General features: G+C 66.7%; 24 protein-coding genes (1 of these 24 running past the window's edge). 20 read left to right on the plus strand and 4 right to left on the minus strand.

From position 1 onward, the window contains the following. The first annotated feature begins 14 nt into the window (after positions 1 to 14). From ACFQ4H_RS12750 to ACFQ4H_RS12765, 4 genes are all read left to right on the plus strand, one after another. Positions 15 to 24,089 (plus strand): hypothetical protein, encoded by a 24,075-nt coding sequence (locus ACFQ4H_RS12750; RefSeq protein ID WP_377570395.1) that lies wholly within the window; start codon positions 15 to 17, stop codon positions 24,087 to 24,089. A 204-nt stretch (positions 24,090 to 24,293) separates the two neighbouring features. Further along, on the plus strand, positions 24,294 to 25,304 hold the full coding sequence (locus ACFQ4H_RS12755; RefSeq protein ID WP_377570397.1) for a hypothetical protein: 1,011 nt from the start codon (positions 24,294 to 24,296) through the stop codon (positions 25,302 to 25,304). Between the two features lie 285 nt (positions 25,305 to 25,589). Further along, entirely contained in the window at positions 25,590 to 35,429 is a 9,840-nt protein-coding gene (locus ACFQ4H_RS12760) for a WXG100-like domain-containing protein (RefSeq protein WP_377570399.1), read from the plus strand. Between the two features lie 181 nt (positions 35,430 to 35,610). Further along, complete coding sequence (locus ACFQ4H_RS12765; protein ID WP_377570400.1) at positions 35,611 to 36,207, plus strand: sigma-70 family RNA polymerase sigma factor; 597 nt, start codon at positions 35,611 to 35,613, stop codon at positions 36,205 to 36,207. Here ACFQ4H_RS12765 and ACFQ4H_RS12770 read toward each other — a convergent pair. Further along, on the minus strand, positions 36,117 to 36,881 hold the full coding sequence (locus ACFQ4H_RS12770) for an L-type lectin family protein (RefSeq protein WP_377570402.1): 765 nt from the start codon (positions 36,879 to 36,881) through the stop codon (positions 36,117 to 36,119). The two genes, ACFQ4H_RS12765 and ACFQ4H_RS12770, sit on opposite strands and share 91 nt — an antisense overlap. A 950-nt stretch (positions 36,882 to 37,831) precedes the next feature. Here ACFQ4H_RS12770 and ACFQ4H_RS12775 point away from each other — a divergent pair. The 7 genes from ACFQ4H_RS12775 to ACFQ4H_RS12805 all read left to right on the plus strand — a co-directional run bounded on the left by ACFQ4H_RS12775 (position 37,832) and on the right by ACFQ4H_RS12805 (position 45,174). Further along, entirely contained in the window at positions 37,832 to 38,803 is a 972-nt protein-coding gene (locus ACFQ4H_RS12775; RefSeq protein ID WP_377570404.1) for a hypothetical protein, read from the plus strand. Continuing rightward, positions 38,800 to 39,234, plus strand: a complete 435-nt coding sequence (locus tag ACFQ4H_RS12780; RefSeq protein WP_377570407.1) for a hypothetical protein — start codon at positions 38,800 to 38,802, stop codon at positions 39,232 to 39,234. The genes ACFQ4H_RS12775 and ACFQ4H_RS12780 overlap by 4 nt, the downstream gene beginning before the upstream one ends. A 65-nt stretch (positions 39,235 to 39,299) precedes the next feature. Beyond that, positions 39,300 to 42,047: an ATP-binding protein gene (locus ACFQ4H_RS12785; protein WP_377570409.1), complete on the plus strand. Its 2,748-nt coding sequence runs from the start codon at positions 39,300 to 39,302 to the stop codon at positions 42,045 to 42,047. Between the two features lie 46 nt (positions 42,048 to 42,093). Then, on the plus strand, positions 42,094 to 42,411 hold the full coding sequence (locus ACFQ4H_RS12790) for a hypothetical protein (RefSeq protein WP_377570410.1): 318 nt from the start codon (positions 42,094 to 42,096) through the stop codon (positions 42,409 to 42,411). After that, positions 42,398 to 42,976 carry a DUF3558 family protein gene (locus ACFQ4H_RS12795; protein ID WP_377570411.1) on the plus strand — a complete coding sequence of 193 codons (579 nt, stop codon included), beginning with the start codon at positions 42,398 to 42,400 and terminating at the stop codon, positions 42,974 to 42,976. Before ACFQ4H_RS12790 ends, ACFQ4H_RS12795 begins: the two co-directional genes overlap by 14 nt. 162 nt (positions 42,977 to 43,138) lie before the next feature. Continuing rightward, complete coding sequence (locus tag ACFQ4H_RS12800) at positions 43,139 to 43,687, plus strand: DUF3558 family protein (protein ID WP_377570412.1); 549 nt, start codon at positions 43,139 to 43,141, stop codon at positions 43,685 to 43,687. Between the two features lie 59 nt (positions 43,688 to 43,746). After that, on the plus strand, positions 43,747 to 45,174 hold the full coding sequence (locus tag ACFQ4H_RS12805; RefSeq protein WP_377570413.1) for a hypothetical protein: 1,428 nt from the start codon (positions 43,747 to 43,749) through the stop codon (positions 45,172 to 45,174). Between the two features lie 18 nt (positions 45,175 to 45,192). On the opposite strand, the gene ACFQ4H_RS12810 is transcribed toward ACFQ4H_RS12805, so the two are convergent. Beyond that, positions 45,193 to 45,837, minus strand: a complete 645-nt coding sequence (locus ACFQ4H_RS12810) for a TetR/AcrR family transcriptional regulator C-terminal domain-containing protein (RefSeq protein WP_377570415.1) — start codon at positions 45,835 to 45,837, stop codon at positions 45,193 to 45,195. Positions 45,838 to 45,912: 75 nt separating this feature from the next. On the opposite strand from ACFQ4H_RS12810, the gene ACFQ4H_RS12815 reads away from it, so the two are divergent. The 5 genes from ACFQ4H_RS12815 (at position 45,913) to ACFQ4H_RS12835 (ending at position 50,298) form a co-directional block, all read left to right on the plus strand. Next, on the plus strand, positions 45,913 to 47,040 hold the full coding sequence (locus ACFQ4H_RS12815) for a serine hydrolase domain-containing protein (protein ID WP_377570417.1): 1,128 nt from the start codon (positions 45,913 to 45,915) through the stop codon (positions 47,038 to 47,040). A gap of 155 nt (positions 47,041 to 47,195) precedes the next feature. Further along, positions 47,196 to 47,930 (plus strand): carbon-nitrogen hydrolase family protein, encoded by a 735-nt coding sequence (locus ACFQ4H_RS12820; RefSeq protein WP_377570418.1) that lies wholly within the window; start codon positions 47,196 to 47,198, stop codon positions 47,928 to 47,930. 41 nt (positions 47,931 to 47,971) lie between these two features. Continuing rightward, complete coding sequence (locus ACFQ4H_RS12825) at positions 47,972 to 48,433, plus strand: hypothetical protein (RefSeq protein ID WP_377570420.1); 462 nt, start codon at positions 47,972 to 47,974, stop codon at positions 48,431 to 48,433. Positions 48,434 to 48,509: 76 nt separating this feature from the next. Then, complete coding sequence (locus tag ACFQ4H_RS12830; protein WP_377570421.1) at positions 48,510 to 49,232, plus strand: SanA/YdcF family protein; 723 nt, start codon at positions 48,510 to 48,512, stop codon at positions 49,230 to 49,232. A 79-nt stretch (positions 49,233 to 49,311) separates the two neighbouring features. Further along, the gene (locus ACFQ4H_RS12835; RefSeq protein ID WP_377570423.1) at positions 49,312 to 50,298 is read left to right on the plus strand and encodes a DUF2804 domain-containing protein; all 987 of its coding nucleotides are present in this window, start codon (positions 49,312 to 49,314) and stop codon (positions 50,296 to 50,298) included. 57 nt (positions 50,299 to 50,355) lie between these two features. Here the strand turns inward: ACFQ4H_RS12835 and ACFQ4H_RS12840 are convergent, their stop codons facing one another. Both ACFQ4H_RS12840 and ACFQ4H_RS12845 read right to left on the minus strand, forming a co-directional pair. After that, positions 50,356 to 52,161: a glycoside hydrolase family 2 protein gene (locus ACFQ4H_RS12840; RefSeq protein WP_377570424.1), complete on the minus strand. Its 1,806-nt coding sequence runs from the start codon at positions 52,159 to 52,161 to the stop codon at positions 50,356 to 50,358. Further along, a complete protein-coding gene (locus tag ACFQ4H_RS12845) occupies positions 52,158 to 53,468 on the minus strand; it encodes an MFS transporter (RefSeq protein WP_377570425.1) in 1,311 nt (436 codons plus the stop codon). The genes ACFQ4H_RS12840 and ACFQ4H_RS12845 overlap by 4 nt, the downstream gene beginning before the upstream one ends. A 128-nt stretch (positions 53,469 to 53,596) precedes the next feature. Between ACFQ4H_RS12845 and ACFQ4H_RS12850 the strand changes: the two genes are divergently transcribed. From ACFQ4H_RS12850 to ACFQ4H_RS12865, 4 genes are all read left to right on the plus strand, one after another. Then, entirely contained in the window at positions 53,597 to 54,145 is a 549-nt protein-coding gene (locus ACFQ4H_RS12850; protein WP_377570427.1) for a hypothetical protein, read from the plus strand. 220 nt (positions 54,146 to 54,365) lie between these two features. Continuing rightward, complete coding sequence (locus tag ACFQ4H_RS12855) at positions 54,366 to 55,949, plus strand: ABC transporter substrate-binding protein (RefSeq protein ID WP_377570428.1); 1,584 nt, start codon at positions 54,366 to 54,368, stop codon at positions 55,947 to 55,949. Further along, positions 55,946 to 56,923 (plus strand): ABC transporter permease, encoded by a 978-nt coding sequence (locus ACFQ4H_RS12860; protein WP_377570431.1) that lies wholly within the window; start codon positions 55,946 to 55,948, stop codon positions 56,921 to 56,923. The genes ACFQ4H_RS12855 and ACFQ4H_RS12860 overlap by 4 nt, the downstream gene beginning before the upstream one ends. Continuing rightward, positions 56,920 to 57,671 carry the 5' portion of an ABC transporter permease gene (locus ACFQ4H_RS12865; RefSeq protein ID WP_377570432.1) on the plus strand. 133 nt of this gene lie beyond the right edge of the window, so 752 of the gene's 885 nt are visible here — the first part of the coding sequence; its start codon is at positions 56,920 to 56,922; the stop codon falls past the right edge of the window. The genes ACFQ4H_RS12860 and ACFQ4H_RS12865 overlap by 4 nt, the downstream gene beginning before the upstream one ends.

Genomic DNA, 57,671 nt, shown 5'->3' on the forward strand with positions numbered 1-57,671 from the left:
GTGCGGTTGAGGGGGTGATCGAGCATCCGTCGAAGGTGTTGGGTCGTGGGGTGAAGTTGCCGTTGTTCTTCCGGTTCTTCGATTTCGATTTTGGCGATTTCTTGTGGGATGCGTTCGCGAAGATTCCGGATTTGGTGGCTTCGTTGCGGGGGCAGGACGGGGCGCTGGATGATTCGAAGGATTCGTTGAAGGGCTCTTCGGACGGGTCGTGGGGTTTCGACGATGACGGTGCTGGGGACGGGCTGCCGCAGTACGTGGAGAAGTCCGAGGATGATCCGGCGTCGAACTTGCCGAAGTATTCGTCCACTGATTCTGATTCGAACGGGTCGAACGGTTCGTCTGCTAGTTCAGGCTCGAACGGGTCGGTAAGTTCTTCTTCGAATTCAGACTCGAACAGTTCTTCTTCGAGTTCTTCTTCGTCGGGTCAGAATGGTTCTTCTTCGGGGGCGGCTTTTGGTTCGGGGTCGGGTGAGGCGTGGCAGCAGTTGTCGTCGGGTGATGGGTTGTGGGGGTCGGGGGATGGTGTGCAGGCGCGGCAGGAGTTGTTCGACGAGTTGCGTGTGCAGGAGTTGGGTGGGTTCAAGGAGATTCTGTTGCCTGGGTCGTTGGGCGCGGATGTGGTGGTGCCGGATGGGGTGATTCCGGCGGCGAAGGTGGAGGCGGGGTGGTCGGCTCAGGTGGGGCGGCATTTTGATGAGGTGTTTGGTCCGTTGCGTGATGGTGGTGTGTCGCAGGCGGATGTGGCGGGGATGCAGCAGCGGTGGTCGGAGTTTGTGCGGGATGTGCGGCAGGTTGCGGGGTTGGGTGGGGTGTCGCCGTGGGCGGGGTTGTTGTTCACGCATGTGATGACCGGTCGTGAGGTGGACGAGGCTGTTGATGCGTGGTTGGCGCAGCATCCGAGTGTGGTGGTGTCGAAGACCGATCGGTTGGTGGTGCGGGACACGGTGGTGGCGCAGGTGCGGGCTGACTTGTTGGCCCGTCTGGCGGCGGGGTCGGGGCAGGTGTCGTACGACCAGGTCATCGACGCGATGCAGGCGGCCAGACAGGCGGACGGGATCCGGGAACGGGTCCACGAGAAGCTGGCCAAACTTGCCACCACCAGCACGACCACGGACGAGACCACCACCACGACCACGGACGAGACCATCACGGATACGTCCGCCGTCACCTCGGTGACGGCAAGTGTGAATGTGGTCAGCTCACCGGTCCTGGTGGATGTTTCCGACACGACGACGGTGGATTTGTCGAATCTGGACGCTGCCACATCGTCGAAGCAGGCGGCCACGACCACGGTGACCACGTCTGGTCTGTTCCAGGCCCGGGCGGTCCAGGTGAGCTCACCGTCTACGGTGTCGGCCTCTTCCGCGATGATTCCGCCGGTCTCACCACCGCAGATGTTCTCGTCTGGTGGGTCGTCGCCGGTGGTGGATGTGGTCGGGGTGCCGATTCCGGCGGGTTGGTATCTGCCCGGGCCGGACGACAGTGCACAGATGCTGGCCAACGCTCTGGCGTTGCCGCGCTACCAGTCGAACAGTGATGGCACAGAGTGGTTGACCATCGCCGCCCATGGTGACCCGACCACCGGTGGGATCCGGGTCAACGACCGAGTCCTGGACGCCGACGGGTTCGCTACCTGGATCAAGAGCCAGCCGGGCTGGAACGCCCGACCGCTGGTACTGACCATCTGCGGCGCCGCTGTTCCCGGCCCGAACGGCACGGACTCGTTCGCGGCACAGGTACGCGACGAGTTGGGTGTCGAGGTCATCGCCGCGAACGGGGACGTGTGGACCGCCCCGAACGGGATCGCCTACACCGGCACGATCAGTATCGACGCCAACGGCTACCCGACAATGGACTTCACCGGCACACACGCATGGCAATACTTCCCCGCCACCGCCAAGACGAGCCCGCTACCCAAGCACGCCGACCTCGCTACCGCGATGGCAAGCACCGAGACCACCGGCACCACCACCACCGGACAACCCGCCCCCAGATCCACCAACCCGTTCTACCGACCCAACCCAACCTGGACCCAATGGGCAGGCAGCAGTGGTACGCCCGCCGACCTTTATGCGGTGGATCCTGACGGCCTTTGCATGGTGTATGCCGCGATCATGGCAAGACCGGATTTGGTGGCTGCTGCCCTGCGAGATGCCTACCCGGGTGGCGCGGCGAACCGTCCGGCCACCCTTCAACAGAGTCTGAATCTGCTGGACAGGTGGACGACGCACGGTCCACCGGCGAGATTCTCCACAGCTGACGTGGCCGATGTGGCCCACACCGTGATTGGCCTGGTCGAGCAGCGTCTGGAGAGCAACCAGATCCCGCGAGAGGCCTTGAACCGAGCGGCGTGGCAGATGCGGGCCTTCCGTCCCGAACTGACCCGCGCGTTGGGGTCTCCCGCCCCGGACAGCCTTGAAACTGACATCTCCGATGCTGAATTTGCCCTGCTCCTGGCTGCCGTGCCCAGGTGGCGGACCAACTGGTACGGGGTGGCGGGCGAAGGATTCGGTCATCTGCTGGGTGGTGCACTGGGAGTACGGTTCCAGGCCAGTCCGTGGACTGCCGACGGCTGGGGGACGTCCTACACACGGGACTTCGGAGTCGACACAGATCGCACGATTCAACTCTATTACCGGGCAGATCACTATGATGCGGTCAGATGGCAGCCACCGCAGCTGCCGCCACTTCCGTCGCTGACTGACAGCCAACTGGCCAGTACGTCTGCGAACGATGATGCGCTCAGCTCGGAAGCGCCAGCTGTTCCGAGTCGGCCCAGCACGCCGTCCAACTCGGAAAACACCGATTCCCGGAAACGTGATTTCTTCTTCGCGGTCGAAGGGGAGTGGTTGCTCCAGCAGCGAGTTTCTGACGCGCGGGAGCTGGCACCGAACGACCCGAAGATGCGGCGATTGGCGGAAGTCTTCGCCAAGTACCGGACAGCGGTTGCCAAGGCGAAGGAGGCCCTTCCGCGTCAATCTGTCTCCGCGCGTATCGCGCAGTCTACCCCTGAGCAGCAGAGCGAGTGGCGGAAATGGGCCAACGATCATGCTGACCGGTTGCTGGGAGCTGCCGCACCGAATGATCCTTGGCAACGGTTGAAGGGCGTGCTCTATCGGGGACACCCGATTATTGCAGGTGCCGTAGGGCGCGGACCGGATGAATTGTTGCTGGAGGACTATCTGCCGCTGGTACGGCGGGTTTTTGGCTCGCACATTGCTACCGTTCAGAATCAGCACCTGGTGGACCTGCGTAACTACGTCGAGGCGTTGACTCGCGCGGGAGAACCAGTCGACGTCGCGGGGCTGGTTCGACGCGAGCAATTCCGCGCCCTGGAGACTCTGCTCGAGAACGGGCGGGTGTACCAGGTCGACGAAACTACCGGGGACATTAGCTACGTGCCTTCCGGTATTACCTTCGACCCGTTCGTGGTGACGGTACTGGAGGGGATGCCCGCCGAGCAGAGCCTGCCGGCCGATCGGAAGATCGAGATCCGCGGGCTGGTTCGTGAGTTCGAGATCGGACGGCGACACTTCGTTCCGTCGCAGGACAATTTTGCGAAGCTGGACTCGGTGATCGAATCCGCGTACCAGAGGTTTGCTGAGGATAACGGTGGCAAGAAGCCGGAGGGGCCGCTGCAACTTGGTCACCTGATAGACATGGGCCTGGCGGACGAGATTGCTCCCCCGCTGGTCTCAGCCAATGAGCAGTTGACGAACCCGGTCCCGCCGACGTGGGAGACCGCTAACCCGGGTGCCCGACCTGTTCTGCCGGAGCTGGATGGTGCCGACCATAGTCGCCTGGTAAGTGGGTTCCATGCGATTGAGAAGTTGCCGTTCACGGCGGACCTGGCCAGATGGATCAACCAGGTCATTCCGCAGGGAAGTGGTGAAGTCACCGAGCTGAAGGTGCGGCAGAAGCTGCTCTCCCAGTTTGCGACGAGCTTCGACGACGGTATCGACATTCTGAACTTCACCGACGGCGGGAGGTACGACGTCCGCCTGTGGGCGGTGGCGATGGACAAGCCCAAGGTCGATCCGGGCAGCCTACTGGATGCCAAGACGGCGGGCAGTACCCTGCGGTCCAGCAAGATGGAGAACCGTGTCTACCTGCATCGCGAGCTGGCGCTGGCGCAGACCTCAGGAAAGGGGTGGAGCTGGGACGCGGGGGCTGCCTACCGGGCGGAACTGGGGATCGACGAAACGGTCAGCGACACCCGGGTGGACGCGGCCCTGACCTACGGCCAGGCGACGATGGCGGAACAACGCCAGTTCGTATCGACCGACATCTCCGACTATCAGCAGTTGCGAATCAAGGAGATGGTCGGCGACGTGACCGTGCCGGTCGCCTGGGCGGTCCGGGTGTACGACCGGGCGACCAACAGTTGGCATGAGGTCTTCTTCCGGAAGCCGGATGGCTCGCTGCGGCAGGATTCCGTCTCGTACGCGGTGGCGGAGTTCATGCTGCCGCACGAACTGGAGAGTACCCAGCAGGACATCGCCCTGAATGCGAAGACCGACCCCGACTACCTCGTCGAGAAGAATATCGAGGCGGACTGGCAGTTCCCGGTCTGGGACATGGACTTCGCGACCTCACGGGTGCAACTGGCCGGCGAAGTGATGGCAGCACTCGGCTCCAGACTCTCACCGGAGGAGTACGCGTTCTGGCGGCCGAGGCTAGAGGCCGAGTTGACCAACGACAGGTTCCTGATGAACCTGAGGAACATTCTTCGGCCACCCGGAAAGCGGCACTACCAACAGGTTTTCCGGGTTGAACTGCAGCAGGAGGGCAAGACCCTCAGCTTCAGTTTGACCGCAGGGGACCAACCGGTCACGAAGATCAGGAAGATCAGCCAGGTGAGCCGCAGCAAGGAGACGCGGTTCGACTGGGTACGGGCCTTCCTGCGTAAGGTCAACGGCAGTGTGACCGGTACGGACACGAAGCGAGGAACTTTCTCTGCTGCCGTACGAGTGTTGAAGCAGGTGCTTCGGATCGGCGGCCAGGCACGGTACAGCCGGCGCGACGCGGTTCAGGTGATTCGTCAGCTCACCGCCTGGCTGACCCGTGCGGTGCGGAAGGTCGGCACACTACAGGTCGTCGAAGTGGACTTCACCGTACAGTTGCATGTCGACGGTGATGGTGTGACGTCCTCGCAGCCAGTATCCGTAGACGGGTACGCGCATCTGATGGTTCATTCCGCAGATCTTCGGGGCCTGTCCGGAAAGGAAGCCAGGGACGGAATCGAGCCGGTGGCCTGGTCCGAGAAGGACATCTCGCAGTACCTGTCCGGGGAGAGCGAGACCAAGGCGAAGGAAGACGCCGCGGTCAAGGCGGTAGACGCAGCCGCCGCTGCGGACAAGGCGGAGGACCTCGACCTAGCCGCAAAGGCAAAGCCGGATCCCCAGAAGAAATGGTGGACACCGGGCGCGGGTTACGGGTTGACCATGGACTACGTGGAACGCCTGGGGGGTGTGGCGGACCTCTACAGCCAGATCGCCACGATGATGGTCGCCGAAGGCTATCTGCCACGGGAAGCGGCACCGCGTGGCAAGGACCCCTGGCAGCATCTGCAGACACTGGCCGTGACCGGTGCCGACATCAACAAGCCCGGTCAGGAGTACACGAACTGGCGGATACTGCTGAGCCAGTTGTCCGAGGACGCGTTGCGTACCCGGGCCGATGACGTGCTTGTCGTCGAAAACGTCTCGGAGACGACCGAGAACCCGTCGACTCCCGACGCGGAGGCACCTGGTGCCACCCTGACCTTTGTCGACCCCAAGGCCCCGGAGGATCCGAGCCTTCGACTCGTCGTCGGCCTGACCGGCAAGATCCTTGATCGGGGAAGCCATCAGGGCATCACCCCCTATGAACTGCAGTACGGCCACACCGCCGTGAACGTGGCATCGGAAAAGCTTGGTTCCGGCAGCACAAAGGAGATCTCCGGGTACGCCACGGCCGATCTCCAAAAGGTCGACGTCGGCCTACTCGCACAGTACGGAGGCGACTACAGCAACGCGTCGACCGACAAGATTGGCCGTACCCAGTCGATCGCGATGACGTCGGACACCGACGGGCAGAAGATGCCCAGTTCCCGCTACGAGTTGCAGCTCCAGTGGGAGTGGGTCGCCAAGCGCGGCGGGGACGAGCTGGGGCGTAACAAGGTGGCTGCCTCCGCGACGGTGTTGCAGCCGGACCCGCTGCATGCGAAATCGGACGACGCGTCGCTCTCGCCGCTCACCCCTGACCGTACGGTGCGCTCCGGTCTCAAGGACATGGGCACGGCGATCTTCACGGTGCTGGGCGTCAAGGGGGTGGGTGCCCTCCAACGCAGCCTTGTCGAGAAGATCTCGGGCCTCTCGGCGGCCCAGGTCTGGGAGGGGCTGGCTCCGAGCGTCTACAAGAGCGCACTGCTGGCGGCGCAATCCTCGGCCGAAACGATCCGTATCGGGGGCCAGGACCTCTCACTGACCGTTGAACCCGTCGGCCGACCGCAGATCGTCAAGGTCTGGCTGCCGTACACCCAGCAGGTGTTGGAGAGCCAGGTCGGCAACGAACAGGGCGCTGACAAACTGGTGACGAAGGGCCGGCAGGGGCAGGCCATGGGGCGGTCGGACGAGTTCAGCCTCGGCGGCATCCACTCGTCCAGCAAGGGCACGGGCCAGGGGACCTATTCGGTCGACACCGCAGGCAACTACCGAGCCATCTACCAGGACGCCAAGATGGCCATGGTCCGTACGGCGGTCATGAATCGGGTCCAGACCGTCAACGCGGACGGCACCGTGGTCACGGTTGAGGTCCCCGGCGAAGTACTGCTGAACGTGTTGCTGTCCGACGTGCTGGAGAACCAGAGCAAGTTCGACAACACGGACCTTCTCCAGGGGCATGGCGAACCGCAGACGAGCACGACCGCACCGCTGGTCCGCTCGTTGAAGACCGAACGTAGACCACCGGTCAGCCTCATGGACGGTAACGCATGGGGGGCCGTGTGGCCGACGCTGTACAACGGCGGCCGAATGGACGCCGGTTTTGGCCCGCTGACCAAGCAGCTCAAGCAAGCGGCCCGGAAATTCGGCAGCAGTGACCTGGTCAGCCTGGTCAGCTCGGTGCCGGGTGAGTTGGGTACGCGACTCGGCGAGCTGGCTGACGGTGGCGCGTCGTGGACCTACCAGGTCGGCCAGCGCCAGTTCGAGCTCGTCATGGAGGCCAAGCTGGTCGGACCGGCCCGGGCCAGTCGACCCGGCCCCAGCGGTAGGAAGTCGTACATCCGGCGCAACAGAGCCCAGGGTGCCGTCCGCCGTTTCGTCGAGGCGAGTTCGATGGCCGCGACACTGCTGGGTGTCGGCGGCCCGGTGGCGGTCACCGCGACGATGACGCGCACCGAGCGGCGGGACCAGGCCAAGGTCCAGGGCTCCAACCTGCTCAGGATGGACGGTCTGCGGGCGAACAAGCTCACGGAATTCACCCAGAGTGTTGAGATCACCGGCTTCATTCGCGAAGTCCGAGCGGGTGACACGGGTACGCGGATCAAGCGTGCGTTGACCCATTCGGGAGGTCGGAAGGAACATTTCTCGGCGACCCTGGAAATGGTGGCGAATGTCCCAACCGACGGCACCGCGCCCGTACTGACGCCGGCGCCGAGCTTCGATTTCAACCTTCGGGACGGCGCGCAACCGGAGAAGGTCTGGCTGGAGGGCATCACCGGCCTCAAGAACATCTTCGCCGCGATGCTGGATAGTGGCCAGGCTCGCCTCCTTGACCCGGCGAAGATCAAGCTGGCTCCGGAGAGCGGTACGGAGCACCCTCCGCTCACCCTGAAGACGCTGCAGGACAACTTCTTGAAGATCAGCGCCTCGGGTGCCACGTTCAGTTCCGTTCGTACCGCTGACGGGGTGTTGGAACCGGTAACCGGTCCGATCAGGGTCAGAGCACGGTATGGCGACATTCGGCAGATCTATTACATGCCGAAGGCTGAGCTGGAGAACTACGACCATGCCACGGCGCTGGTTGCGGACAGCCGGAACGAGAATGTACGCAACAACAAGAGCGGTACCGTGACTGTCGGATTCATGGTGGCACCCGGCAACTATGTCGGGCCGAGGTTCGCTGGTGGTAAGGATTCAAGCAAGGCGATAGGCGTCGACGAGACGTCATGGATCGAACGCCGTCCTTGGAATCGTGCAGACGCTTCGGTCTACTTCGTGTACACGACGGTGAACTACGAGATTACCGTGCCGGGGCAACCTCCGATTCTGGCGACCGGCAACGTCGAGTTGGTGGTCGACCAGCAGGGGGCCAAGGATCTCGGTGTCCCGGCCGACCTCCTGAATTCGTTGACGAAGGCCTCTCCGGCCGTGACACCGTCCTCGACCACCTCGTCAACCACATCCCTGCCAGCTATCGCCGACGAAGTGGTGGAACTGTACAACGCGGTCGTCGATGGGTTGGCCAAGGTGCCCGACCCTCGCGTCCAGCCGCCGGAGTTGTTGAGCAGGGCGGCGTCGGAGTCGGGTTACGTGGTATGGCTGGGTGACCCGAACTCGACTGCGGCTGCCGAGGAGAAGGCGGCGGCGCAGGCTGCACCCCGGATGGCGAACATGCTCACGGTGGTGAGCCACTTCGACCCGACCGGTCAGCGGATTCGGGTGGGTGAGCAGTACCTGACCGCACAGCAGTTCGCCGACCATCTGCGTACGGTGTATGGCTGGCCGGAGCGGGGCGGGCCGGATGTGTTGCTGGTGTCCTGCGAGTCGGGGCGGTCACCCTCTCTCATGGGCGTCCGCCGAGGTGAATCGTTCGCCCGCCAACTGCGGGCGGAACTCGGCGTTGGTGTGCTGGCGCCTCGGGAGGCGGCGGTTACGCAGTCGGACGGCACTGTGAAGGCGGGTGGCTTCGGCCTGTATCGCAGTGCGGCTGGTGGTCTGAAACTGGGCCTGTCGTCCACCGGTTGGAAGTGGTATCCGTCGGACAGCTCCGAGCCTTCCCGGAAGCTGACGGCTACGTCCCTTGCCGCCGCGTTGCTGGAGGTACGTCCTGGGGCCGAGGTCATCCAGTCGCTGCCTGACTCCCTGACACCTGTTACGTGGGCGGAGAATGAGGCACGCGCCAAGCGGCGGCGGCTTGAGGCCCAGGCGTTGTTGAGCCATCTTCCAAACGATGGCTCGCCCTCCGCCTCGGCCTCCACCTCCACCTCGGCCTCGGCCTCGGCTGAGGGAAGCGCCGTCACGACGACCAATCCGATGAGTCGGCTGAACGCACAGTATGTGGCAGACCTTGCTGTTGCCGTCAGCCTGGCTCGTCCGAGCGCGGTCATGAGTCTCACCAGCGACCAACTGGTTTCGTGGGTGCGCTGGATGCGGGACCTCGGGATCGCCCGTGGGAGACTCCCCGCTGATATTCGCAGCCGCTACACGGACGACCAGTTGGTGACCCTGTTCCGATACGTGCGGGGAATCGCGCTGACGGGCGGCATTTCCTCCGGTCACCCTGCCGGAACGCAGACGCCGGAGCAGCTTGACGCGCTGCGACGCATTTGGCGGAAGTTGCCCGTCGTGCCAAGTACGGTTCCCGACGGTCATGTCTATGTGAGGCGCGGTACGGGGTCGGACGTCAGCACCCTCCAAGCGGTGATGAACGACCGTAATACGGGGCCGATCGTCGTTCGTTCACGCAACGAAGCCCTCGACGGTATCGAGGTCGAGGTCAGTCGCAAATTTATCAGAATGGTGCCCGGATTCGGTCTTCCGGGAATGCCGAACATGATGGCCCTGGCCTGGCCCGTCGAGGAGGGCTGGCTCCTCCGGGAACACTCGGAGCACAAGTCCGCCTATCATCTCCAGCCGGCTTTGACGGGCCGCGTGACAAGGTTGAATGGCGGTTTCGGCCTGCGCGTACGGTTCCACGGCGAGCATAAAGCCACGGACCGGAATCGCCAGGCCTGGAATCCGGCGCTGAACGACGTGTTCTACCCGGTCTTCACGCATGTCAACTGGCAAAGCATCATGGAGGTCGGTGACGAGAGCCTGCACAACGTCGCAGACAACCTTGCTGCCTTCCTGCGGCGCAATCGTGCGTCCTGGGTCGACAAGCGTCCCCTGCTGATTTTCGACTCGATGCATGCTGGGAAGAATCCGGTCGCTCAACGGGTTGCCAACATGCTCAACCATGTGGTGGCGGCTCCCACCGGTGCGGTCATGGTTGTCGACGGGCAACTCATGGCGGGAGAGTTGGCCCTGTACCAGAAGGACGGAAAGCTCGCCCTCAACCTGAAGCTGGAAAATTTCTTCGGCTGGGGTGTGTTCGGTCCGCAGGCCGGTCTCGAATCCGAAGCGAAATCGGATTCGGGGTCAGAATTCATGGAAGAGTTCGGCCCGACGCTGAACGGAGAGGTTGCGGAGCAGCCAGATTTCGGCCTGCTGGTCCAGCACTATCCATCCTTCGACGAGCGGCAGGCCTATCCTCCGGCAGGCCTGCCAGTTCCGCCGTCTGATTCCACTGGATTGAGTGAGGACGAAAAGCAGCAGGTTGCGGAACTTTTCGAGCAGAGCGTTGTGACGCCGGATGGTCGACTCATATTCGGCAATCCAGCCAGTGCGGATGATATTGGGCACCTGATGTTGGTCCGCAACCGGATCGATCCCATCGAGGGGGTCTACCAGATCGGCCTCCATGGCGGCTCGACCGGGATTACCGTGGGGGACGAAAGCTACTCGTGGCGCGCGTTGGCCGAGATGATTGCGATCGACCCGCATTGGCGAGCTGATTCCGAGGGCAACAGGCCCGAGTTGTTGCTGGCGTTCTGCAACGTGTATGCGCAGAGCCCGAACGAGGAAGTGCTGCCGTTCCTGCCGATGGCGCAGCTCATTGCCGACTATCTGGCTATGCGCGAGGGGAGGGAGGTCACTGTTCAGGCGGCAGCCGGGATAGTCTATGTCACGCTCGAGAACGTGCAGACTGTCAGAGCGTTCCCGCCATCGGGAGCAACTGAGGTCGCGGAGCAGGCAGAACATCCGAAGTCGCGCTTCTACCGTGTGTTCGGCCGGGTGGCGGGTGCGCCATTGCGGGAACCGGAAGCGACGGTGAGTTCGTATCCGTCTGGTGTCATCGACACGATGGAGAAGAACCCGTCGCCAGAGGATGATACCTACGAGACCCCACTGGATCTTCCTTTCCCGGTGAAGGCGGGCCGGGAAGCGGCAGACGGTGACCTGGTCGCGACGCAGCTTGTCGGACCGGGCGGGCAGTACCAGGCTGACCTGGAGATCTCCCGTGGCAAGGGTGCTGGGCTTGGTCTGGACGATCCGTACATGCGGGCCGTGTACCGCTATTTGCAGGAGTACGACTCGATTGCCCAACTGACCGGTGAGGCTGAGGTCCAGAAGGGGGGGATGGCAGCATTTGTCGCTGGTCTGTGGCGTGGCTTGGTGCGTACGGCGGTTGCGGCGGTGGACGCCTTGCCCCAGCAGCGGCCACAGTCGCCGGGGACCGGGTGGGGCTACGCGACGGTGCAGGTCGAGCCGGGCACCGATCTTCTACAGCAGGTGCGGCAGTGGGTGGCTGCGCCGGGATCGGGCCCGGTACGGACACAGGGGCAGGCACAGCCGGCGTCGAACGAGGTGCTGGTTGCGATCAGTCCCGTCCTGGTCAAGGACATTTCGGCGTTGACGCCGGAAGGCTCGACCCCGCCGGTGGGCTCGACCCCGCCGGTGGGCTCGACCCCGCCGGTGGGCTCGACCCAGCCGGTGGGATTGGCCAACCTGTTCGGTGCGGATGTCGTGGTGCGGCAGGTCGACCAGGGCGATGGTACGCAACCACGGTTCGAGGTGGTGCCCAACGTCCGGGCCATGGCGGCAGAGTCGGGTTACACGTTGTGGCTGGGTAGTGAGGGAGCGCAGCGGTCGGCGGCGGAGCGTGCGGCTGCGGAGGCGGCACCCATAGCGAAGAACATGCTGACGGTGGCCAGCCATTTTGATCCGTCGGGTCAGCGGATCCAGGTGGGTGACGAATTCCTGACGGCGGTGGAGTTCGCGGCGTATCTGCGTACCGAGTACGGCTGGCCGGACTACGGCTGGCCGGAGTCTGGCTGGCCGGACGTGTTACTGGTTGGTTGTAATGCGGCTCGGCGGCCGGGGCCGGGGCAGCTGTCGTTTGCGGAGCAGTTGCGTGGAGAGCTCGGGGTCGGGGTGTTGGCATCGCCGACGGCGGCCGCGACGCTGGCAGACGGGCGGGTGGTGGCTGCCGAGGTGACCGTCAGTCCTACCGGTCAGATCCAGGTTGCTCCGCCTTCTTCGACTCCGGCCACCTGGCAGTGGTACCCGCCGAATGAGGCAGAGCCGGTGCTTGCTCTCGAGCCTGAACTGATTCCCAGCCTGCTACGTCTGGAGAAGGTACGTGGCGTCGAAGGGGTGGAGGTGCTTTCCACCGACTTTGCTTCCAGTCCACTGGTGCCGGTCCGTTGGGGAGGTTCTCCGTCGTCCAGTTCAGCATCGGTTGATTCGGACCAGACGTCGGATGAGCGGGGAGACGGCGAGCCTGCTGCCAAACGACTGAGACGAGATGCCCGGACACTGCTGAGCCACTTTCCGAGTGGCGATTCGCAGTCGGCCTCGACCGACGAGCAGGTGGCTACCGGCCTCAATCGCGTAACTCAGTTTGGTGCCCAGGATGTGGCAGACCTTGCAACCGCCGTTGTGAACTTGCCCCTGGACAGCGCCATGAGTCTCACCAGTGAGCAACTGGTTTCGATGGTCCGTGTGGCGCGTTCGAGGCGGCACCTGGCGGAGGCTCGGGCGCAGGCATCGAGCCTGCAGCAACAAGGGGTGACCGATGAGGAGTTGGTCGGCCTGTGGTGGTACCTCCGTGACTGGGGACCGATATCTGCGCTTGGTGAGAGCCGTCTCGAACGTCCCGTCACTGTGGAGGAGAAGCAGTGGAAGGCGGTGATCGACTCTGTCAAGGGCGCAAAGCACAAGCTGCTCATGAGTGGAGATCCGGACGGATACAGCTATGCCTATTTGAGGAAGCCATCGGATCACGCCGGCTATTCGGATCTGGCGTCGATCCAGTCTCAGCTCAATGACACTCTGCGCGGGCCTGTTCCGACGGGTGCCCGCCGTTCAGCGAGTGGGCTTATCGAGGTGAAGGTCGACAATCGCCTGGTCCGATCAGGAGGTGGGCTGCTGCTGACGGGGGAGCCGATCGGACTTACCTTCCCTTCGGACGAACCGTGGGTGCTGGCCGTCGAGGGTGGAGAGTACGTCCTTGAGCTCGACAAATCGACCACCGGCCAGTCGTCGGGGAAAGTGGTGATCGACGGCCAGGGGATGACGTGGACCGAGCGGGGAGTGGTCCATCCAGACGTGAATCGATTGAGAGCGGCGTGGCCGGCGAACTCCGAATACTTCCCGATCTTCATGAGGAACAGCACGGACCTCGTCGAAGATGACTACCGCCAGGGGGCATGGGATGCCGCCGCTTCCATCGCGGCCCATCTGCGCTCCAACCGGAACCTCTGGGAAGGCAAGCGCCTGGTCCTGGTGACAGACTCGTTGCACAAGGTGGACGACCCTCTCTTCAACCCGCTTGCCCGACGGCTGGCTGATCTGCTCGACCGTCCAGTGGTGGGTGCAGTCGGCTCAGTCGGTGTGCTCGGCGGGAATCTGATTGTTTCGGGTGCTCCTGCCGTCTTCGAATCGCCGCAAACCGGTGGGGTGAAGATCCTCCCAATCCTGAGGAGCGGGCTGGGCTGGCTGGAGTTCTTCCCATCTCGGCGTGGCGATGATGCTCTGGGCGCTCACCCCAACGCCATGGTCTTCGGTCCTGAACTACACGGGAAGAACCAGGAAGCGCTGCTCCACCCGTCGACGGCTGGTGGCAAGCTGCTTCACGAACTTCCAATGATCGGTGGGTTGCGGGTAATCCCCGAGATGCAGCTGCCACCCGGGTTGGGGGAGGCTGCCAGCTCGCTCTACCAGCAGGGTTACCACGTGGATGGGGGGCTGGTGGTACTTGGCAACCCGGTCCACGAGAACAGTGTTCATCAGGCGGTGAACGATCGCTGGAACCCGATTCCGGACACGTACTTCCTGAGTGGGCATGGCGCCGGCCTGGGGATTGCCGTCAATGGACGGATCTTTGACGCGGCTACCCTTGCCGAAGTGATTGCCAATGATCGGTTCTGGAAGGATGCCCAGGGCGGGCGCCCGGGACCCGAGCCGCTGTTGATGTTCTGTAACATCTACCGGCAGCGCGATGGCATGCCGCCGTTCCTTCCGTTGGCGCAGCGGGTCGCCGACGCTCTGTCCCGACACTTCGGGCAGAGAATTACGGTGTTGGCTCCCGGCGGTCTGGTGAACCACGACGCTGAATCGGGTGTGTGGTGGGTCGGAGTTTCCCGTGAGCAGGGACCTTTCCAGGAAATAGTCGATCCCCGTCATACGGCAGCCCAGGTCTACCGGGTGGTGGGACGCCTCGAGAACGACGAACTGGCGTTGCCACAGGTGTGGGACAGGCAGCATCTACTGGGTGACAAGTCTCAGCAGCAGAGCTACCCGTACGAGGAACCCGGAGAAAAGGTACCGCTGGACATAGAGTTCCCGGTCCCTGCTGGGACGCGGTTGGCGGATGCCGACATCTGGGCGACGGAGCTGCTCGGTCCGGGCGGTGGGTACGAGAGTGATCTCACCGAAGCCAAGCGCGATTTCCCCTCGGTTCTTTCACGGTTGGGAGAATCCGCGGACCAGAAACTGCGCGCCCTGTATCGGTATTTGCGGGACTATGACGTCGTCGCTGAGCGAACCAGTGACGCTGAGTTTCAGAAAGGTGAACTGCAGGCATTCAACGCCGGTCTGTGGCGTGGGTTGGCGCGTACGGCGGTCGCGGCGGTGGATGCGTTGCCACGGCAGCAGCCGCAGTCGCCGGGAACCGGGTGGGGTTATGTGACGCTGTCGGTGCCCGACGGCGAAGACGCGTTGATGTGGGTGGAGGACTGGCTGGACAGTCCGGGTCCGGGTCCGGTGCGCACTGCGGGTCAGGCGCAGCCGGGGCCGAACGAGGTGCTGGTTGCGATCAGTCCGGAGTTGGTCAAGGACGTGTCGGCGTTGGCGCCGGAGGGCTCTACCCAGCCGGTGGGGTTGGCCAACCTGCTCGGTGCGGACGTCGTGGTGCGGCAGGTCGACCAGGGTGATGGGACGCCACCGTATTTCAAGGTGGTGCCCGATATCGAACGGGCGGCAGCGTCTGGTTACACGTTGTGGCTGGGTAGCCGAGGGGAGCAGGAGTCGGCGGCGGAGCGGGCGGCAGTGCAGGCGGCACCCCGGGCGGCGAACATGTTGACGGTGGCGAGTCATTTTGATTCGTCGGGTCAGCGGATTCAGGTGGGTGAGCGGTTCCTGACGGCTGGGGAGTTTGCGGCGTATCTGCGTACGGAGTATGGGTGGCCGGAGTCGGGTGGGCCGGATGTGTTGTTGGTTGGTTGTGGTGCGGGTCGGCGGCCGGGTGCGGGGCAGCGGTCGTTTGCGGAGCAGTTGCGGGTGGAGTTGGGGGTCGGGGTGTTGGCGTCGCCGGCTGAGGTGGCGTCGATGGTTGACGGGCGGGTGTTGGCGGTTACACCGACGGTGAGTGCTACCGGTCAGATCCAGGTTGTTCCGTCCGTTCCCTCAAGCCCGGCCAGTTGGCAGTGGTATTCGCCGGATGGCGGCGACCCGGTGGCGCTGGAACCCGAGCTGGCCCCCAGCCTGCAACGCCTGCGTGGTGTGGACGAGGTGACCGCACCACCGCCACCATCTACGCCCGATTTGACGGTACTTGCCACCTGGGTCATTCCATCGCCCAACTCGGCCGCAGGTGAACCTCTCGGAACGTACTCACGGATTGCTGTCCAGGGCACCTCGGGACTTCACGCATGGATGCCGCCTGATACGGAGACCACCGTTGCGGTCTTCCAGGATCGGGCGCCGGTGGTACTACCGGAGAGCCTTCGTGCACAGGCGATGAGCACCGTGGCTCTCGACGACACGGTCACCCTGTTGACAGAGCCCGGCCTGACCGACTCGAAGCTGATGGAGGCGTTGCGCTGGGTCATGGAACGACCTGGTGCAGACCTGCCCCGGGTAGTGGTGCTGGCTTCGGAACGTGCGGGGACGACGCTGTCCCGACAGATCAGTGAGCTGTCGCGAACGTACCCCGAAACGATCTTCATTGCTCCCGAGGGCACCTGGTCGTTGACCGCGAACGGTGCGCCGTACGCCGGACAGCAGGCAGACCCGGAGCGCGGCCAGGGTAGTCGGCCGGAGCAGTGGCGCGCGTTCCGCGACGGCCAGCAGCTCACGGAGGTACCGAGCGGCGCACTGCGGTCGAACGTACTGGCCGAACTGCGGCGTCAGGCCGTGCACGCGGCGCTACTCGAGTTGCAGCGGGTGCTCGACAGCGTGACTGCCGCTCCAGACGCTACGGACATAGCTGTCACACTCTCGGTCTTTTCGATCGAGATCGCGGAGCAGAACGGAAACCTGAACAGAAGCCGTGACCTTGACTTCCAGGTCGCCTCGGGGCGGTCCGCACTGAGCACCGTGGAGAACGAGGTGCGCAGTCTGTCGCACCGGGTGCTCAACGGTCTGTGGTCGACCGATGGTCCGCTGGTGAAGCAGATGACGGCGCTGGTCGACCGAACCAAGGCCGAGCTCGGTGGGTTCGAGGCAAGTGATCAGCTTGACGACATGCTTGAGCAGCTCGATCTCGGCCTTGCGATGCTGCTTTCGGTCGAGCCTGCGGTTCGCCAGGAGCAAGCGGAGCGGCTTCAGCGAGTCGTCGAAGAGACGATCAACGGCAGGCTGGGCCTCCGGCCATTGGCTCCGTTGGATCCGATGGCTCAACAACAGTTGCTGGATCGTCTCGGCCAAGCTCACGCTGCCAGAAGTAGGCTGGCCCAGGGGGATCCCGTTCTCGCGGCGAGGCGGCAGCGTAGTTACAACGCGTGGCTGGCCAGCCTCGGCATCACCATCCGGAACGTGCCACGCGATGGAGACTGCTTCTTCCACGTTCTCCGACGTCAGTTCGGCGATCAGCTGAGTAACGCGCTCGGCGGGGACGTGCCGACACCGGCTCGGCTGCGGCGAGCGCTCGCCGAAAGCCTGGGGCAGGATTTCGAGAGGGAAGATTCGAGATGGGCACATCTGGTGACCACCTCCGAAAACCAGACCATGCAGCAGGCCCGGCAGCAGTTCCTCCGGTGGATCAGCACACCAGGGTCCTATGCGAACGCGGCCGGCGACCTGTTCGTGCACCTCGCCGCCGAGCGGTTCAACCTGCCGCTGACGGTGCTGACCCCGACCGGCGCCTACGACGTCGGGCCGGACGGTCCCCGGGTCGGATACGTCTATCACAACGGCGCGAACCACTACCAAGCCGTTGAAACCGTCGAGGCCGTACTGTCAGGGGGCCAGGCATGGGAGCGGATCGTGGACGAGTCCGCCCAGCTCACGACCAGCACCTCCCGGTCCACCAAGACGTCGACGGCGGTAGTCCCGTCAGCCATCTCGGGCGGCAAGAAGCGCAGAGTTCGCACGGTTACCTGGATTGACCAGGTAGAGACCGCGCTGTCAAACGCGTCGCCCGGGAACACTGCATCCTCGATCAATGCTGAATCGTCGATCAATGCTGAATCGTCAATCAACGCTGCATCTTCAATCAACGCTGCATCCTCGATCAACGCTGCCGAGCGGTCGGACGTCGAGTTGCGGGACGTTGTCTGGGCAGTCGACATGTTTCCGGTACTTGAGATGCGTCTTCGTCAGGCCCAGCAGATGCTGTCGGCTGAGCACCCGGACGTTCGGGCGGTGGCTGCGGCCCTTCGCTCGCTCAAGGAATTGGTCGAGGCGGCCAGGAAGGACGGCAAACTTCCGGGTAGATCGGTTGCCGCGACCCTGGCGAACGCAACAGTCGACCAGATGCAGACCTGGCAGCAACAGGCGCGCAATCACGCGGTCTCCCAACGTGGGGCAGCGCTGCGCGAAGGCACCGCTCCGGAGCAGCGCGTCAGACACTGGCTCAACTATCTGCTCTTCCACGGGTATCCGTTGTGGGCGGGTGCCTCGGGACACACCCCGGACACTCTTACCGAAAGCGATTTTCTACCGCTTGTGCAGGAGGTACTGGATCCGGCCATCGACGCAGTCACCGCCGATCACCTGGCGCGACTGGATGAACACGTCCGCTCGGTGCTGGCGGACGGGGACACCGTCACCATCGACGGGTTGGTACGCCGGGAGCAGTTCCATGCGTTGCGTACCAGCACTGATGTGTTGACGAGGGAGCAGGCTGCCATCCGCAGCGCGGTGGACGACTTCGTCGCCAAGAACCCCGCACTGCGGCCCGATCGGGTAGTCGAGATCCGCGCGCTGGCTCCAGAACTGCTGAACGAGAGCCTTGTCACCGAGGAAAACCTGGTGGTGCTCAAGAAGCTGATCGAGTTGGCCTATGTGCGCTACCGCAAGAGATACGACGAGGCGCTGCCCGAGGGACCGTTGCAGGTCGACCACCTGAGGGATCTGCTGCACTACAAGCTCGGTGAACAGGCGGCCTTCACCTGGGCGAACCTGAAGGAAATCGTCGACCGGGCAGATGCCGTACAGCAACGAGGGAAGAACCAACCGGTACAGACACGGTTGCGGACCGTGGTTCGTACGGTCAGTAACGAACTGTTGGGCCGTGATGCTTCCATCGTTCGGTCCGTGAAGCAGAAGCAGGCGCGACGGGACCGGAAGGCACCGGGCCAGTCGGATTCCCCCGAGGCGCGCCGGGTCGAGCAGAACAACCTGTGGCAGCTGTTGAACGCGTTGCCTGCGCCGGTGGCGCGGCCGGGAATCGGGCAGCTGGCGGCCGTGGTGCAGGAGACAGTCCCCACGATGCTTCCGTTGGTGGCTGAAGCGACGGCGGAGCTGATCATGGCTTCGGTGTCCGCGCCCCCGCCGGCAACCGAGCTGTCGGTCTCCTTCGAAGATATCGCCCAGTTGGTCCGGGTCAGGCGCAAGTTCTACGCCGACGGCAGGAACCGCAGCTACACGGGGCCGTCCGACTACGGGCCGATGGCGCGCGAGCTTCTGGGTGTCAGTGGCGCAGTGGGTGCCCAGGAACTGCGACAGCTCGCTGTGTTGGTGCGCGAAGCCCTGGCGGATTCGCAGGCGGCGCTGTCGGACTCGAACCTGCGGGTCAGGCTCGCTGAGTTGGTGGTGTCCAGATGGAACGGCGGGCAGCCGGGTGGGCGACCCAATCCATCCAGCGGCAGCGGAGCGTCGACCGACCACACCGACCACAGCAAACTGGTCTCTGCCTTCCACGCGATCGGTGAGCTGGGCTTCGTAGGCGAGTTGACCGCCTGGCTCAACGGCATAGTGCCGCTGTCCGAGAGCACCATCAGCGAGGATCTGGTGCGGCGGAAGTTGGTTTCGTTGTTCGGCCAGGTGCTGGACGATGGCGCGGACATCACGGTCAAGGGGGGTCGGGACTACGACGTCCGGTTGTGGGCGGTGCCGACCGCCCCGCCGAAGGTCGAATCGGGCAGCCTGCTGGGCGCCAAGGAGAAGGGCAGCACCAGATTTCCCGGAAAGTTGGAGAACCGCATCTACCGCTATGACGACGTCGCGACCGTCGGGACGGCAGCCAGCGGCTGGAACGTGGAAGGTGCGCTGACCTACCGGGCTTCACTTCTGGACTCTGGGGAAGCCGTCGACCCGGTCCGGGTGGATGTGGCGGTCGGTGGTGGCTACTCGAAGATGAAGGGGCGACGGCAGCTCAGCGCGGCTGCCATTTCCGACTATCAGCAGTTGCGTATCAAGGAAGCGTTGGGCAACGTGGTTCTACCGGTCCAGTGGGTGGCCCGGGTGCAGGACCGGAGTACGGGGCGGTGGCAGGACTTCTTCTTCCGCGAAGAGAACGGAAGACTGCGGGTCGACGAAATCAGGTATTCCGTCGCACAGTTCCAACTGCCGTACTCCAAGGAGGAAACCGACCGACCGGACCTGAATGGCAACATCGATCCTGACTATCTGAGGTCGATCCGGGTGACGGATGCCGACACATTCCCGTTGTGGGATCGGGACCATGCGGTGTCGCGGGTGCAGTTGGCCGACAGGGTGTTGGCGGAGATGCGGTCCATCCTCAGCGTGCAGGACTATGCCTTCTGGAAGCCGGTTCTCGAGGCGTACCTGACCAACGACCAGCTTGCGATGGCGCTGGGGGACATTCTGCGCCCCCGCGAGCACCAGGCCTACCAGCAGATCTTCCAGCACACGTTGCAGCGTGACGGGCGCTACCTCAGCTTCAGCCTGACGGCGGGTGACCGGAAGCAGCCGATCACCGAGATCATGAAGATCAGTGAGGTGAGCCGGAGCGGGGAGACACGGTTCGACCAGGTCATGGCCGTCGTGCTCAAGTCCCTCGTCAGCCGTGAGGAGAACAGGTCGAAGCGGGGCAACATCAACGTGATGGCCCGCTTGTTTGACCAGCACTTCTTCGTGGGCGGGCGCGGGCAGTATGGGCGGCGTCCTGGTCTGCAACGTATCCGGCATCATCGCGCCTGGATGACCCGGGCGATGCGAGTGCCCGGCACGTTGCAGTACGTGCTGGCCGACTTCACGGTGCAACTGGACGTTCATCACCGGAACGGCAGCCAGGCTCCGGTCACCGGAACGAAGTCGGTTTCCGGCTATGCGCATCTGATGATGCACTCCTCCGATCTGAGGAAACTGCCGATCGATTGGGCCGAATCAACCAACAAAGATCTTGATGAGGCTGAGGATGCCCTGCTGAACGACAATGCGACCCCGGATCCGTCGAAGAAGTGGTGGACGCCGGGAGCCGAGTTTGGTCTGACCATGGACTTCGTCGAGCGCCTCGATGGCGTTCAGGACCTCTACAACGGCATCGTCAAGGCAATGGTGAAGCAGGGCTATCTGCCGGAGACGGCAATGACTTCGGGTGAGAAACAGATCGAGCCCTGGGATCGTCTCAAGGAGTTGTCGTCGACCGGTGCGGAGCTCAACCAGCCGGGACGGGAGTACGCGAACTGGCGGGCCCTGCTCGGCCAACTGTCCGAGAAGGCTCTGCGGGCCCGGGCCGACGACCTGTTGGGTACCGGGGCGGACCAGCCGGGTGTCACGTTGACCTTCAAGCATCCCAGTCGGCCGGACCTACCACAGTTCCGGCTGGTCGTCGGATTGTGGGCGAGCGTGGTCGGCGACGGCACGCATCAGGGCATCACGAACTACCAGATCCAGTACGGCCACACCAGCGTCGACACGATGTCGACCAAGGCTGCGGATGGTTCAGTGGTGGACGGCTCCCTGACAGTTGGTGGAGCCGGGGATCGCGACACGTTCACCGGACGAGGTCAGGTCGGGTTCCAGTACAACCGGACGTCGACCGAGAAGTTGGGCCGTACCCAGTCGACGGCGTTGACGTCGGACACCGATGGCCAGAAGATGCCCAGTGCCCGCTACACAGTTCCGATCAAGTGGGAATGGTTCGTCGAGATCGGCGGCGAAAAATTCGATTTCGACACGGTCGATGACAAGACCATCACCCTGCTGCAGCCGGACTATCTGCACGACAGCATGTCGGACCCTACGCCCGCAGACTCCTCGGCTTCCGTGCCGTCACCCATGGCGACCACCAAACCCTCGGTTCTCAAGGACATGACGGCGGCGATCTACACGACGCTCGGCGTCAGTGGTGTGGGTACCCTCCAGGATGAGTTGATTGCGAGGAACCTGTCCGGCCTGACCAAGGCTGACATCTGGCAGGGCATCACTCCCATCGTCTACAAGACGGCCCTGATGCGGGCGCTTTCCGCAGCGGCGACCATCCCGGTCGGCAACCAGGAGATGTCCTTCAGCACGGAGCCGATCGGCCGGCCGGAGATCGTCAAGGTGTGGTTGCCCTACACCCAACAGGTCCTGGAAAGCCAGGTTGGCCACGAACAGGGCAGCGACCTGCTCAAGCAGACCGGCGGCCAGGTGCAGGGTGGTGGTTGGGGCAGTGGCGGCTTCGACGTGCCCGTCTCCGGGATGTTCGGAGCAGGGCAGGGGGGTGCGTCCCTCTACACGGTGGGTAGCTACCGTGCCGTCTATCAGGACACCAAGATGGCCATCGTACGCACGAAGGTCAACAACTGGATCCGTACCGCCAGCGGAGAGATCGTCAAGACCGAAGGTACGGTTCTGCTCAATGTGCTGTTGAGCGACGTGCTGGCCCGGCGCGATGAGTTCGACAATGCCCAGGTGCTGGATGAGCACGATTCGACCACCGTGACGGATCCGGATCAGGTGGGCGAGTCGAAGAAGGAGCCGGCCCGTCTGACGCGTGCCCTGCAGACCGAGCTCGACCCGCCGGTCAGCCTTCAGGATGGCATGTCGTGGGCGGTGGTGTGGCCGGTCATGTTCAACGGTGGCCCGACCGAAGCCGGTCTGGGCGAGTTCAACCAGCAGTTGATTGCAGCGGCCCGGGCATTTGGAGAGCCGGAGCTGGTCACCCAGATCGCGTCTGTGCCGAGTGGGCTGAGCACGCATATGGCAAAGATGCGCGACGGCGGCATGGCCTGGTCCTTCGAAGCGGGTGGCCGTACGTTCCAGCTCGTGCTGACCGCCCAGTTGACAGGTCGGGCCCGGGACAGCCGACCCGGTGGTAACGGCGAAAAGGTCTACGACCGGGGGAACTCCTATCAGGATGCCAGCAAGCGCAACACGTTCACGGCATCGGTGGGCGTGTCCGGCCTCGGCGGTGGTGGGGAAGAGGTGAGCGGAATGGTGGCACCCACCCTCTCGGGAGTCCGACGCAGTGAGGAGGCCGACACCCGTGGATCCAATCTGCTGTTCATGACGGGCCTGCGGGCCAACAAACTCACGGATTTCACCCAGGCGCTCCGTATCACCGGCGAACTTCGGGAAACGACTGGTTGGGTGGGCAGGAGCAAGGACGCGGTGAACACCGCCCTGTCGCGCTCTGTGCCGGTTCGCCTTTCGAGGATCGATGCCACGGAGGACCACGTCGTCAGCGTTCCCACCGAGGGAACCGTGCCGCGTGGCAGCAAGGAGCAGAACTTCAGGTTCCGGCTCGACGTCGACAAACTGCCGGCCACTCACCGGATTGAGGGCATGCACGGCCTGCAGAACATCTTCGACCAGGTCAAAGCGACCGGTGTGGCCAAGCGGCGTGATCCGATGACCGTCCCACCTTCAGCTGAGGCGCTGACCTTCGAATCGATCCGCGACAACTTTGCCAAGATGCTCACGCACGAGGGCGCATTGCTCAAATCGGTCGCCAACGCTGCCGATGTGCTCGATCTCACCGCGGCAGGGGGCATACGGATACGAGCAAAGCTCGGCGATGTTCGTCAGCTCTATTTCATGGAGAAGGCCGAGCTGGAGAACTACGACCACGGCACCGATCTGGCGGCTCACAACAAGAACATCTCCTACCGAGGTGCGCTGAACTTCGGCGGCACCGTCAGTGTCCCGGTGGACGGTGTCAATCGCGTCGGCGGGCGGCTCGGGTTCGGCTGGGAGCAGAGCAGGACCAACGGAAACGAGCAGACGTCCTGGATCGAGCACCGCGCCTGGCTCCGGGCGGACACCTCGGTCTACTTCGTCTACGTCAACCTGAACTACGAACTGAGGATCGGTAACGGGGAGACCATCCACGCAAGTGGTGGGATCGAGTTGGTGGTTGACCAGAGGGGTGCCCTGGAGCTGGGAGTTCCACTCGACGTCCTGAGGTCCGTGGTGCCGGTGGCCAAGCGCAAGGCGGAGTTCGGGGACGACGACGTCACGTCGAACGAGAGTTCCGTGGAATCGGACTCGACGTTCGAGAGAAGCAACCTGGACGAGCACGTAAAGATCGTGCAGACCTATCAGACGGTCACCGAGGTCCTGGAGAAGGTCGAGAAGTTCGCGGGCGGGAAGATCGTGCTTCCCGCGGTGCCGAAAACCGCGGAGGAGTTGGCCGAGGAGTTCCGGGATCTCTTCCTGGGCGGCAGCCTCAACAACGGCAAGCCTGACGTCGGTGAGGAAATCGAGCTGACGGAAGGGGTAGGCGGTTGACGGGGATGGGGGCGGTGAGGCTGAGTCGTCGAGGGGGCGACGGGCTGAGGGTGTACGACCGGGGACATTGCCGTAGACCCGGGGTACGCCCGACGGGGACCGAGCCGACCTCGCCCGGTTCACATGTTCGACTGATTCGATTGGATGAACCCGTGACGCTGCCTTCGCGTAGTGAGCCGAGACAGGGAGAGGAGTCGTCGCGCGATGGCTGACGTCGAGCGGATCCCGAACGAGCGACACGTCGACCCGGACAGGTTCGTAGGGGACCGGGACGGCGTCGAAGATGGGCCGAACCGGTGGAGCCTGTTCCGGAGGAGCCGGCTGGGCCGACCGTCCATGCCGGTGTTGGCTGCGGCCTGCGTCGGCGTCCTGGTGGTGCTGGCCGGGGTAGTGGTCGGTGGGCAGGCGAAGGACCGCCAAACACCACCCCCGGCTAATGGGGCCGGGCAGACCGAGGATGCACCGGTGATCGATTTCGTGCCGGTCGGTGACGAGGCCGAGGTGGCGTCGCCTGATTCGCCGCAGCCGACGCACAGCCCATCGGCAACCCCGGGTGCTTCGGGAGGCCCGGGGACCACCGGCGCAGCGCCGACGCCCACCGCAGCGCTGCCCCAAGCGTCCAGGTCGCAGTCGGTACCGGTGCCCCAGAACACCCCGGGCACCGGTTCGTCGTCCGGTACGACTCCGGCCTCGCCGAAGGTGACCTTCACGGAGGTTGGCGGCTATCACTGCTCGGCGACCGCGACCCGGGGATTCCGGCACTCCGGCTGGTACAAGGACGGGAAGGAGGGGTGGTACGCGGTCGGCAGCGGGGGTTGGGCGTCCAACGGTTGCGAAGGCCACTACGCGGCGATGCCGATGTCGGGGGCCAAGAGCAAGGACGACAGCGGGGTGTACGGCGAGTGGTGGTTCGCGGTCGGTACGGCCAGCCGTACCTGTGCGATCTCGACGTACGTGCCGACCACCACCGACGACCGAAACGTGGCCGGCAACCCGGCGACCTACCAGGTACGGGACACCGAGGGCGGCCCGGTCCGGGCAACGTACACGATCAACCAGCGAACGAATCGGGGACGCTGGGTGGCGTCGGGAACGTATGCCGTGACCGGTGGCCGTATCGTCATCCGGTCGGTGAACCGGGGTATCGACTGGGACGACTCCGGGCCGACCCTCGAACACATCGCGGTTGCCCAGATCCGGGTGACCTGTCAGTGACGTCACGGCTGTCGGGGCCGGGGCAGGAAGTGTCCGGCCGGGCAGCACGAAGAGGGTGATCCCCGACGGTCCTGCCTTGCGCGATCTGATGCCGGACTACTTCACTTTCTGCTGTTACTCGGGTTGAGTGCCCATCTCAGGCACAGTTGGGCATCTGCTGTGGGCGCTGACGGCGGACGATCTGGCGTGCCTGGCGGGGCTGTCCGACTTCGACGTGTGGGCGGGCGTACCAGGTCGACGGGTCGGCTACCGCTGCATGGTTGCTGCCTAGGGGGGTGGTGAGCGGTGAGTATTGCTGGTCCGCCGAAGGAGTTGGAGTGGATCACGTTTCTGTTGGTGGGTGAGCGGTGGCCTCAGGGTGATGAGGACCGGATGCGGTCGTTGGCCGAGGTGTGGGCGGGGCTGGGGGAGGATCTCGCTCCGCTGGAGGAGCAGTTTCGGTCGGTTGTCGCGGGGTTGGAGAACGCGGGGCAGGGGCCGGCGTTGGCGGCGGCTCGGGAGTTCGTGCTGCGGATTTCCGGCGGCGCGGATTCGGTGTTACCGAAGTTGCGAGAGGCGATCAGGGAGGTGTCGGAGGGGGCACGGAAGGTTGCCCTGGAAATCGAATATGCAAAATTGATGATCATCTTCATGGCGGCATGGTTGCTGGCCACGTTGATGAAGTTGGTTTGGGTGGCGGTGTTGACGGGCGGCGCGGTGTCACCTGTCACGGCGGCGGCGCCGTTGTTCACGATTTCTCGTGAAGTGGTGAAGCGCCTGCTGAAGAGGTTGGCGTTGGCCGTGGTACACGGCGCTGCGTTCATGGTGGGCCTGGACGTGGCGGTGCAGCTGTGGCAGGTAGTGGTTCTGGGGACCCGGGAAATCAAGGAGTGGGATCTCAAGAAGACCGGGTTCATGGCGGGGCTCGGCGGACTGGGTGGGGCGATTGGTTGGAGTCTCGGCTGGATGCGGTACCTGCCGTACGCACGGGGCGGGACGACCTGGCGGTCGCATCTGGCGCCGTGGCTCGTGACGATGACGAAGAACGCTCTGGCCGAAGGCCTGCCGGAGTTGATCGCGGATGAAATCGTCAAGCGGGGCGGCGAGGACATTGGCGAGAGGGACGGCTTTTTCGGTGGTTTGGCGTCCGGTGCGGTCGAGGGTGCGATCGACCATCCGACGAAGGCGATGAACCGGGGGCGGACGTATTTCACGAACAGCTATCTGTTGACGCTCATCGGCAAGCTGACTGGCCTGGAATATGTTTTGGTTCCGCCGGATCTGTTGACGGAACTGGGTGCGGCACCGTTGAAGGATCCGTCGGACGGATCGGCCCAGGGCGACTTCAAGGGGGCGACGGACGGGGCTGATTCGCTGGTGGACACGGATTCGGAAGCCGCTCTGGTAGCGGACCGCGATCCGGTGCCCACGTACGTCGAGAATGTTGCCGAGGATCCGGTGGCATGGTCGAGGGCGGGGATCGGCGAGCAGCCCGCGTATGCGGAGCGGTTGGTTGACGACCACGCGGCAGTGGTCGACCGGTTTGGTGGCGACGGTCGGTGGGGTGAGTGGGATCAGGCCGGGTTGTTGGCGAATGGCGATGCCGGTGCGCAGGCACGGCAGGACTTCGTCGATACGTTGCGGGCCGAGGAGATTGCCGGGTTGGAGCGGTTGCTGGATGGGGTGTCCGGCAACGATGTCGAGGGTTCCGGCGTGGAGACGATGGAGGGGGTGTCGGCTGGTGAGTTGAGGGCGGAGTGGTTGGCCCAGGCGGAGAAACACTTCGACGACGTGTTCGGGCCCTTGGCGGTGGGGCTTGATCCGGTGTCGGGGGTGGTGATCACTCCCTCGGCGGCGGACGAGCTGACGGGGATGCGGGAGCAGTGGCGGGGGTTTGTCAACGACGTCCGGCGGGTGGTGGAGACGGGTGGTCTGCCGTCGCTGACCGGGTTGTTGTTCACGCACGTGGTGGCGGGCCGCGAGGTGGAGGCGGTCGCTGATGCCTGGTTGGCGGCGCGCCCGGGGGTGGTGGTGTCGGCGGTCGACCGGATTCGGTTGCGGGACGCGATCGTGGCGGAGACCCGACGTGAGTTTGTTCGACTGATGCCGATCGAAGGGCCGGTGTCGCTGGGGCAGATTCGGGCATCGGTGCGGGCCGTGGGGAGGGGCAGCCGGGTACGGGAGTTGATCGAGACCCGGCTGGCGGTGCTGGCGGCAGCGGCGAACGACCCGTCGTCGACGGCTACGGCCACCGGGGCGGATCCGGTCACGGAAGAGTCCGTGCCCGTTCCAACCGGTGTGGTCACCGTCGCAGCGGAGAACGCTCCGCTGGAGACAGCCGACCTGGCTGCCGTTGCCGTTCCTGCATCCCGGGCCACGACCGATCCGGTCCAGGAGGTTGCCCGCAGTCTGGCGACACCGGGGAGACAGCCGGCCCCGCCGTCGCCATCGGCGCGACCGGCGCAGGTGTCGTCTCCAGTGGCGTCAGCACCGTATCCGGGCATGGACAGCGTGGAGATTCCCGCAGGGTTGTACGTGCCCGGCCCTGACGACGGTCCACAGATGGCGGAGAACGCGCGGGCGTTGCCGGTGTACACGGCGGCCACCGGTGAACAGTGGCTGACGGTGGTCGCGCATGGCGACCCCGTTACGGGTGGCGTATGGGTTGGCGGTCGGGTGTTGGATGCCGCCGACTTCGGATCGTGGCTGGAGACGACGCCGCAGGGACGGCACGGTCGGCCGATCCTGTTGGTGGTGTGTGGTGCGGCGGCGACACCTGGTCGTCATCGTGCGGATTCGTTCGCGGCGCGGGTACGGGACCTTTCGGGGGTACCGGTAGTCGCGGCGACCGACGATGCGTGGAGTTCCCCGACCGGGGCGGCGTACACCGGCAGTTTCGGCGCCGATGCCTTCGGCCGCCCCGTTCTCGACTTCACCGGATCGCACACCTGGCAGTACTTCCCGGCCACGCCGGGAACCGATCCGGAATCCCTGCATGCCGACCTGGCCACATCGATGCGGCAGATCGGCGCCAAGGGCACGACACCCACCGGACAACAGGTGGCCTCGTCCACCAACCCCTTCCAGCGTCCCGGCGCCACAGACTGGACCAGATGGGGTCGAGGGGAGGAAACCGGCAGCGCGAGCGCTCGCGAACGGTCCCTTGCCGACTCGTCCGAGTGGCTGGCGACCCCGTCGAAGCAGCAGGTGACGGATCCGGACCTCCTCCCTGGGATGGGGGCCACGCAGTCGAGGCCGGCGCGGGGCAGCATCTCCGGGAACCCCGTCCTGGCGGCCATCGCGCAGATGGTTGGGGTGCGGGTCCGTGAGATTCCGGGCGGTGCCTGGATCTACACCAGACGTACTGCCGGGAACATGAAGCCGGCGATCATGACGGCGCTCTCGGCGATGCCGGATGCGAACCGATCATCGCTTTTCGTGGGTGTTCCGGGGGTGGCCGTCTCGAACCAGGTGCTTGCGCAGTTAGAGGCCATGACGCAGGACCTGGACCCGGTGGATGCGATCCGTACCCGGCTGGTGGTGGTGGGAGAACTCTCCAGCGACCAGATCGAGATGCTACGCCAGCGTGCGGAGTCCGTCGGCGTGGAAGTGGTCCTGACCCCGGGTGAGGTGCGACCCGACCGACGCGGCTGGCTGGTGTCGACGCAGCCGTGGCGGCTGCTGCGGCGCGACGACGAGGGGAGAGTCGAGCCCGGTCACCCTGTTCCCGGACTGGCCCGGGGAATGCTCTACCCGTCGCCGAACTGGGAACAGGCGCTGGGGCCGGTACCCCTCCCGGCGGGCTCGCGGCGGATCGCCGCCGGTCTGGTGCTCGACCCGTCCGGGGGCGGAAGCGGACAGCATTCCGTGGAGATCGATGCACTGTCGCCCGACCCGGATCGGATGACAGTCGTCGCCACTGGCTGGACCGACGTGGACCAGTTGGTGGAGACGCTGGATCAGTTGGTTTGGCATGCCCCGGTGACGATGCCGCGTAGCCTGCGGGTGCTGCTGTCCCCGGCTGTCGCTGCCCGGGCGCAGGATCTTGCCGATCGGCTCGGCATCGAACTGGTGGTGCCGCGGGAAGGTTCGTACCCGGGCGGACCGGACCCCGAATGGGCCAGGTTCCAGCCGTCCGAGACGGTACGGGTACCCGTTACGGAGGTCACCGAACGGTTGGCCAACCTGGTGCGGCAGAGAATGGTCAATTCTGTGCCGGACGGGTATCACCTGTCCTCAGACGAGACGATGCTCGGGTTCGACTATTTCGGATTCTGGGTTCCCCGGGCAACACCGGACTTCCTGGGGGAGTTCGACTTCGCGACCGTGCCGACCGACCAGCTACCGGCCCTCTTCGACCGGCTCGACCTGACCCGGCGCAGCCGTCCGTCCCGGGACGACCTGCGGGACCTCCCCGGGCGTTCGGACCGGGTCACCGCTTCGGAGCGTACGGAGGACCAGCGAGACTGGGGGTGGACCGATGCCCAGCCTCCGCCGTTACCGGCCCGCCTGGAGGTGCCCCACCTGATCCACTCGATCTGGCTGGGCGGGCCACTACGCAACACCGGCAGCATGGCCGGGTTCCGGCGCAACCTCGAACTGGCGGCGGCCCGAACCCGGGACTGGGCGGACCAAATCCTGTGGACGGACGTGACCCGGGCACAGATCGACACCGCCCGGGCGACACCTCCACCGGTCGACGGCTCACCGGACCCCTGGGCGGACATCCGCGAGTTCGTCGAGTGGGCCGATGGGGTGGGCGTACGCCTGATCAACGTCGACGAGGTGTTCCACGTCCAGGCACCGATGCGGTTGCAGGCGCAGTACCTGGTGGAGCACACCAAGCAGGTGCCCACTGGCTTCGCGGCTGCCAGCGACATCCTGCGATTGGCCATCGTGGACCGTTTTGGTGGGCTGTACTCCGACGGCGACAACGAGATCGTCGGCGTGAACCCCGCTCTGCCACGGCTCTTCGACACCGAGAAGCGCGGTGATCTGCGTCCGTTGCTGAGAGAACTGGTCGAACCCTCCGCCGGCGACCCGGAGAAGGGACGCGGCTTCGCATTCCACCGGATCCGTTGGGGCATCGGCAACAGCGTGGTCCTGGCTGCCCGGGGTCACCCTGTTCTCGACCTGCTCCAGACGAGCATGGAACGCCGCTACCGTCTCAGCCAGGAGGAGCTGTACCGGAGCTACCAGGACGCGATCGGCGTGGATGCCGATGTCACCAGGGTTCCTGCCGGTTGGTGGCAGAACCGTGGTAAAGCAATAGCGGCGCGTCGCCACTCGGTGATGATACGTACCGGGCCGGACATTCTCGGTGATCTGTCGACCGAGCTGGGCCTGGACCGGCCACACCTGCTGCCAAACGCGCACGGGGTACGGATGGGCAGCGCGAGTAGTTGGCTCGGTTCGGCGAAGCGACGGCCGGAGACCAGCCGGCTGGAACCAACCGATCCGAGGGTGGTGGAGTCGGTCAGCAAGGTGGTCGCCACGCTGGTACGGGGGTTGCGCAACCGCGACGGCGACCTGCATCTCACCCTGGTCGCGCCGGTGGTCGCCCGGCTGCCGCGCCCCGACGCGGTGTGGAACACGGTGCTGCGTGTCATCGCGGAAACTCCCGAGTTGGCGGCCCAGGTCCGCACGGTGACCGCCTCCCGGCTCACCCCGTACGGCCTGGAGGTCGTTCCCCTGCCGGCGCAGGCGCGGGCCCTGCTCGGTTTCGACGACCGGATGCAACCCATCGACCCACGCCGCGCTCGGCAGGCACGGTGGTGGATCGACGAGTGTCTGGTGCCGGTCACGCTGCCGGACCGGACGGACCCGGCCACGGCTTCGGAGCGGACGTTGGAGGTAGATACCGAGCGGTGGATGCCCCTGCGGGCCGCGTTCACCTTCGGCTTCGACGGCGACGACCGGCCGATGGTCGCCCGTGGTCCCCGCAGCGGCGTGCGCTCCATCGTCCGGTACGCGTTGACGGTCCGTCCGCAGGAGTGGACCTTCAGGGTACGGCTGCACCTCGCACCCCGGCCCGGGGTGGATCCGGTGGCCGTGGCCCGGGTTGAGCAGCGGGTGACCGAGGCGGTCGCCCGCTACCTGAACCAACCCCGATACGTGCTGCCCGGTCTGGACGCCCGGCTTCGGGTCGAGGTGGAGTTCGTGGCCTCACCCGATTCCGCGCACGCCACCGTGAACGTCGCGTCAGGCGAGCCGACCACACACGACGAGATGAACCAACTCCAGTGGTACACGGAGGCGACAGAGGCGGCGTACGCCCACGAGATCCTGCACTTCATCGGGGTCGTGGACTCCTACCGGCGCACGGATCAGCTGCTGCGCTCGGCGGTGCCATCGGACCCGGACGACATCATGGACCACCATGACGGCCACGACGAGCAACTGGTGCTGACTGCCCGCGTCCTGGCCCAGGTCGTCGACGTGTCCCGCCCGTACGTGTCCCCCGGCAGTCTGGTTGCCGGCCCGCGCCTGGCCGAACCGGTCGTCCGGTCGCAGGTCACAGACTCGACAACCGCCGACATCGACGTGGATGTCCTGCCGGCGATGGCGCCGACCAGCCCGATCGACCAGGACGATGCGCTGTCCGAGGAAGACCGGGGGGTGTTGCGGCAGTTTCTGACCAGCCAGCGGCAGCAACCGGGGTCTGCTGGAACCGGGCACGGTGTCGCCGCAGTGCAGAGCGCGTCGTCGACGCTCGTCGAACGTCTACGGGAGGTCATGGCCAAGCTGCCCATGATGGCAGATCCTGATGAATTCAGCGCACTTCTCGTAGAGCCGGTGTCGGGTCTGTCAGATCGAGACTCGATAACGAAACGAGCGAACGACCCGATACGTGGGCCCGTCCTGACCGGAGATAAGGCCGATCCTGCCGGCCGGATCGAGGTGTGGGTAAGCAATTCCCTGATCAGATCCCTGACTGGCTTCGATGAGTCTCAGGAAGGAGGATCTTCGGGGCTGTCCGATCTCGCGAATGTGCCCTGGGGTCTGGTGGTGCGGGGGCAGGGACAGCAGGCGACCTACTACCTGGTTGATTACAGTGTGTCGGACGGATTGCATCAGATCGACGACGCGAAGCTCGTGGCCAACTGGGGGTTCGGCGAGAACGCCAATGTGTCGTATCTGAGCGCGGCCTGGAATCAGAACCCGAGCCCGGACTTCTATCCGGTAATCACCTACGTCCCGGCTGATCGTCTCGAAGGTAACGAGCTCTATTATGCTGGCCTGCTGGCGGCCACCCTCCGGGTGGAACGGGACCGCTGGCGGAGCAAGCGCCTCGTCCTCGTCGCGGATTCCTTCCAGGGGAGTGGAAATCCACTCGCCCAGCAGTTGGCTGATCTGCTCCAGACCGAGCTGTGGGCCGCTACCGGAGCGGTCATGGTCATGAACGGGGAGATCGTCTCCGGCAGGCTCGCGACCTTCAAGGTGCAGAACGGGAACGGGATTGCCTCGATAGAGCTGGGCCTGTCCACGGGGCCGTTCGGCGTCGGAAACGGGACGACGGCCAGCAGGGGGTGGGACATCTTCCGGCCCACGGGAGATGCTGGTCAGTACGCAACTTTCGGTCCCGTTCTCGGCAGTCGAAGCAGTGCGCCGTCTGGTGGCGATCCGGCATTGTCGCGGCCGGGGCACCTGCTCCAGAGCCTGCCGACACTTGGTGTTCCGGCTCTGCAGCCGGGACTTCCGGCACCACCCGGAATGAGTCTCGCTGCGCAGCGACTCTTCGAGCAGAGCACGCCGATACCGGAAGGCCGCGTATTTCTGGATCTGAGAGCCGGGGAGTCGAGTGATCTGCACGTTGCGATGAGCGTGTTCCGTACCCCGGGCACGGCGCAGAAGTACTTCGTCTACATCCACGGTGACGCACAAGGGCTGATGCTGGGCGACGAAACCGTCGACCCGGGTGTGTTGGCCGAAGCGATCGTCAACGACCCCTACCGGGGTCGTGACACAGAAGTGCTGCTGAACATCTGCAACGTGTACGCGCAGCCCGAGAACGGGGAGCCGTTCCTGGCGGTGGCCCAGTTGGTTGCTGACGGGATGGCGCAACGCCTGGGAGAAGAGGTCACGGTACTGGCGGCTGGCGGAATCGTGATCTTCGAGTCCTACGTCGGAAGTCTTCACGTCGGGGTCAGGCCGACCCCGGGTAACGACGGCGGGGTGATGCTCCGGCTCGATCACCCGGCCGCTCGGTTCTATCGGGTGTTCGGTCGGCCCGTTGACGGCGTGCTGCGTACGCCGGAACCGCAGGCTGAGCGTTACCCGGAGAGTTCCCCGCGGTTGCGGGGCGAGGAGGACGAGAACCTGATTCCGCCGAGCGCTCGGCACAGCGAAGGTGTGTTCCTCGTACCGGCAGAGCTGGGTTTTCCAGTTCCAGCCGGCCAGCGACTCGCACCTGCGGATCTGATTGCCGCGCGGTTGGTCGGCCTTGGTGGGGAATACGAGCGGGACGTGAGGGCTGCGCGACTGTCGGCTCCGGATGGGCTCGGGTTGACCGACGACCGGCTGATCCGGGCGCTGTGGCAGTACCTACTGCGGTATGACGAGATCGGTTCGCTGACGTCCATTGCCGATCCGGAGAACCACCAGGCAGTGTTCACGGCCAGTCTGTGGCGGGGGTTGGCGCGTACGGCGGTGACGGCGGTGGACAGGCTGTCGGATCGTGGGCTGCAACCGGCGTCGCCCGCCAGGTGGGGCTATCTCGTGTTGAACACGGGCCCGGCCAGCAGCGAGGCCAGGCGACAGCAGGTACGGAGTTTCCTCGCGGCGCCGAAGCCCGGTCCGGTTCGTGTCGAATTGGTGGAGCCGACGACCGGACCGGACGACGTTCTGATCAAAATCGACAGAACGCTGGTCGCGGACGTCTCCGCGCTGGTGCAGGGGTCGGGTAGCCAGCGGATCGGGCTGGCCAACATCTATGGTCGGTCGCTGTTCGTGCGCGAGTTGGTCGAGCGGGACTCCGGCCTGGCGCCGGTCGTCGAGGTGGTGACGGACGCGGTGGGAATGGCCGCCACGTCGGGCCATCTGTTATGGCTGAGCAGTGGCGGGCGACAGTACCTGGACGCCGAACGGACGGCGGCGGAGCAGGCCTTCCAGGTGCTGAACACGCTGACGGTCGTATCGCGTTTCGACGGTGCCGGTGAGCGGATCCAGGTGGGAGATCTGTTCCTGGATGCAGCGGGTTTCGCAGACCACCTACGCCGTAACTACGGCTGGGGGCTACCCACCGGGGACATGAACATCGTCCTGGCGTTCTATACGACAGATGGAACCCCGGCGTCCGTCGAGCGGTTCTCCGGACAGCTGCGGGATGAGCTCGGGACAGGCGTCCTGCCGACCCAGTTGGTGGTTGCTGCAAAAGATCCCCAGCCGGCGATGCCTGCGGATGAGACTGCGCAGGTGGCCGAGGTCCTGGCCGCAGCGTCGACCTCGGGACATGTGTTGTGGTTGGACAGCGGTGGGCCGGAGGTTGTGGCGGCTGAGCAGGTGGCCGCTGCGATGGCGCCACGGGTGGCGGGCATGTTGACGGTGGTGAGCCACTTCCAACCGCTGGGCCAGCGGCTTCGGGTGGCGGGCCGGGAGCCGATGACCGCGGAGGAGTTTGCCGACCATCTGCGTAGCCAGTATGGCTGGCCACCCCTTGGCGGGCCGGATGTGTTGTTGATGGTGTGTGATGCGGGGGATCCGGGCGGTGACGCGGCGACAGGGTCGTTCGCCCAGCGGTTGAGCGTGTTGCTCGGGGTTCAGGTGTTGGCACCTCGGGGACCGGTGTACACCTGGGACACCGGCGAGGTGATGGCTACCGGCATCTTCCTGGAACGAGATGCCAACGGGCGGGGCAGGCTGCGGTTGGGGCGGTCCGGCTGGCTGTGGCATCGGCCGGATGGGTCGGCGCCGTTGCCGGTGGCCGCCGCGTCGCTGGCCACAGCCCTACAGCGCCTGGAGCGGGCGGGCGACAGTACCTGGCCGCCGGTACCAGCCGGCCCCCTGGTTCCGGTCAGATGGGGGAACCGACTGCTCGCTCAACCGAGGATCAGCACCGACTCGATCGTGGCGGCGGAGTCGGTGAGCCATTCGGTAGGGGAGTTTCGGGCGGCCTTCGGTGCCACCCCGTCGTTGCGGACGAGCTGACAGCTGACGAGATGAGCGCGGACGACGCGGCACCCGCGGCCAGCGTGACGGCCTGGTGATGGCGGGGTCGCTACGCGGAGTCGTAACGACTGGATGCATCCGCGTTCCGTACCGAGCAAGGGTTTTCCAGGGTTCGCGCAGCCTCCTCCGTCCCTACGTTCCGGGGTGGAGGAGGCGTCACATGGTCGAAAGCCTGGAAGACGAGCGGGTGCAGACGCTCGAGCGGCTCTACCGGAAGAACTTTGCGCCGCTACTGGCGTACGTGCACAAGCTGACGCTGGGCGACATCGCAAAGGCGGAGGACATCGTCCAGGAGACGATGATGCGGGCCTGGCAGAACATGGACGAGCTCGGGCTGACCCACGAGACCGCCCGGCCGTGGCTGTTCACGGTCGCCCGGCGCATCGTGATCGACCAGTTGCGGGCGAAGGCGGCCCGGCCGACCGAGGTCCGGAGCGAGTTCCTCGAGTTCTGGCCGGTCACCGAGGACGAGATCGACCGTACGCTGGATGCGTTGGATGTGCACTACGCCCTGGCCCACCTGCCGGCCCACCACCGCGATGTGCTGATCTACCTCTACCTTCGGGAGCGGACGACCGAGGAGACGGCAGCCCTGATGGGCATCCCTCAGGGCACCGTCAAGTCGCGGGCACACCACGCGCTGCGCACGGCGCGGCGGGTGATGACTCATGGCCGCCCGGTCGGCGGGGACAGGTGCCAGGCCAGCAGGTCGTGTCCACCGGCAACCTCCCTGGTGGACGCCGCGAACCCGGCGTAGGCGGGGTTGGTGCCCAACAGCGCGTTCAGCTTCAGCGGCGCGGTGATGATCGGGTCAGCTGGTTTGGCGGTTCCAGCTGATGCGTACACCCGTATCTTCTGTTGCTTGGCCGAATAGTCGACCCACACGGTGATCGGCCCGCCGCCCAGGTCGAGGGCCGGCTGGGTGGTGCCCAACGTGCGGGAACCGCTGCTGGTGGCCGAGGTGACCAGCACGGTGTTGGCGTTCCTGTCCGTACCACCGTCCCTGGTGGCGCTGATGACGAAATCGATGGTCAACCTGGGGACGAGCCGCTCGACCGGCCGGTCGTCGACGATTCCGCCGGTACGCAGGACGAATGACACCTGGCCGGATCGTTCGGTGCTGGTGAACCGGAACGCCGTGCTGAACGGTCTCGCCGGGTCCAGGCTGTTCGCTGACCACACTCCGCCGGCCTGGTTGGCGCCGTCGGTGAGCTGGATGGCCGCCCCCGAGTGCAGAGCGGCACCGGTGAAGGCGAGGCCGGTCGGGTCGGCGAACGTCCGGTAGTCGATCGGCCGGACCTCCGGCAGGGCGTCCGGATCTGCGGGGACGGTTGGCTCGGCGCTGGGCGTGGCCACCGGTTGTGCCTGTCCGTCCCGCTCCAACCAGCCCGGCAACTCGGTCACGATCAGCCATCCGGCGATTGCGGTCACGACCACCATCGCGACCGGAGGCAGCCAGCCCCGCCTGTGTGTCTTGCGCCCGGTTGTCTCGCGGCTGACTGGCTTGTCCGCTGGCATCGGGTACGCAACAACCTCGCCCGACTCCGTCAGTTTCGCCCGACCGACGAAGGCCGCGGTACCACCACTGGCTGGCCGTGCTGACGCCGGCTTCGGCTCTGGTCCTGCCATCGACCTGGGCGCCGGGTCTGCCTTTGACGCTGGTGCTACCTCGGACTTCGAATCCGGTTTCGGATCCAGTTCGGGTTCCGGCTTGGCGGTCGCTTTCTGCTTCGGTTCTGGGGCAGGCTCTGGCACCGACGTCTGCTTCGGTGTAGAGCTCTGCTTCGGTGTAGAGCTCTGCTTCGGCGTAGGGCTCTGCACGGGTGTAGAAGGCTGCTCCGGCACAGGTGTGTGCTTTGGCGCCGGCGTCGGCTTTACCACTGGCGGCAATTCTGGTGATGCGGTGACCGCCGCTTTCAGTTCCTGTTTCCGATCCGGCTGTGCGGACGGCGCTGGCCTCGGCTTCGATTCTGGTACCGGCGCGGGCTGGGGCTGCTCAGCATCGATACGAGGGGCGGATTCAGGTGCGGGTAGCGCAGCGTCAGGGTGCGGTACGGGATCGGTAGTCGTGGCGTCGAGGGAAGGGGATACCGGCTCTGCTGGCGTTTCCTCGGCAGGCACGTCACGCGGGGCGCGCAGCCAGACGGCCCGTACTGGCCACAGCGTCCCATCCGGGGACCGGCGCGAAGAACTGTCCGGCTTAGCCATGTTGGCCACCGCCCCTTTTCTAACTGAGTTTTGTCGCAGACTGCCAGTCGCTGATGGCTCCTCGGCCACTACGTGCCCGCTGGCTGCTGGGTTCAACTATTGTGCAGTTATCGGATGAACCTGAGGCAACGCCCTTACGTAGTGACGCCGGAGACAGCTAGAAGGGGCGTCGCATGAGTGATATCGAACGCGGATCCGGCGAGCAACACCCCGACCTGGACGAGTTCGTTGATGATTGGGACGAGGCTGAACCGGAGAGTAAGCCGAGCCGGTGGAGTCGGCTGACCCGTGGACGCCCCGCCATGCCGCTGATGGCGGCGGGTTGTGTGGGCGTGCTGGTGATCCTGATCGGCATCGTGATCGGGGGCCAGGTCGGCAGCGATTCGGAAACTCCGCCGAGCAGCGGCTCCGGCCCGAGTGCAGAAGCCCCGCCCATCGATTTCGTACCGGTTGGCGACGGAGAGGAGGAGACTTCGCCGAGCCCGTCATCGGACGCGAGCCCCACCGCATCGCCGACGTCGACCACCTCGGCTTCGCCCGGCACGGACCCAACCTCCACTGCGTCCCCACGCCCGAACGCCACTCCCACCGGGGCTCCGAAGCCGACCACCGGCCCGACCACTCCGAAGGTGACCTTCGCCGCCGTGAGCGGCTACAGCTGTCCGCAGAACACGACCCGAGGCTTCCGGGTGGTCGGCCGGTACACCGAGGACGGTAAGGAGGGCTGGTACTCGGTCGGCAGCGGTGCCTGGACCTCCGACGGCTGCGGCGGTGCCTACGAGGCGATGCCGATGTCGGGCTCGAAGACCAAGGATGACAACTTCTACGGCGAGTGGTGGTTCGCCGTCGGCTCGGCCACCCGGTCGTGCGCTGTTTCGACGTACGTGCCGAGCACCTCCGACCCCCGTAACGTCTCCGGCAAGCCCGCCACCTACCAGGTACGCGACACCGAGGGCGGCGCCATCCGGGCGACGTTCACGGTCGACCAGCGGGTCAACCGTGGGCGTTGGGTCTCGGCCGGCACGTACGCCGTCAACGGGGGCCGTATCGTCATCCGGGCGGTCAACCGGGGCGAGGACTGGAACGACTCCGGCCGGACCCTTGAGCACATCGCGGTTGCCCAGCTGCGGGTGACGTGCCAATGACGGAACGACGAACGGCAGGGGAGAGGGACACGATGCGGGTCGCCCGGATCTTCGACCTGGTCGACGCCGAGACCGGCCCCCGGATGGCGGACGACCATCCGAGGCTCGGTACGGACGAGGCCGCGAGGTTCGGTGCGTACCTGCGTTCCGGGGCGCCGGTACTGATGACCACGGCACGGATGAACGACGTGGTCGACCCGCAGCGTGGTGGGGTCGTACCGATGAACTTCTTCACCGACGGTGAGTGGGTCTGGAGCGAGGCGGTCGTCTACTACCTGGAGGAGTACGGCCTGGAACCGGAGGCCGACCTCGCCGCCGCCATTCGTGCCCGTGACTTCGTCATGCCGTCGGTCGACCCGGGAGCAGCCGATCGCGCGATAGCCGCTCTGCAACGACCCAGCAAGCCGGCGGTCTGGACCCACTCCGGATAGTCGCTACCAGGCGCGTAATCAACCCCGTCGACGTCCGCGTTGGCGGGGTTCGCCATGATGACGGGGTGGACGGCACTATCGCTGGTCGGGACGCGGTGCTCGACCAAGTCTGGCAGGCGCTCGCCGTCCGCCAGGCGGTGTTGCTCGACGGGCCCGCCGGTATCGGGAAGACGGCGGTCTGGCGGGCGTTGGTGGCCGAAGCCACCCGTCGGGGCTGGACGGTGCTGACCTGCGCGCCAACGGAATCCGAGATGGTCATGCCGTTCGCGGCACTCGCCGATCTGCTGCGCCCACTGGCGGCCCGGATCACCGATCTGCCCCGGCCACAACGAGTGGCGGCAGAGGCCGTACTGCTGGGCACGGACACCCCGGAGGCCGTCGTCGACGACCGGACGATCGGCGCGGCCGTACGGTCACTGCTGGAAGGCGCGGCGGACGGCCCACCCGTGCTGATCGCGGTGGACGACGCGCCATGGCTCGACCCGCCCAGCGAGCGTGCCCTGCGGTTCGCGCTGCGTCGGGTAGCGTCGCAGGTCACGACACTGGTAGCCAGCCGGACGACCGACCCGGCCCAGCCGGCGGTGCCGCTCGGCCTCGACCAGCACCCGGCTGGCCGTCCGCTCGTCCGGATCACCCTGGCGCCGCTGGGCGTCGGAGCGTTGCACCATGTCCTGCGTGCCCGGCTCGGTACGACCCTGAGCCGCCCGTTGCTGGCCCGAATCGCCCACCACTCGGACGGGAATCCGCTGCTGGCGATCGAGTTGGGACGTGCCGTGCTGAGACTGCCCCGGTTGCCCTCGCCGGGGGAGGACCTGCCGGTCGCCGCCTCGATGCAGCAACTGCTGGCCGATGCCCTGACGGCACTGCCACCCGCCGGCCGGCACGCCGTCCGGTTGGCGGCGCTGTGCGCCAGCCCGACCCTGGGCGACCTCACGGCCGCCGGAATCCCGCCGGCCGCCTTCGACCCGGCCGAGGAGGCCGGTCTGCTGGCCGTGACACCGACCATGGTCGAGTTCGCTCACCCGGTGTATGCGGCGGCGGTGCGGACCAACATCCCGCCCGGAGTACGCCGTCGACTGCACCGCGAACTGGCGGATGCGGTGGCCGATCCGGACGAGCGGGCCCGGCACCTCGCCCGTTGCACGGCCGAACCCGATGCCGACGTCGCCCGCGAGTTGGCCGAGGCAGCCGACCGGCAGCGTGCCCGAGGGGCTCCCGAACTCGCCGCCGAACTGCACGTACGGTCGGCCGAACTGACCCCGGTAGGCGAGGTCGAGGAGCGGGGACGTCGCCGCCTGGCTGCGGCCCGATGCCAGTTCGACAGCGGCGACTATTCGGCAGCCGGTCGAGTCGCCGATGCCGTGGCCGACGAGTCGACCGGTGCGCTGCGCGCCGAGGCGCTGCTGCTGCGGGCGGTGGTGGCGTGGTGCGCGGACGATACCGAGTTGGCGGTGTCGGCTGCCGCCCGTGGGTTGGCTGCGGCACCCGACGGTACGGCGTTGGCCGGGCGACTTCATGCCCACCTGAGCCTGTTCCGGGACGCCCCGGAGCCGGCCCGGTGCGATGCCGAGGCCGCTGTCCGGCTGCTGTCCAGCAGTGACGACGACCGGGCACTACTGTCCGACGCGTTGTTACTGCTGATGTTCAACGAGGTACGCACCGGTCGTCCGGCCCGTACCGAGTTGCTGGACCGGGCGTTGGCCCTGGAAGGTGACGATCCTTCCTGGCTGGCCGGTACGATTCCGGCGATCTGGTGGCGGTCGATCGACGAGCACGAACGGTCACGGGTACGGCTGCACCGGATGCTGCGCCAGGCGACCGCCCGGGGCGACGAGCCGTCGCAGCACGAACTGATCATGCATCTCGGTGAGACCGAACTGCTGGCCGGTCGATGGGCTGCTGCCGAGGCGCACATAGCCGCGGCCCGCGAGCTGGGTGAGCAGCTGGGCACCGGCCTGGTCGGTGAGACGTGGATGGCCGGGCTGCTGGACGCCTATCGGGGTCGGCTGACGCAGGCCGGGCAGTTGGCCGGGGCCGGTCTGCGGCGTGCGGACGAACTGGACGATGCCTGGTGTCGAAGGATCAACCAGCAGCTGGGCGCGTTCGTCGCGCTCTCCGCCGGTCGGTGGGGCGAAGCCGCCACGGCATTCGGCCGACTGGCCGCGACCGCCGACGCACTGGGCCTGGTCGAGCCGCTGGCACTGCGGTTCGAGCCGGACTGGATCGAGGCCTGTGTCGGCGCAGGCGACCTGGGCACGGCGGAGGTCGTACTGGAGCGACTCGGTGAGCGCCACGAGCGGCTGCCCCGGCCGTGGACCCGGCTCGGGTTGGCCCGCAGCCGGGTGCTGCTGGCCAGCGCCACGGGTGTGGACCCGTCGGGCGCGCTCGACGACCTGGCGGCGGCCCGGGCCGAGGTGCCGGTGGACGTACTGCCACTGGACCGGGCCCGCTGCCTGCTGGTCGCCGGGTTGGTGCATCGGCGAGCGCGACGGAAACGACAGGCCCGCGACGCGTTCACCGTCGCCGCCGCCGAGTTCGCCGCGCTCGGTGCGGCAGCGTTCGAGGACCGTGCCCGTACGGAGCTGGCGAGGGTCGGTGCCCGGACCACCGCCCCGTTGGAACTGACCGCCACGGAGGCCCGGGTGGCTCGGCTGGCCGCGCAGGGTCGTACCAACCGGCTCATCGCGGACACCCTGTTCATCAGCCCGAAGACCGTCGAGGCGAACCTGGCCCGGGTCTATCGGAAGTTGGGCATCTCGAGCCGGGCCGAACTGGGTGCGGCGATGGCCAACCTGCCCGAGGTCGACGGATAGGGAAACCCCCGATTCGTCGGGGGCCGTTCGTCCCTAGCGTCGATGTATGACCCGTCGGCTGTTCGCCATCGAGCGTTACGACGGCCTCGGCGAGGAGGCCTCGCCTGCGCTGCTGTCGTTACTGACCACGGCGGACACCCGGCTGGTCTGTGCGGTGCGACTACCTGCCGACGACGTCGTCCTGGCCCTGGTCGAGAGCCCGGACCAGGAGACCGTCGTGAGTGTGGCCGTCACCGCAGGCTGGCGGGTCGACCGGCTCGGTCCGGCAACCCTGATCTTTCCGTACGACCCTGACCGTCGAGTGATTCCGGAGGCCGGAGATGGCGGACCCCCTGAGCATGGTGGACCCGATGCCGACGAGTGAACCGGACGATCGTGGTCGGGCGGAGGTCCGCGGTCGGCTGGCCGTGACGACGTTGGCCGTGGCGCTGACCGTGGCGCTGGTCGCGACCGGCTGTACGACGAAGCCGACCGGCCAGCCGGGCGGCGGCGGTGCCGACGGGGCCGGTGCTTCCGTCGGGGCATCCGATGGGGCATCCGATGGGAGGTCCGGTGACGGGAAGAAGGTGGATGCCTGCACGTTGCTCACCGCAGCCGAGGTCACCGCGATCATCGGGCCCAACGACGGGGGTGGGCCGGGTGACGGTGTCGGTGAGAGCGTCTGCACGTGGGAGAACGCCAAGAACTACCACTCGATCACGGTGAGCATCGGCTCGTTCGGTACCGCTGCCGACGGTCGACTACCCGAGGATTCCGCCTACGGCACCACCGAGTCGGGGCCGGACGGCATCCGGTTCGCCCCCGGCAACGTCGCCGAGTTCGTGGTGGGGAACCGGGCCTGCGAGATCCAGGTGGTCACCAGCGTCACCAGCAACTCCGACCGACCGACCGCCGTCCGACTGGTCGGCCTGATCCGCAGCCGGATGTGATCCGGCGAGGTGGTCCCGCAGGCTGTCGAGCTGGGTGCCGGTACGGGGCAGGCTGCCCTGCCATCGACGGCGGGAATCACCCGTTGCCGTAAGCGCCGGTGGAGCAGCACCCCCGACCGCCGGAAGTTCCTTCAGCAATGCAACTAGGCGAGGAGTTGTCTGATGAGGCGAGTACGCATCCGGTCGGCAGCGATGCTGGCGGGTCTGACCGGACTGGTGATCGTCGGGCTGGTCGGCTGCGGCGATCCGGACGAGAGCGGGCAGCCCGGAGGCAGTGCGGCGGAGCCGACCGTCGCGGCGACGGTGGAAACCCCGGGCGCGGAGCCCACCGAGGCAGCAGCCCAGTCCGAGGTGGATCCGTGCTCCCTGGTGTCCAAGCAGGAGGCGGAACGACTGGCGGGCACCCCGCTCGACGCTGCCGTCCGGGTCAGGGAGACGTGCACCTACACCGGTCCGGTAACCGGACCGACCGCCCAGGTGGAGATCTTCGTCGGGGACGGGGCGAAGAAGTACCTCGACATCGAACGGGAACTCGGGCACGAGTTGCGGCCACTGACCGGCATCGGCGACGAGGCGTACGCCGGGCTCGAGGCGGCCTGGTTCAACAAGTCCGGCCGGTGGGTCTCGATCCGACTGGTACGGCTCAACGACCCGGCGGAGAACCGTAAACCGCTCGAGGACCTGGCCCGCAAGGTCGCCGGCCGACTCTGATCCGGTGCTCTCCGGTGCCATTCCACTGTCATTGCCACGAGACCCGGTCGTGAGGTGCCATGGTCACGCTTCAGTTCCCGACCCGCCGACGCCTGCTGGCGATGGTGGCCTCGGTTGCCGTACTGCTCGGCGCGACGGCCTGCGGCGACGACCGGTCGGCGGACCGGACCGGTGGCGATGCCCCGGTCACCGAGGCCGACCGGCGTTACGGGCAGGCACCGGCACCGCACCGGGAGGTGACGTACCAGCCGGACGTGGTCATCGTGGGCGGCGGTGGCCGGTCGGTACGTTCGGTGACGCCCGACGGGCTGACCTGGCGGATCGACCCGCGTGCCAAACGTGCGGCGGAACTCGCCCGGGGCAGGGTCATGTTCATCACCGGTCGCGGGGTCGGGCGGGTCATCGACGTACGGCGGGACGGCGACGACCTGGCGGTGACGGTCGGACCGGTGGCCATCACCGAGGTGATCCGGGACGGCCGGTTCACCAGTGACCGGCCCGTTCCCTTCGACCGGATGGTCGCCAACCCGGCCGGTGAGCCGTTTTGGGCGGAGGCAGAGGAGGGCACGTCCGGGGCCGGCGGCAGCGGAGGCGGAGGCGGTGGTCCGCTACCGGGCCGGTCGAAGACGGCCCGGATCCCGGCCGGCAAGTTCAACGTGACGCCGACCTGCTGTGCGACCGGCATCGGCCTGCACTTCACCTACGACAGTGGCGGGATCCGGCTGGTCGGCACACTTGAGTTGATGTTCGAGAAACCGTCCGGCACCTTCGATCTGGTCATCGACAACGGCTCGGTCAAGAAGGCGATGTTCGAGGTGACCGGTGGTACCGGGCTGCGCCTCGACGTCGAGGGCGGCAGCGCGCTCGGGGCCGGTCACAACATCAACCGTCGGATCACGATCCCGGTCGACTTCGCCGTACCCCTGGGTACGTTCCTCGGGGTGCCGTTCTCGGCCACGGTGAACCAGTCGTTGACCATCCAGACGGCGTTCTCGGCCAAGGACGGCAACATCAAGGCGAACGCCCGGTACGGCTTCAGCGGGAAACTCGGATTCGGCTACCAGAACGGCTCGTTCGACGCCTGGAAGCCGGCGGGATTCCAGGTCCAGGACAGCCTCACCAACTCGATCACCGGCATTTCCGTCGGGGTCAACGGCCTGCTCTTCGCATACCAGGCGCGACTGCACGTCGGGATCGGTGCGTTCGGGTTCAGCACCGGACTGTACGTCGGACTGACCGCCTCGGTCGGGGTGACGATGGGCTCGGCGCTCGGTGCGCCGCTCACGGTGTGTAGGGGGGCGACCCTCAATCTCTTCACCGACTACGGGGTGGGTTACCGACTCCCTACCGCGGTGGTCAAGGTGATCAACCTTTTCCTCCGGGTGTTCGAGGCCAAACCCATCGAGGCGGAGGGCGGCATCGGCGGGACGGCCAACGTCCTCAACCGCAACGAGGTGATACCGGACGTACCGCTGTGCCGGAAGTGATCGCGGCCCGCACCGCGGTCACTGCTCCGTGCCGACCCCGTCGAGGCTGGCGTGCAGCCCGGAGATGATGAGGTGCAGACCGTACTCGAACTCCCGGTCGAAGTCGCGGCCCTGGCTGCGCAGTGACGTCCCGTACGCGATCCGGGGGAAGCGGGTCGGATCGACCTGTGGATGACCGGCTGCTGGTTCCGGTCGGGCCTGCATCTCCTGCTGCGCGATGACCGCGCCGAGGACGTGGTTGCCGATGGTGTAGATGCCGTACAGCGCCGACTCGATGGTGAAGCCGGCGTCCTCCATCATCTGTAGCAACAGTTCCAGTCCCGGCCACTGCTCGGACGGGTTGTGCAGGTGCTCCTTGAGGCGTCCACCGTCGCGGTGGGAGAGCATGACCCGGCGTACCGCGTGTGAGCGGGCGACGAGCCAGTCGGCCCAGTCCGCCCTGGGCGGGGGCCGCTCGAGGATGGCCATCTCCGGAATGAACATCGCATCGGCCATCGCCCGCAGAAGGTCCTGCTTGCTGGCGAAGTGCCGGTAGAGGGCCGGTCCCTGGACGCCCAGTTCCTGCGCCAGTCGTCGCAGCGACAGGCCATCCAGGCCGACGTCGTCGAGCAGCCTCAGGGCGACGTCGACCACGGTCGGGGGATCAAGCTTCCGCAATGCCATGTGAGCACCATACACTCCCTTGTTATCGGCGTTAACGTTCTAGTTAGCGGTCGTAACTTGAGGTGGTACCGAGCCGTGGGACGGAGATTCTTGGCGATGGATGCGCAGGCCAGGGTGCAGAAGCTGCTTGACCAACTGGTCGAGACCGACCAGGAGACCGGGGTGCAGGTCGCCGCCTATCTACGGGGCGAACCGGTGGTGGACGCCCATGCTGGTCTGGCCGACCCCGCCACCGGACGCACGGTCGATCACCAGACGTTGTTCAACGCCTGGTCGACGGGGAAGGGATCCACGTCCACGGTGGTGCACGTTCTGGTCGAACGGGGGCTGCTGCACTACGAGACTCCGGTAGCCGAGTACTGGCCGCAGTTCGGAGCCCACGGCAAGGACCGGATCACCATCGCTCACGTGCTCACGCACACCGCCGGTGTGCCACAGGCGCCGGAGGGCATCACGGTCGGCGACCTTGGCGACTGGGACGGCATGTGTGCCCGGATCGCCGACCTGCCGGTGCTGTGGGAACCCGGCACCGCCACCGGATACCACGCTCTGACGTACGGCTACATCCTCGGCGAGGTGGTCCGACGGGTCACCGGACGCCCGATCGCCCAGGTGCTGTGCGAGCACGTCGCCGGCCCGCTCGGCATTGCCGACGACCTCTTCCTCGGTGTTCCCGCCGAACAGCACGACCGGGTGGCGCGACTGGAGGACGGCAACTGGGTGGCGACCATGGCCCGACGGCCAGCCGACTCGCTGTTCTTCACGGCGGCACCGCACTCGATCCAGCCCAGCGCTGAACTGGGCAACCGTTCCGACTACCTCACCGTCGACCTGCCGTGCGCGGGCACGATGACCGCCCACGCTGCCGCCCGCATGTACGCCGCCCTCGCATGTGACGTCGACGGCGTACGCCTGATCTCACCACGACGTACCGACCTGCTCTCCACGATCGCCACCGCCGAGGTCGACCGTGTTCTCGGTGTGCCGGTCCCCAAGGGGCTTGGTTACTTCCTCGGACTCCCGGAGACGGGCGGCCGTGCCTCGGCCTTCGGCTGCAAGGGCAGCGGCGGCAGCATCGCGTTCGCCGACCCGGGGAACGACTTCGCATTCGCCTTCATGCACAACCGGATGGCCGCGCCACCCGCCGATCTCGCCAGCCGGGTGGCCAACGAGGTCCGAACCGCCCTGGGCATTGCCGGATAGGCACCACCCGGACGGGTGCCGTGCTGCTCGGCGGCTGCCGACGGCCACCCCGCCCGGCCCACCTGGACCGGAACTATGCTGTGCCCGGTCGCGGTCGCGAGGTGGGGGACAGCCGCGTACCCCTTGACCGGTCTCCGATGGTCGCGGGAGCACTCGTGCAACGTCAGCCACTCGTCATCGCCGTCGCCCAACCACGGATCGTGGCGTACGACGTCGTTGCGAACGCGGCCGAGCACGCCGACACGGTCCGGGCCGCGCACGCGCGGGTGGTGGTCTTCCCCGAGCTTTCGCTGACCGGGTACGAACTGGATGCGCCCGCGATCGTCGCCGACGACCCGAGGCTGACGCCGATCGTCGGGGCGTGCGCCGACACGGGGACGACGGCGCTGGTGGGCGCCCCGGTCCGGGATGGGACGGGTCGCGAACACATCGCGACGCTGGCCGTTGACGGGGCCGGAGCGCGCGTGGTCTACCGGAAGGTGTACGTGCACGAGTCGGAGGAGCGGTTCAGCGCCGGCGCCGGACCCGTAGTGCTCGAAGTGGACGGTTGGCGGCTGGGTCTGGCGATCTGTCGGGACACCCGCTTCCCCGAGCATGACGCGGCCACGGCGGCGCTGGGCATGGACGTCTATGTCGCTGCGGTCCTCGACCACCTCCGCGACGCTCACGTGCCGGCCGAGCGGGCTCGGCGCGTCGTCGCCGACCACAGGGTGTGGGTCGCCACGGCGAGCTTCGCCGGGTCCACCGGTGGCGGGTTCGACCGGGCGGCGGGTGGCTCGGCGATCTGGACCCCCGACGGCGCGGTGCTCGCACAGGCAGGACCGGAGCCCGGAGAGATCGTCCGGGCCACACTGCGTGACCAGGGTTCGGGCATCCGCCCTGATGTCTAGGTGATCGAGGGTGTCAGGGGTGGGACGTACGATCCGGCGTCATGGCAGTACCTGACCTGATCCCGATCATGCATGAGCCGGGCTACCACACCGACCAGATCGGTCGGTACGCCGACGGCCAGTTCTTCGGTTGCGTCACCGCGGCCTTCCGTGAGGGCGTCGGTGGCGGCGACGACTGGCCCGAGCACAAGCGGTGGTACGCGGTGCTGCACCGGTTCGACCACGACGGCCACTACCGGGGGTCGGAGATCTGGTACGCCGGCACCACCGCCCAGGGCGAACGGGACGTGGTCGACCGGGCCGAGCAGAAACTGGCGACGTGGCTGGCCGAACTGCCACAGCCGACCTTCGGTGACATCGCGGTACGCCTCTTTTCCGTCGAGGTCGACGGCATCGTGTTCGGCCTGGTCGACGAGTCCGACGACGAGTACGGCGAGCACGTCGAGCTGTATCCGAACGAACTCGGGTTCAATCCGCCCTGGGACGGGGAATACGACACCTGACCTGACCCGTCCGACCCGGTACCCGTGGTCTGGACTGGCTGACCGCACTGTTGGCCGTACCTGGAAGAATCGGCGGATGGACCCAGCACCCGGTGATCGCCGGCCCAGCCCGGCCCGCCCGAAGCTCCCGGCCCGCCGACGGCGCTGGCGTCGTCGGCTGCTGTTCCTGCTCGTCCCGGGGCTGCTGGCGGCAGCCGGTTCGATCACGGCCAGTGTGCTCTGGATCCGGGCCGGAGCCCAGGGGCGGATCTACTCCGCCGAAGCGGTCCCGCCGGCTCCGGTCGCGCTGGTGCTGGGCGCCCAGGTGTACGACGACGGCAACCCGTCGCCCTTCCTGGAGGCCCGTCTGGCGCTGGCCAAGCGGCTCTACGACGAGGGCAAGGTCGGCGCGCTGCTGGTCTCCGGTGACCACGGCCGCTGGGAGTACGACGAACCCGGGGCGATGCGGCGCTGGCTGGTGGAGCGGGGCGTGCCGGAGTCGAAGGTGGTGATGGACCACGCCGGGTTCGACACCTACGACTCGTGCGTACGGGCCAACAAGATCTTCGGGGTACGCGAGCTGATCGTGGTGACGCAGACCTTCCACGTACGCCGGGCGGTGACCGTGTGCCGCCAGGTCGGGGTGGCTGCCGTCGGGGTCGGCGACGACTCGGTGAGCCGGTTCGCCTGGTCGTGGCGGCGGGGGAGCGTACGGGAGTACGGCGCAGCCGTGAAGGCCGCCTTCGACGTGTTCAGCCGTCGTGACCCGGTCCACCTCGGTCCCCGTGAACCGGGCATCGCCGACGCCCTGGCCGACTGAGCCGTGTCGTGGACGGGGCAGCGCCTCCCGCTGGCATCCCTGCTGGTCAGGGGGGAGAGCTGCCCGCTAACCTCTCGCCATGCCGACACACGAGCGTGAGATCACCGAGCCCGTCGACCTGTGCCTGCCCGACGGTCGGCTGAACCCGGCGGCGGTCGGCTGGACCCGGCAACCGCTGCACCGGGCTAACCTGCGCGGCTGGGGTCGGGCCAAGCGTTGGGAGTACTGGGGGATCGTCACCCCCACCCACATCATCGGGCTGGTGGCGTCGTCGCTGGACTACGCCGGGCTGCATGGCGTGTACGTACTGGACCGGGCCACCAGCGCGGAGATCAAGAAGGACGTGGTGGTTCCGTTCGCCCGAGGGGCCGTACTGCCCGAGCGCAGCGGTGTCGGCACGGCGGCCGTACGCGGTGGCGGGGTGCGCATCGACATCGAGCAGCGCGCCGATGGCACCACGCTGCGGGCCGTCACGCGGGGCGTCGACCTGGAACTGGCGATTTCGCTGCCCGAGGGGCACGAGTCCCTCGGGGTGGTGGTCCCGTGGGGCCCGAACCGGTTCCAGTACACGGTCAAGGACGTGGGTCGCCCGTGCACCGGCCGACTGCGCCTGGCCACCGGCGAGTACACCATCAGTGCCGACGACTCGTTCGCCGTACTCGACCACGGCCGGGGCAAGTGGCCGTACTCGATCGCCTGGAACTGGGCGGCGGGCAGCGGCCCCGGTGGCACCTCGATCCAACTCGGCGGGAAGTGGACCGACGGCACCGGTACGACGGAGAACGCGGTCTTCGTCGATGGTCGACTGCACAAGATCGGCGAGGAACTGCGGTGGAGCTACGACCGCAGCGACTGGCTACGCCCGTGGCGGATCAGCGGCGAACAGGCCGACGTGCAGTTCCACCCGTTCCACGAGAAGATCGCCCGGACCAACCTGGGCGTGGTCGCGAACGAGACCCACCAGTGCTTCGGACACTTCTCCGGCTGGGCGCAGACCGACGACGGTCAGCGGGTCGACCTGGACGGCCTGGTCGGCTGGGCCGAGGAGGCCCGCAACCGCTGGTGACCTGATGTTGGTGAGGGCCCCTTCCAAAGACAAGAACGACAGGAAGGGGCGCCTTCCCTACAGGCGGAGCCGGTCGTTGACCGCGCGGACCAGTTCCTCGGGGAGTTTGGCGATCCGCCGGTCGTAGCTGAGCAGCCCGTTCAGCTCGTCCTCCACGTCGGAGAGTTGGGTGTAGACGGTGGCGCTCAACCCACGGTCGATGGCGGGGACGATCTGCTCGGTGTGCAGCCGGGTGAAGGCCGCACCGAGGGTGTCGGCGTCGGTGAACCGCTGGTAGCCGAACTCCTTGTCGGTGAACGCGTGCCCGGCCATCCGCAGGCTGTAGCCGCCGTACTCGGACAGCACCAGGGCCCGACTGTCTCCGCGTCGCTGCCGGGGCACCCGGAACCGGCGGAAGTAGACGTGCAGGCTGCGCAGGTCACCGCCGCCCTGGTCGTGCCAGCCGCTGGCGTGGTCGACGGTACGGGTCGGGTCGAGGGCGGCGACCTCCTCGGCTACCCGTGCCGCGTCGAACTGGCCCCAGCCCTCGTTGAACGGCACCCAGACGGCCAGGCTGACCACGTTGCGCAGGTGCTCGATGGTGTCGCGCAACTCGGTCCGGAACTGGGCACGGCCCTCGGCGTCGCCTCGACCGAACCAGCGGTACCGTCGGTCGTCCAGCCGCAGCGGGGTCAGCACCGGGGCGGTGACGACCAGCGGGTGGTAGCTGCTGCCGCCGTTGACCATGTCCTGCCAGACCAGGATGCCCAGCCGGTCGCAGTGGTGGTACCAGCGCAGCGGCTCGATCTTGATGTGCTTGCGCAGCATGGTGAAGCCGAGCCGCTTCATGGTCTCGATGTCGTGGACCAGCGCCGCATCCGACGGGGCGGTGTACATGCCGTCGGACCAGTAGCCCTGGTCGAGGATGCCGGCGTGGAAGTAGGGGCGGCCGTTGAGCAGCAGCCGGGGCACCCCGGCAGCGTCCGGGCCGACCCCGAACGACCGCATCCCGACGTAGCCGCGTACCCGGTCGGCGCCGAGGGCGACGGTGACGTCGTACAGGTAGGGGTCCTCGGGGCTCCAGGGCCTTACGTCCGGGATCGGGATGCGCACCGGCTGCCCGGCGGGCGCGGTGACCGCGCCGACCACGACGCCGTCGGCGAGGACCTCGACCCGGGCGTCCGCCGGGTCGGTCCCGGCCGGCACGGCGTCGGCCACGTCGGCCCCCGCCGGCTGCGCCGCATGCACGGTGACCTCGACGTACCCGTCGGCCAGCGCCGGGGTCAGGGTGAGTCGTTCGACGTGTACGACCGGCACGCACTCGACCCACACGGTCTGCCAGATGCCCGACTGGGCGGTGTACCAGATGCCGCCCCGGCGCAGCTTCTGTTTACCCCGGGAGTGGTGCCCGGTGTCGCTGATGTCGCGTACCGCCACCACCAGCGTGTTCTCCCCGTCGCGCAGCGCGTCGGTGAGGTCACAGTGGAACGGCAGGTAGCCGCCGGTGTGCTTGCCGACCTCGACCCCGTTGAGGAACACCCGGCAGGTCTGGTCCACCGCGCCGAAGTGCAGCAGCACCCGGGACGGTGTCTCGGTGGGTACGAAACCGGCGGGCAGGCTGAGGGGCCGGCGATACCAGAGGGTCTGGTCGGGTTGGAGTTGCCGCCCGACGCCGGAGAGCACCGACTCGGGGGAGAACGGCACCAGGATCTCCCCGTCGTACGCGGCCGGCTCGTCCTCGCTGCTGGCAGTGGTGATGGCGTACGCCCACCGGCCGTTGAGGTTGAGGTAACTGTCGCGTACCAGTTGCGGACGCGGGTATTCCGGCAGGACGTTGTCCGGGTCGAGCGTCTCGCCCCACGGGGTGAGCAGATTCTGCGTCACCGGTGCTCCCCTCCAGCCAATTTTGCCCTCCTGCGTAGTGCCATCGCCGGTACGACGATCAGCAGTAGCACAGCCGCCGCGGCGAGGAAGATCGCCGGGGTCGGGACCTGCTTGACCACACCGAGTTCCTCGTAGTGTTCGTTGGCACCCTTGATCACGGCGGCACCGAGGTACGGGCCGACGAGCATCGGCACGAGGATGGCGAAGACCATCCGTAGTCCCTGGACGTGACCGGCTCGGTCCGGTGGGGAGTAGTCCCGGACCAGGGCGCCGATGGGGGCGAGGACGAGCATGAAGCCCGACATCATCACCAGTCCGACCAGGATCACCGGGACCATGCCCCGGGCGACGGTCATCAGCAGCAGTCCGATGCCGTAGACGGCGGTGGCGGGCAGCAGGAAACGTACCTTGCCGACCCGGTCGATGAGCCGGCCGCCGAGGACGCTGACGACCGACGCACCGGTCAGTACGACGGCCAGGACGATCGCGTACCCCTCGATCCTCAGGTACCGCTGGAGATAGATGATCAGGTACGGCAGGAAGACCTGCGTCGAGATGCCCCAGATCGACCAGGCGGACAGCGCCAGGTAGAGCCCGGGGTTGGCCCGGATCGCGCTGGGGCGTAGTCCGTGGATGGCGGACCGGAGATAGCCGCCGTGCTGCCTGGCCAGCGACGGATGGTCGTCCACGAGGAACCAGGCGACGACCCCGACCGCCGCGATGATCAGCCCGATGATGACGAAGAACTGCTGCCAGTGTCCGGCCCGGGTGAGACCGTCGAAGCCGGCGAAGATGGCCAGCATCGAGACCAGCGGCATGATCGCCAGCACCGACTCGACCCGCCCCCGGTTGCGGGGTTCGGTGACGTCGGTGACCCAGGCCTGGAAGGCGGCGTCGTTCGCGCCCGCGCCGAGCAACGACATCAGGCAGTCCAGGGCGATGACGGAGATCGCGGTGACCAGCACGACGTTGGCGACCGGGGCGATGCTCTCGACCGCGTCCACGGTGAGGAAGCCGAAGGTGGCGGTGGCCAGCCCCCACAGCAGGTAGCCGCCGGAGATGAAGATCCGTCGTCGCCCCAGCCGGTCCGACAACGCGCCGATCAGCAGCGTCGCCAGGGTAGCGGTCACCGCACTGGCGGCGACCATGGTGGCGATGACGTTCGGGTCGTCGCTGATCGTGTCGTAGACGAAGACGTTGAGGTAGAGGTTCTCCACGGTCCAGGCCAGTTGGCCGACGAACCCGAGGACGACCAGCGCCGTCCAGAGTCGTGGGCCCAGACCGCTACCCGCGCGGGTCGTTGTCACCCGCGCGACACTACAAGATCTTTCCGCCGTACGACCTGGGCCGATTCGCCAGCTGATCCGCCCTGGTGGCCATTGCTTCCCAGGCAACGAGAATGGGACTCCTACCCGACACCGCGAAGGGATCTGCGATGCCGACCGAGTACGAGGCCAAGGTCCTTGACGTCGATCCTGTGAAGATCGCCGAAACCATCGTTTCCCGGGGTGGCCGGCAGGTGGGCGAGACAACGTTGCAGCGTCGTTACGTCTACGACCTGGCGACCGGCGACGGGACTCGCTGGATTCGGCTTCGGGACACCGGTTCGGGTGCGACGCTCGCCGTCAAGGAGATCAGGCACGACGGGATCGACGGCACCGACGAGATCGAGGTCGGTGTCGACCGGTTCGAGGTCGCCAACGATCTCCTCGGTCGGATCGGCTTCGTGGCCAAGTCGTACCAGGAGAACCGGCGTACCAGTTTCGTGCTCGACGGTGCCCGGTTGGAGGTCGACGAGTGGCCGCTGATTCCGCCGTACCTGGAGATCGAGGCCGACTCCCGCGATGCGGTGCTGGGCGTCGCGGCGGTGCTCGGTTTCAACGAGGCCGAGTTGACGGCTGAGAACACCTTGAAGATCTACAGTCGCTACGGCATCGACCTGCTGGCCCACCGCGAGTTGCGGTTCGGCGGCCTGTCGAGCTGATAGCGCAAACGACTCGCCGCCGGCTGTGGTCGGCCCTGAACCGGTAGCGCAAACGACTCAGCTCGACAGGGCGGGAAGCGGAACAGCCCGGCCCCGGCAGCCGGGTACCGGCCCTGCCTGCACCGGCACCCGGGGTGATCCCGGCGACTCTGAGCTTTACGGCCGGTCAATCGGCACGTAGCTTATTGCTAGACATTGGCAATAACAGAGGAGCTGCGTCATGCGCCGAGTGCTGACGGGGATCGGCAGCGCCGCCCTGGTGGGCGCGCTGCTGGTCGGCTGCGGTGGCAGTCCGGGCACCGACACGAGGCCGACCGACTCGATCATTCTCGGCGTGCAGTCGGAGCCGGACACACTCAACCCCGTCCTCGGCTACGCCGTCGAAGGCGCCAGCAAGATCTACGACGGGCTGGTCGCGTACGACGAGAAGCTGGAGCCGGTGCCCGCGCTGGCCGAGAAGCTTCCGCAGGTCAGCCCGGACGGCCGGACCGTCACCTTCACGTTGCGCCAGGGCGTGACCTTCCACGACGGCACCCCGCTGACCGCCGACGACGTGGTGTTCACCTACCGCGCGGTGCTCGACGAGAAGACCGACTCGACGCTACGACCGGCATATGCCGCGATCAACGAGGTCTCCGCACCCGACCAGCGGACCGTGGTGTTCAACCTGAAGTACCCGTACGCGCCGTTCGTGAAGCGCACCACGCTGGGCATCGTGCCGGCGAAACTGCTGGCCGGACAGGACGTCAACACCGCACCCTTCAACCAGCGGCCGATCGGCACCGGGCCGTACAGGGTCGAGTCCTGGACCGCCGGGGAGAAGCTGGTGCTGACCGCCAACGAGGCGTACTGGGGCGGGGCACCTGCGATCAAGCGGGTGACCATGGCCTTCATCGCCGACGACAACGTCCGCGCCGCCCGGCTGCGCAGCGGTGAACTCGACGGCGCGGTGCTGCCGGCGAAGATCGCCGACGGGCTGGGCGAGCTTTCCGGCCACCGCAGGTGGGACAACCCCACCTCCGACTACCGGATGATCTCGATGCCGATGAACCACCCGGTCGCCGGTGACCTGGCCATCCGTCGGGCCGTCGACCTGGCCGTCGACCGGGACGGCATGCTGCGGGCGCTGCTCAACGGGCAGGGCAAGCCGGCCTTCGGACTGATCTCCCCGGACGCGGGGCAGTGGTTCGACCCGACGCTGACCCGCTCCGGCGCTGCCGACGCCGCCGCTGCGACCAAACTGCTGGACGAGGCCGGCTGGACGGTCGGCGGTGACGGCATCCGGGTCAGGGCGGGCCAGCGGGCGAAGTTCACCCTGATGTACCCGGCCGGCGACAGCCTCCGCAAGGACCTGGCCACCGCGGCGGCCTCCGACGTGCGCAAGGTCGGCATCGACGTGGAACTCGTCGGCCTCGACTGGGCGGGGATCAACCCCCGGCTCGGCCGGGACGCGGTGCTGTTCGGCAGCGGCTCGCCGTACGACCCGGACTTCGACCTCTACGACTCGCTCTACTCCGCGCTCGGCGGCAAGGGCTACGCCAACCCCGGCCGCTACGCCAACCCTGCCGTGGACGACCTGCTCGACCGGGCGCGGGCCACCAACGACACCAACGAGCGGGTACGGCTCTACCACGAGGCGCAGCGGAAGGTCGCCGCCGACCTACCCAACATCGGGCTGGTGTTCCTGCGCCACACCTTCATCGTGCGGGATGCCTGGACCGGACAGTTGCCGCGTACCGAGCCGCACGACCACGGCTTCAACGGCATCTGGTGGAACCTTGAGGACTGGACACCACGTCGATGACGGCGATCGCCCGTACCGTCGGGCTGCGTCTGGCTGCCGCCGTACCGTTGCTGCTGGTGGTGTCGTTCGGGCTGTTCCTGATCGGTAAGGCCTCACCGTTCGACCCGGTGTTGCAGTACGTGGGCGACGCCGGCGCGGCCCGACTCACCGCCGAGGACCTGGCCCGGATGCGGGCCAACTGGGGACTCGACCGGCCGCTGCTGGTGCAGTACTGGGAGTGGCTGACCAACCTGCTCAGCGGTGACTTCGGCACCGCCCGCAGCATGGGTGGTCGCCCGGTGGGTGAGGTCATCGGTGACCGGATCGGCTGGACGGTGCTGCTGACCACCGCCGGCCTGGTCGGGGCGATGCTGATCAGCATCCCGCTCGGTACGCTGGCCGCCCGTCGACCGGGTGGTCTGCTCGACCGGGCCGTCACCTGGACCGGCTACGCGCTGGAGTCGATCCCCACGTTCTGGCTGGCGCTGGCCGCGATCGCGGTCTTCGCCCTGACCCTGGGTGCGCTACCCAGCGGTGGACTGACCGACGCCGCCGCCACCACGGTCCAGGCCGGCGACGTGGCCCGGCACCTGGTCCTGCCCGCGTCGGTGCTGGCGGTCTCCCAGTCGCCGTGGTTCATCCTCTATGTACGGGAGACCGTCACCCACACCCTCGCCGAGGACTTCGTCACCGGGGCCCGGGCCCGGGGCCTGCCCGAGCGGATGGTGCTCGTCCGACACGCGCTGCGCTCCGGGCTGCTGCCCCTGATCACGCTGGCCGGCGCGCGGGTGCCCGAACTGATCACCGGAGTGACCCTGGTGGAAGCCGTCTTCTCCTGGCCCGGCGTGGCCGGGGCCACCGTGGAGGCCGCCCTCGCCGTGGACTTCCCGTTGCTGGCCGCGCTCACCCTGCTGGCGACGATCACGGTCCTGGTCGGGAACCTCGCCGCTGACGTGGGTTACACGTTGGCCGACCCCCGGGTCAGGTTGCGATGAGCGACCTCGTCTGGCGTCCGGCGGGACGTACGCACATCGGCAGCCCCACGGCCGGTCGACGCCGCCGGATCGGGGCCTGGACCGCCCTGGCGGTGCTGGCCCTGCTGGTCGGCGCGGCCCTGCTGGCACCGCTGATCTTCCCCGGTGACCAGCGGATCGTGGACCTGGGCGCGGCCAGTCAGGCCCCCTCCGGGGACCATCTGTTGGGCACCGACAAGCTGGGTCGGGACCTGCTCGTCCGGTCGCTGTACGGGCTGCGGGTCTCGCTGACCGTCGGCGTGGTCGCCGCGGCGGTCGCCACCGTCATCGGTGGGCTGGTCGGACTGCTGGCGGGCGTGGCCGGTGGCTGGGTCGACTGGCTGCTGATGCGGGTCGTGGATGCCTTCGGCTCCCTGCCACACCTGCTGCTGGGCATCTTCATCGTCGCCATGTTCGCCCCCGGGGTGGGCGCGGTGATCGTCTCCATCGGGGTCACCCACTGGCTGACGACCGCCCGGATCGTCCGCGCCGAGGTGCTGTCCCTGCGGTCCCGGACCTTCGTCGACGCGGCCATCTCGGGCGGGGCGTCCCGCTGGCGGATCCTGGTCCGGCATCTGCTGCCGGCGGTGATCCCGCAGCTGGGGCTGGCTGCGGTGCTGATGGTGCCGCACGCGGTCTGGCACGAGTCGGCGCTGAGCTTCCTCGGCCTGGGCCTGCCGCCGCACCTCGCCTCGCTCGGCAACATGATCAACGATGGGCGGGGCGAACT

Source organism: Micromonospora sonneratiae (assembly GCF_042679305.1).
Lineage (GTDB): Bacteria > Actinomycetota > Actinomycetes > Mycobacteriales > Micromonosporaceae > Micromonospora_H > Micromonospora_H sonneratiae.

Bases quoted from the DNA above. Each gene is read 5' to 3' on its own strand.
- ACFQ4H_RS12755 (WP_377570397.1), top strand. From the start codon at position 24,294: ATGGCTGACGTCGAGCGGATCCCGAACGAGCGACACGTCGACCCGGAC.
- ACFQ4H_RS12765 (WP_377570400.1), top strand. From the start codon at position 35,611: ATGGTCGAAAGCCTGGAAGACGAGCGGGTGCAGACGCTCGAGCGGCTC.
- ACFQ4H_RS12775 (WP_377570404.1), top strand. From the start codon at position 37,832: ATGAGTGATATCGAACGCGGATCCGGCGAGCAACACCCCGACCTGGAC.
- ACFQ4H_RS12780 (WP_377570407.1), top strand. From the start codon at position 38,800: ATGACGGAACGACGAACGGCAGGGGAGAGGGACACGATGCGGGTCGCC.
- ACFQ4H_RS12790 (WP_377570410.1), top strand. From the start codon at position 42,094: ATGACCCGTCGGCTGTTCGCCATCGAGCGTTACGACGGCCTCGGCGAG.
- ACFQ4H_RS12795 (WP_377570411.1), top strand. From the start codon at position 42,398: ATGCCGACGAGTGAACCGGACGATCGTGGTCGGGCGGAGGTCCGCGGT.
- ACFQ4H_RS12800 (WP_377570412.1), top strand. From the start codon at position 43,139: ATGAGGCGAGTACGCATCCGGTCGGCAGCGATGCTGGCGGGTCTGACC.
- ACFQ4H_RS12805 (WP_377570413.1), top strand. From the start codon at position 43,747: ATGGTCACGCTTCAGTTCCCGACCCGCCGACGCCTGCTGGCGATGGTG.
- ACFQ4H_RS12810 (WP_377570415.1), bottom strand. From the start codon at position 45,837: ATGGCATTGCGGAAGCTTGATCCCCCGACCGTGGTCGACGTCGCCCTG.
- ACFQ4H_RS12825 (WP_377570420.1), top strand. From the start codon at position 47,972: ATGGCAGTACCTGACCTGATCCCGATCATGCATGAGCCGGGCTACCAC.
- ACFQ4H_RS12830 (WP_377570421.1), top strand. From the start codon at position 48,510: ATGGACCCAGCACCCGGTGATCGCCGGCCCAGCCCGGCCCGCCCGAAG.
- ACFQ4H_RS12835 (WP_377570423.1), top strand. From the start codon at position 49,312: ATGCCGACACACGAGCGTGAGATCACCGAGCCCGTCGACCTGTGCCTG.
- ACFQ4H_RS12850 (WP_377570427.1), top strand. From the start codon at position 53,597: ATGCCGACCGAGTACGAGGCCAAGGTCCTTGACGTCGATCCTGTGAAG.
- ACFQ4H_RS12855 (WP_377570428.1), top strand. From the start codon at position 54,366: ATGCGCCGAGTGCTGACGGGGATCGGCAGCGCCGCCCTGGTGGGCGCG.
- ACFQ4H_RS12860 (WP_377570431.1), top strand. From the start codon at position 55,946: ATGACGGCGATCGCCCGTACCGTCGGGCTGCGTCTGGCTGCCGCCGTA.